The sequence below is a fragment of the Burkholderia sp. M6-3 genome (assembly GCF_050858985.1).
Taxonomy (GTDB): Bacteria; Pseudomonadota; Gammaproteobacteria; order Burkholderiales; family Burkholderiaceae; genus Paraburkholderia; species Paraburkholderia caledonica.
This window is the reverse complement of sequence record NZ_CP110090.1, coordinates 1,497,804-1,553,708: the sequence shown is the minus strand read 5'-3', so window position 1 is coordinate 1,553,708 and position 55,905 is coordinate 1,497,804. Positions and strand designations below refer to the sequence as shown.

57 protein-coding genes and 2 tRNA genes (2 of these 59 running past the window's edge) are annotated in these 55,905 nt (G+C 63.2%); 30 read left to right on the top strand and 29 right to left on the bottom strand.

Annotation, left to right across the window (positions count from 1 at the left end; translation table 11 throughout):
• Positions 1 to 289: the 5' portion of a universal stress protein gene (locus tag OH764_RS06750; protein WP_498848487.1), read on the bottom strand. It extends 176 nt beyond the left edge of the window; only the first 289 of its 465 coding nucleotides appear in the window; its start codon is at positions 287 to 289; the stop codon falls past the left edge of the window.
• Positions 290 to 564: 275 nt separating this feature from the next.
• Between OH764_RS06750 and nodI the strand changes: the two genes are divergently transcribed.
• Positions 565 to 1,479 carry a nodulation factor ABC transporter ATP-binding protein NodI gene (gene nodI, locus OH764_RS06745; RefSeq protein ID WP_498848486.1) on the top strand — a complete coding sequence of 305 codons (915 nt, stop codon included), beginning with the start codon at positions 565 to 567 and terminating at the stop codon, positions 1,477 to 1,479.
• 28 nt (positions 1,480 to 1,507) lie between these two features.
• Entirely contained in the window at positions 1,508 to 2,335 is an 828-nt protein-coding gene (locus OH764_RS06740) for an ABC-2 transporter permease (RefSeq protein WP_498848485.1), read from the top strand.
• Positions 2,336 to 2,428: 93 nt separating this feature from the next.
• Here the strand turns inward: OH764_RS06740 and OH764_RS06735 are convergent, their stop codons facing one another.
• Positions 2,429 to 2,851, bottom strand: a complete 423-nt coding sequence (locus tag OH764_RS06735) for a hypothetical protein (RefSeq protein ID WP_020065791.1) — start codon at positions 2,849 to 2,851, stop codon at positions 2,429 to 2,431.
• A gap of 213 nt (positions 2,852 to 3,064) precedes the next feature.
• Complete coding sequence (locus tag OH764_RS06730) at positions 3,065 to 4,117, bottom strand: aldo/keto reductase (RefSeq protein ID WP_498848484.1); 1,053 nt, start codon at positions 4,115 to 4,117, stop codon at positions 3,065 to 3,067.
• Between the two features lie 140 nt (positions 4,118 to 4,257).
• On the opposite strand from OH764_RS06730, the gene OH764_RS06725 reads away from it, so the two are divergent.
• The 5 genes from OH764_RS06725 to OH764_RS06705 all read left to right on the top strand — a co-directional run bounded on the left by OH764_RS06725 (position 4,258) and on the right by OH764_RS06705 (position 7,082).
• Complete coding sequence (locus OH764_RS06725; RefSeq protein WP_006048800.1) at positions 4,258 to 4,470, top strand: DUF3820 family protein; 213 nt, start codon at positions 4,258 to 4,260, stop codon at positions 4,468 to 4,470.
• A 262-nt stretch (positions 4,471 to 4,732) separates the two neighbouring features.
• Complete coding sequence (locus OH764_RS06720; RefSeq protein WP_498848483.1) at positions 4,733 to 5,089, top strand: hypothetical protein; 357 nt, start codon at positions 4,733 to 4,735, stop codon at positions 5,087 to 5,089.
• A gap of 173 nt (positions 5,090 to 5,262) precedes the next feature.
• Positions 5,263 to 6,264 carry a tRNA dihydrouridine(20/20a) synthase DusA gene (gene dusA, locus OH764_RS06715; protein ID WP_498848482.1) on the top strand — a complete coding sequence of 334 codons (1,002 nt, stop codon included), beginning with the start codon at positions 5,263 to 5,265 and terminating at the stop codon, positions 6,262 to 6,264.
• A gap of 89 nt (positions 6,265 to 6,353) precedes the next feature.
• Positions 6,354 to 6,429 (top strand) — tRNA-His (locus OH764_RS06710).
• Between the two features lie 386 nt (positions 6,430 to 6,815).
• The gene (locus tag OH764_RS06705; protein ID WP_498848481.1) at positions 6,816 to 7,082 is read left to right on the top strand and encodes a hypothetical protein; all 267 of its coding nucleotides are present in this window, start codon (positions 6,816 to 6,818) and stop codon (positions 7,080 to 7,082) included.
• A gap of 123 nt (positions 7,083 to 7,205) precedes the next feature.
• On the opposite strand, the gene OH764_RS06700 is transcribed toward OH764_RS06705, so the two are convergent.
• Complete coding sequence (locus OH764_RS06700) at positions 7,206 to 7,448, bottom strand: hypothetical protein (protein ID WP_498848480.1); 243 nt, start codon at positions 7,446 to 7,448, stop codon at positions 7,206 to 7,208.
• A gap of 137 nt (positions 7,449 to 7,585) precedes the next feature.
• The gene (locus OH764_RS06695) at positions 7,586 to 7,783 is read right to left on the bottom strand and encodes a hypothetical protein (protein WP_214875396.1); all 198 of its coding nucleotides are present in this window, start codon (positions 7,781 to 7,783) and stop codon (positions 7,586 to 7,588) included.
• Between the two features lie 175 nt (positions 7,784 to 7,958).
• Between OH764_RS06695 and OH764_RS06690 the strand changes: the two genes are divergently transcribed.
• Positions 7,959 to 8,282, top strand: a complete 324-nt coding sequence (locus OH764_RS06690) for a hypothetical protein (protein WP_498848479.1) — start codon at positions 7,959 to 7,961, stop codon at positions 8,280 to 8,282.
• A gap of 8 nt (positions 8,283 to 8,290) precedes the next feature.
• Here the strand turns inward: OH764_RS06690 and OH764_RS06685 are convergent, their stop codons facing one another.
• The 4 genes from OH764_RS06685 to ssuD are packed head-to-tail and all read right to left on the bottom strand — an operon-like array spanning position 8,291 to position 11,633.
• Entirely contained in the window at positions 8,291 to 8,506 is a 216-nt protein-coding gene (locus OH764_RS06685; protein WP_020065782.1) for a TOBE domain-containing protein, read from the bottom strand.
• A 47-nt stretch (positions 8,507 to 8,553) separates the two neighbouring features.
• Positions 8,554 to 9,558 carry a P-loop NTPase family protein gene (locus OH764_RS06680; protein ID WP_498848478.1) on the bottom strand — a complete coding sequence of 335 codons (1,005 nt, stop codon included), beginning with the start codon at positions 9,556 to 9,558 and terminating at the stop codon, positions 8,554 to 8,556.
• The gene (gene ssuC, locus OH764_RS06675; RefSeq protein ID WP_498848477.1) at positions 9,555 to 10,421 is read right to left on the bottom strand and encodes an ABC transporter permease; all 867 of its coding nucleotides are present in this window, start codon (positions 10,419 to 10,421) and stop codon (positions 9,555 to 9,557) included. The genes OH764_RS06680 and ssuC overlap by 4 nt, the downstream gene beginning before the upstream one ends.
• A 51-nt stretch (positions 10,422 to 10,472) precedes the next feature.
• Complete coding sequence (gene ssuD / locus OH764_RS06670) at positions 10,473 to 11,633, bottom strand: FMNH2-dependent alkanesulfonate monooxygenase (RefSeq protein WP_498848476.1); 1,161 nt, start codon at positions 11,631 to 11,633, stop codon at positions 10,473 to 10,475.
• A gap of 416 nt (positions 11,634 to 12,049) precedes the next feature.
• Between ssuD and OH764_RS06665 the strand changes: the two genes are divergently transcribed.
• Positions 12,050 to 12,475: a hypothetical protein gene (locus OH764_RS06665; protein ID WP_020065778.1), complete on the top strand. Its 426-nt coding sequence runs from the start codon at positions 12,050 to 12,052 to the stop codon at positions 12,473 to 12,475.
• Between the two features lie 32 nt (positions 12,476 to 12,507).
• Here the strand turns inward: OH764_RS06665 and OH764_RS06660 are convergent, their stop codons facing one another.
• On the bottom strand, positions 12,508 to 13,638 hold the full coding sequence (locus OH764_RS06660) for an enoyl-CoA hydratase/isomerase family protein (protein WP_498848475.1): 1,131 nt from the start codon (positions 13,636 to 13,638) through the stop codon (positions 12,508 to 12,510).
• 139 nt (positions 13,639 to 13,777) lie between these two features.
• On the bottom strand, positions 13,778 to 14,668 hold the full coding sequence (locus OH764_RS06655; protein WP_498848474.1) for a TetR/AcrR family transcriptional regulator: 891 nt from the start codon (positions 14,666 to 14,668) through the stop codon (positions 13,778 to 13,780).
• A gap of 136 nt (positions 14,669 to 14,804) precedes the next feature.
• Between OH764_RS06655 and OH764_RS06650 the strand changes: the two genes are divergently transcribed.
• Positions 14,805 to 15,803, top strand: coding sequence for a Rossmann-fold NAD(P)-binding domain-containing protein (locus OH764_RS06650; protein WP_498848473.1), 999 nt, complete (start codon positions 14,805 to 14,807; stop codon positions 15,801 to 15,803).
• Here OH764_RS06650 and OH764_RS06645 read toward each other — a convergent pair.
• A complete protein-coding gene (locus OH764_RS06645) occupies positions 15,763 to 16,047 on the bottom strand; it encodes a DUF1488 family protein (protein ID WP_498848472.1) in 285 nt (94 codons plus the stop codon). The two genes, OH764_RS06650 and OH764_RS06645, sit on opposite strands and share 41 nt — an antisense overlap.
• A gap of 205 nt (positions 16,048 to 16,252) precedes the next feature.
• On the bottom strand, positions 16,253 to 16,528 hold the full coding sequence (locus OH764_RS06640; protein ID WP_498848471.1) for a hypothetical protein: 276 nt from the start codon (positions 16,526 to 16,528) through the stop codon (positions 16,253 to 16,255).
• Between the two features lie 162 nt (positions 16,529 to 16,690).
• Here OH764_RS06640 and OH764_RS06635 point away from each other — a divergent pair, with 162 nt between their 5' ends.
• Positions 16,691 to 16,882: a hypothetical protein gene (locus OH764_RS06635; RefSeq protein WP_498848470.1), complete on the top strand. Its 192-nt coding sequence runs from the start codon at positions 16,691 to 16,693 to the stop codon at positions 16,880 to 16,882.
• A gap of 48 nt (positions 16,883 to 16,930) precedes the next feature.
• Positions 16,931 to 17,311: a hypothetical protein gene (locus OH764_RS06630; protein WP_498848469.1), complete on the top strand. Its 381-nt coding sequence runs from the start codon at positions 16,931 to 16,933 to the stop codon at positions 17,309 to 17,311.
• Between the two features lie 99 nt (positions 17,312 to 17,410).
• Here OH764_RS06630 and OH764_RS06625 read toward each other — a convergent pair whose 3' ends face one another.
• Both OH764_RS06625 and OH764_RS06620 read right to left on the bottom strand, forming a co-directional pair.
• On the bottom strand, positions 17,411 to 17,749 hold the full coding sequence (locus OH764_RS06625) for a DMT family transporter (protein ID WP_087750944.1): 339 nt from the start codon (positions 17,747 to 17,749) through the stop codon (positions 17,411 to 17,413).
• 4 nt (positions 17,750 to 17,753) lie between these two features.
• On the bottom strand, positions 17,754 to 18,251 hold the full coding sequence (locus tag OH764_RS06620; RefSeq protein WP_498848468.1) for a heme-degrading domain-containing protein: 498 nt from the start codon (positions 18,249 to 18,251) through the stop codon (positions 17,754 to 17,756).
• Between the two features lie 309 nt (positions 18,252 to 18,560).
• Between OH764_RS06620 and OH764_RS06615 the strand changes: the two genes are divergently transcribed.
• From OH764_RS06615 to OH764_RS06585, 7 genes are all read left to right on the top strand, one after another.
• Positions 18,561 to 18,637: transfer RNA gene (locus OH764_RS06615), tRNA-Met, on the top strand.
• A gap of 273 nt (positions 18,638 to 18,910) precedes the next feature.
• Positions 18,911 to 19,456, top strand: coding sequence for an NUDIX hydrolase (locus tag OH764_RS06610; RefSeq protein ID WP_027775216.1), 546 nt, complete (start codon positions 18,911 to 18,913; stop codon positions 19,454 to 19,456).
• A 9-nt stretch (positions 19,457 to 19,465) separates the two neighbouring features.
• The gene (gene aat, locus OH764_RS06605; protein ID WP_020065765.1) at positions 19,466 to 20,203 is read left to right on the top strand and encodes a leucyl/phenylalanyl-tRNA--protein transferase; all 738 of its coding nucleotides are present in this window, start codon (positions 19,466 to 19,468) and stop codon (positions 20,201 to 20,203) included.
• A gap of 174 nt (positions 20,204 to 20,377) precedes the next feature.
• Positions 20,378 to 21,199 carry an arginyl-transferase family protein gene (locus OH764_RS06600; protein WP_498848467.1) on the top strand — a complete coding sequence of 274 codons (822 nt, stop codon included), beginning with the start codon at positions 20,378 to 20,380 and terminating at the stop codon, positions 21,197 to 21,199.
• 142 nt (positions 21,200 to 21,341) lie between these two features.
• Positions 21,342 to 22,364 carry a dihydroorotate dehydrogenase gene (locus OH764_RS06595; RefSeq protein ID WP_498848466.1) on the top strand — a complete coding sequence of 341 codons (1,023 nt, stop codon included), beginning with the start codon at positions 21,342 to 21,344 and terminating at the stop codon, positions 22,362 to 22,364.
• 130 nt (positions 22,365 to 22,494) lie between these two features.
• The gene (locus tag OH764_RS06590) at positions 22,495 to 23,289 is read left to right on the top strand and encodes a cystine ABC transporter substrate-binding protein (protein ID WP_498848465.1); all 795 of its coding nucleotides are present in this window, start codon (positions 22,495 to 22,497) and stop codon (positions 23,287 to 23,289) included.
• A 113-nt stretch (positions 23,290 to 23,402) separates the two neighbouring features.
• Complete coding sequence (locus OH764_RS06585) at positions 23,403 to 24,062, top strand: amino acid ABC transporter permease (protein ID WP_027775220.1); 660 nt, start codon at positions 23,403 to 23,405, stop codon at positions 24,060 to 24,062.
• 42 nt (positions 24,063 to 24,104) lie between these two features.
• Here OH764_RS06585 and OH764_RS06580 read toward each other — a convergent pair whose 3' ends face one another.
• The 6 genes from OH764_RS06580 to OH764_RS06555 all read right to left on the bottom strand — a co-directional run bounded on the left by OH764_RS06580 (position 24,105) and on the right by OH764_RS06555 (position 31,012).
• Positions 24,105 to 25,082, bottom strand: coding sequence for a Gfo/Idh/MocA family protein (locus OH764_RS06580; RefSeq protein WP_498848769.1), 978 nt, complete (start codon positions 25,080 to 25,082; stop codon positions 24,105 to 24,107).
• Between the two features lie 289 nt (positions 25,083 to 25,371).
• A complete protein-coding gene (locus OH764_RS06575; RefSeq protein WP_498848464.1) occupies positions 25,372 to 26,112 on the bottom strand; it encodes a FadR/GntR family transcriptional regulator in 741 nt (246 codons plus the stop codon).
• Positions 26,113 to 26,408: 296 nt separating this feature from the next.
• A complete protein-coding gene (locus tag OH764_RS06570) occupies positions 26,409 to 27,026 on the bottom strand; it encodes a flavin reductase family protein (RefSeq protein ID WP_498848463.1) in 618 nt (205 codons plus the stop codon).
• Positions 27,001 to 27,870, bottom strand: coding sequence for a class I SAM-dependent methyltransferase (locus tag OH764_RS06565; protein ID WP_498848462.1), 870 nt, complete (start codon positions 27,868 to 27,870; stop codon positions 27,001 to 27,003). Before OH764_RS06565 ends, OH764_RS06570 begins: the two co-directional genes overlap by 26 nt.
• Before the next feature lie 133 nt (positions 27,871 to 28,003).
• A complete protein-coding gene (locus OH764_RS06560) occupies positions 28,004 to 29,893 on the bottom strand; it encodes an alpha/beta fold hydrolase (RefSeq protein WP_498848461.1) in 1,890 nt (629 codons plus the stop codon).
• Positions 29,894 to 30,046: 153 nt separating this feature from the next.
• Positions 30,047 to 31,012 carry a glycosyltransferase family 2 protein gene (locus OH764_RS06555; RefSeq protein ID WP_498848460.1) on the bottom strand — a complete coding sequence of 322 codons (966 nt, stop codon included), beginning with the start codon at positions 31,010 to 31,012 and terminating at the stop codon, positions 30,047 to 30,049.
• Between the two features lie 232 nt (positions 31,013 to 31,244).
• Here OH764_RS06555 and OH764_RS06550 point away from each other — a divergent pair, with 232 nt between their 5' ends.
• Positions 31,245 to 32,702, top strand: coding sequence for an MATE family efflux transporter (locus OH764_RS06550; RefSeq protein WP_498848459.1), 1,458 nt, complete (start codon positions 31,245 to 31,247; stop codon positions 32,700 to 32,702).
• A 115-nt stretch (positions 32,703 to 32,817) separates the two neighbouring features.
• On the opposite strand, the gene OH764_RS06545 is transcribed toward OH764_RS06550, so the two are convergent.
• The 6 genes from OH764_RS06545 to OH764_RS06520 are packed head-to-tail and all read right to left on the bottom strand — an operon-like array spanning position 32,818 to position 40,852.
• A complete protein-coding gene (locus OH764_RS06545) occupies positions 32,818 to 33,972 on the bottom strand; it encodes a glycosyltransferase family 4 protein (protein ID WP_498848458.1) in 1,155 nt (384 codons plus the stop codon).
• Complete coding sequence (locus tag OH764_RS06540) at positions 33,969 to 36,413, bottom strand: NHL repeat-containing protein (protein WP_498848457.1); 2,445 nt, start codon at positions 36,411 to 36,413, stop codon at positions 33,969 to 33,971. The genes OH764_RS06545 and OH764_RS06540 overlap by 4 nt, the downstream gene beginning before the upstream one ends.
• 11 nt (positions 36,414 to 36,424) lie before the next feature.
• Positions 36,425 to 37,582 carry a glycosyltransferase family 4 protein gene (locus OH764_RS06535; protein ID WP_498848456.1) on the bottom strand — a complete coding sequence of 386 codons (1,158 nt, stop codon included), beginning with the start codon at positions 37,580 to 37,582 and terminating at the stop codon, positions 36,425 to 36,427.
• Entirely contained in the window at positions 37,579 to 38,757 is a 1,179-nt protein-coding gene (locus OH764_RS06530) for a glycosyltransferase family 4 protein (protein WP_498848455.1), read from the bottom strand. Before OH764_RS06530 ends, OH764_RS06535 begins: the two co-directional genes overlap by 4 nt.
• A 23-nt stretch (positions 38,758 to 38,780) precedes the next feature.
• Positions 38,781 to 40,319 carry an O-antigen ligase family protein gene (locus OH764_RS06525; RefSeq protein WP_498848454.1) on the bottom strand — a complete coding sequence of 513 codons (1,539 nt, stop codon included), beginning with the start codon at positions 40,317 to 40,319 and terminating at the stop codon, positions 38,781 to 38,783.
• Positions 40,319 to 40,852, bottom strand: a complete 534-nt coding sequence (locus OH764_RS06520) for a GNAT family N-acetyltransferase (RefSeq protein ID WP_020065748.1) — start codon at positions 40,850 to 40,852, stop codon at positions 40,319 to 40,321. The genes OH764_RS06525 and OH764_RS06520 overlap by 1 nt, the downstream gene beginning before the upstream one ends.
• 274 nt (positions 40,853 to 41,126) lie before the next feature.
• Between OH764_RS06520 and OH764_RS06515 the strand changes: the two genes are divergently transcribed.
• The 10 genes from OH764_RS06515 (at position 41,127) to OH764_RS06470 (ending at position 54,829) form a co-directional block, all read left to right on the top strand.
• Positions 41,127 to 41,375: an acyl carrier protein gene (locus tag OH764_RS06515; protein WP_020065747.1), complete on the top strand. Its 249-nt coding sequence runs from the start codon at positions 41,127 to 41,129 to the stop codon at positions 41,373 to 41,375.
• Positions 41,372 to 42,628, top strand: a complete 1,257-nt coding sequence (locus OH764_RS06510) for an acyl-CoA dehydrogenase family protein (protein WP_498848453.1) — start codon at positions 41,372 to 41,374, stop codon at positions 42,626 to 42,628. The genes OH764_RS06515 and OH764_RS06510 overlap by 4 nt, the downstream gene beginning before the upstream one ends.
• The gene (locus OH764_RS06505) at positions 42,628 to 43,692 is read left to right on the top strand and encodes an amino acid--[acyl-carrier-protein] ligase (RefSeq protein WP_498848452.1); all 1,065 of its coding nucleotides are present in this window, start codon (positions 42,628 to 42,630) and stop codon (positions 43,690 to 43,692) included. Before OH764_RS06510 ends, OH764_RS06505 begins: the two co-directional genes overlap by 1 nt.
• Positions 43,689 to 44,774, top strand: a complete 1,086-nt coding sequence (locus tag OH764_RS06500; RefSeq protein WP_498848451.1) for a DUF1839 family protein — start codon at positions 43,689 to 43,691, stop codon at positions 44,772 to 44,774. Before OH764_RS06505 ends, OH764_RS06500 begins: the two co-directional genes overlap by 4 nt.
• 41 nt (positions 44,775 to 44,815) lie before the next feature.
• Entirely contained in the window at positions 44,816 to 47,401 is a 2,586-nt protein-coding gene (locus OH764_RS06495) for a glycoside hydrolase family 2 protein (protein ID WP_498848450.1), read from the top strand.
• 625 nt (positions 47,402 to 48,026) lie between these two features.
• Positions 48,027 to 48,761, top strand: coding sequence for a Crp/Fnr family transcriptional regulator (locus OH764_RS06490; protein ID WP_006048767.1), 735 nt, complete (start codon positions 48,027 to 48,029; stop codon positions 48,759 to 48,761).
• A 36-nt stretch (positions 48,762 to 48,797) separates the two neighbouring features.
• Positions 48,798 to 50,207: a sugar transferase gene (locus OH764_RS06485; RefSeq protein ID WP_498848449.1), complete on the top strand. Its 1,410-nt coding sequence runs from the start codon at positions 48,798 to 48,800 to the stop codon at positions 50,205 to 50,207.
• A 2-nt stretch (positions 50,208 to 50,209) separates the two neighbouring features.
• The gene (locus OH764_RS06480) at positions 50,210 to 51,163 is read left to right on the top strand and encodes a glycosyltransferase family 2 protein (protein WP_498848448.1); all 954 of its coding nucleotides are present in this window, start codon (positions 50,210 to 50,212) and stop codon (positions 51,161 to 51,163) included.
• Between the two features lie 37 nt (positions 51,164 to 51,200).
• Complete coding sequence (locus tag OH764_RS06475; RefSeq protein WP_498848447.1) at positions 51,201 to 52,394, top strand: polysaccharide biosynthesis/export family protein; 1,194 nt, start codon at positions 51,201 to 51,203, stop codon at positions 52,392 to 52,394.
• A gap of 23 nt (positions 52,395 to 52,417) precedes the next feature.
• The gene (locus OH764_RS06470; RefSeq protein WP_498848446.1) at positions 52,418 to 54,829 is read left to right on the top strand and encodes a P-loop NTPase family protein; all 2,412 of its coding nucleotides are present in this window, start codon (positions 52,418 to 52,420) and stop codon (positions 54,827 to 54,829) included.
• A gap of 230 nt (positions 54,830 to 55,059) precedes the next feature.
• Here the strand turns inward: OH764_RS06470 and OH764_RS06465 are convergent, their stop codons facing one another.
• Positions 55,060 to 55,482, bottom strand: coding sequence for a helix-turn-helix domain-containing protein (locus OH764_RS06465; protein ID WP_020065737.1), 423 nt, complete (start codon positions 55,480 to 55,482; stop codon positions 55,060 to 55,062).
• 270 nt (positions 55,483 to 55,752) lie between these two features.
• On the bottom strand, positions 55,753 to 55,905 hold the 3' end of the coding sequence (locus OH764_RS06460; RefSeq protein WP_498848445.1) for a glycosyltransferase family 4 protein. It continues 1,065 nt past the right edge of the window; only the last 153 of its 1,218 coding nucleotides appear in the window; its start codon lies beyond the right edge, outside the window; the stop codon is at positions 55,753 to 55,755.

The following is a 55,905-nucleotide window of genomic DNA, read 5'->3' as shown; positions in this document are numbered from 1 at the left end:
TCTCGTCGATCGGATGGCCGAACGCAAAGTGACCCTGCGCGTTGACGCCGCGCTCAGTCAGCCAGTCCACGCCCTCTTGCAGGATGTCTCGCGCAGTCTTTTCGAAGCTGCCGCACGCGACGTCCGTCAGCAGGCCCGCGCTTTGCGCAATGCTCGAGCGCATGTCCACCACCGAAAGCAGATGCGTTTCCGCCTTCAGATCCAGCGCAAGGTCGGCGCCGCAACGCAGAGCCTTGCGGCCTTCGCGCGAGCCGTCGTAGCACAGCAGGATTTTCTGGTAGCTCGCCATCGTTCTTCCCCTTTCCGCAAAAGCGCGGTCTGAATCAATCATGGTGCGCCGCAATTCAGCTTGCAAGGGATGGAAAACGCTAAGTGCGATTGCTGCGCGCCCCGGCCTTGTGCATAGGAGGCACACTCAGTGAAGACAACGCCGGATACGCCTTTGCGGCAGTGCAAGAACGCGGCGCGTGGCGTGCTCCCTAAACCGCCATTTCCCGGCTGATGACCTAGAATGAGCAGCCTTCCCGTCGATTCGCCTCTTTTGCCTGAGCCTCAATCCTATCCATGCCCGACACCGCTATCGAATTTGAGCAGGTTGAAAAAAGTTACGGCGAAAAGAAAGTTGTCGACGGACTGTCGTTTCATGTCAACGTCGGAGAGTGTTTCGGCCTGCTTGGACCGAACGGCGCCGGCAAGACCACCACATTGCGCATGCTGCTCGGCATCGCCGCACCGGACGCCGGCTCGATCCGCCTGTGCGGCGAGCCGATTCCCAGCCGGGCGCGTATCGCGCGGGCGCGCGTGGGCGTGGTGCCGCAGTTCGATAACCTCGATCCCGACTTTACCGTCCGCGAAAACCTGCTGGTGTTCGGCCGCTACTTTGGCTTGAGCGCCGCGCAATGCCGCGCGATGGTGCCGTCGCTGCTGGAATTCGCGCGGCTGGAGAGCAAGGCCGACGCGCGCGTGAGCGAACTGTCGGGCGGCATGAAGCGGCGCCTCACGCTCGCGCGGGCGCTCGTCAACGATCCCGATGTGCTGATCATGGACGAGCCCACTACCGGCCTCGACCCGCAGGCTCGGCATCTCATCTGGGAGCGACTGCGCTCGCTGCTCGCGCGTGGCAAGACGATCTTGTTGACCACCCACTTCATGGAAGAGGCCGAGCGGCTATGCGACCGGCTGTGCGTAATCGAAGAAGGACGCAAGATTGCGGAAGGCGCACCAAGGGAGCTGATCGAGTCGGAAATCGGCTGCGACGTCATCGAGATCTTCGGCCCCGATCCGCTCGCATTACGCGATGAGCTTGCACCGCTCGCACAGCGAACCGAGATCAGCGGTGAGACGCTCTTCTGTTATGTGAACGACGCCGGGCCAGTGCATGCGCGACTGAAGCAGCGAGCGGACTTGCGCTATCTGCACCGCCCGGCGAATCTCGAGGATGTGTTCCTGCGTCTCACGGGCCGCGAGATGCAGGACTGACTTCCATCGACACTGCACGAGACACGCAATGGATGCACGCACTTACCGAAGCAACGAAGCCACGCCACCCATGCAGGCCCCTTTCGCCGCGTTGCCCGCGAACGCAGTCAACTGGATCGCGGTGTGGCGCCGCAATTACCTTGTCTGGAAGAAGCTTGCGCTCGCCTCCATGTTCGGCAATCTGGCCGATCCGATGATCTATTTGTTCGGCCTCGGCTTCGGCCTCGGGCTGATGGTCGGCCGCGTCGACGGCGTGTCGTATATCGCGTTCCTCGCAGCGGGCACCGTTGCGTCCAGCGTCATGATGTCCGCGAGCTTCGAGTCGATGTATTCGGGCTTCTCGCGCATGCACGTGCAGCGCACGTGGGAAGCAATCATGCACACGCCGTTGACGCTCGGCGATATCGTGCTTGGCGAAGTGATCTGGGCGGCCAGCAAGTCGGTGCTGTCGGGCGCAGCGATCATGCTGGTGGCGGGCGCGCTTGGCTACGCCAATTTTCCGTCAGTGCTGCTCGCGTTGCCCGTGGTCGTGCTGACCGGCCTCGCGTTCGCAAGTGTCGCGATGGTCGTGACCGCGCTCGCGCCGTCGTACGACTTTTTCATGTTTTATCAAACGCTGGTGTTGACGCCGATGCTGTTGCTCTCCGGCGTGTTCTTCCCGATCTCGCAGTTGCCTGCCGCCGCGCGTGGTGCGGCCGAGGTCCTGCCGCTGGCGCACGCGGTCGATCTGATACGGCCCGCGATGCTTGGGCGCCCGCTCGACAACGCCCTGTGGCACGCGGCCGTGCTGGCGGGTTATGCGGTGGGCGGGTTTATCGTCGCTGCAGTGCTGTTCCGGCGCCGGATGATGAAGTAACTCGTGCCGCGCGGCAGAGAGGCGCGGACAATTCGAGGGCGGCTGACCGATAGGTCAGCGCCCACGAATGAAACTTGCGGCGCGACCGCGAGCTCAGTCTTCTTCGTCGGTCCAGGGAATGTCGACGTCCGAGATGAACGCGACTGTTGCAAACGGGCCGCCTTCATGACGCCCGATCTTGCCATCGGCACGCTGCCATTCCACCCGGAACATCGTGCCCGGATCGTCGGCAATCAGCCGCACGGTGCGGATCTCGTCCGGATCGGCGTCCTCGACCGGACCGTCGAGCGAAATCTGCAGTTCTTGCGGCCAGAGACCGTCGGCCGGATCGTAAATCTTGTCGCCGTCCGGAATCAATGTGAATGCTTCGACGCCGATCGTCGCCGAGGCGTCCACGATCATTTTGGCTAGCGCGCGCAGCAGCGCGGTAGCCCGCGCCGAATTCGCCTGACGGATCGCAAGGTCCCCGCGCGTCAGCGCCTGCTCGAGTTTTGGGTTTGTTTTTTGTTGCGCCATTCGATGTCCTGAGTGCTATCGCCGAGTGTGAACAGCGTGGCTGAAAACCCGCCTCCGCTGCCGATTTTCCGGGCTGCATCCTACCATTCGTGCGCGCCGCGCCACGCGCAGAAGCGCGACACGAAGGCAGGAGCCCGTCCTGCTCACCACAGTTTAGGTCGTGATTTGCCGACAGGGAGGGACATTTGCCTTTCGTTGCATGTCCCAGCGAACTCAAGGCGCCGGATTCGGCTGCAGCTGATGCAGTGCGTCGATTTCATCGAGCACTTCCCGCGACAGCTTGACGTCGACGCTCGCAATGTTCTCCTTCAACTGATCGAGCGAGGTCGCGCCAATCAGATTGCTCGTGACGAACGGCCGGCTATTGACGAAGGCAAGCGCCAACTGGGCCGGCGACATGCGATGGCGCTTTGCCAGTTCGACGTAACGCGTGGTGGCCTGGATCGCCTGGGGCTTGCTGTAGCGCTGGAAGCGCTCGAATAGCGATATGCGTGCGCCAGCCGGCCGCGCGCCGCCTTCGTACTTGCCGGACAGCCAGCCGAACGCCAGCGGCGAATACGCGAGCAGGCCGATGTTGTCGCGGTGCGCGTACTCGGAAAGCCCCACCTCGTAAGTGCGGTTGAGCAGACTGTACGGGTTCTGGATGCTGACGATACGCGGCAAGCCGAGCTTTTCCGACGCGCGCAGGAACTGCGCGACGCCCCACGGCGTTTCGTTCGACACGCCCACATGGCGCACCTTGCCCGCCTTGACGAAGTCGGCGAGCACGGAAAGCGTTTCGTCGATAGGCACGGTGTATTCGTCGTCGACCCACGGATAGGCCGGACGGCCAAACGTCATCGTATTGCGATCCGGCCAGTGCAGCTGGTACAGATCGACGTAATCCGTTTGCAGCCGCTTCAGGCTGTCGTTCAGCGCCTCAGTCAGGTTTTTACGGTCGAACTGGTTGGTCTCGCCGCGAATATGTCGCGGATTATGCGGCTGGCGCGCGGGGCCTGCGATCTTCGTAGCGAGCACGATTTTCTCGCGCGCGCTGCGATGCTTCGCGAGCCACGTGCCGATAAATCGCTCGGTCGAGCCTTGCGTCTCGGCGCGCGGCGGCACCGGATACATCTCTGCGGTATCGATCAGGTTGACGCCATGATCGAGCGCGTAGTCGATCTGAGCGTGCGCGTCGTGCTCTGTGTTCTGCTCGCCCCACGTCATGGTGCCGAGTCCGATCAGGCTGACCTGCACATCCGAATCGCCGAGTCTGCGGTATTCCATGGAAGCTTTCCTGTCAGTTGTATGAACATAAACCGCTGACGTTACCATGGCCGCGCGATGCCTGCAGCACGGCTAGAATGCCGTGCTGGCGTGCAGAGCAAGCGCGCCGCGCCCAACATTCCTTGCGCCGGTGCATCACGATGAATCCCGAACACCTCGAACTGCTGGTCACGCGTGTGATGCCCTACGGCAAGTACAAGGGTCGCCTGATCGCCGACCTGCCCGGCCATTACCTGAACTGGTTCGCGAGCCAGGGCTTTCCGCCGGGCGAGATTGGACGGCTGCTCGCGCTGATGCACGAGATCGACCACAACGGTTTGTCGTCGCTGATCGAACCTTTGCGCAAGCGCTGATGCGCTCTTCCGATCAACTGCATCGCACTATAAGGGCGGCGGCGCGCTGTTCTGTTGCAGAAGATTAACCAGGTGTTACCGCGCGATGGATGCTTCGACGCGGTTCTGGTCGCCGCATGCAGCATGCGCCTTGGAGCACCGGTGCGGCACAAGGATGCGAGGTGCGCAGCGCGCGGTGCGATCGTAATGCGCGGACACAAATGCGGCTGAACTCTCAGGCTCGCGACCTTTCTGATCCTTTATGTGAGGACGGGAGGCGATTGTGAGCAGGCTCTTTGCATCGATGGCATTGCTGGCCGTGGTAGCGGGCGTCAGCGGATGCGCAGTCGCGCCCAGCTATGACTACGCCTACGCTCAACCCTATTACCCCGCTTATGGCTACGGATATGGGACACCCTACGCGCCGGTGTACGGCACGGTCGGCATATGGGGCGGCTGGGGCGGATCGTGCTGCTACTACCACGGCGGTGGCGGACACTGGGGCGGCGGTTGGCACGGCGGACACGGCGGGTGGCATGGCGGCCACGGCGGCGGGTATAGCGGCGGGTATGGGGGATATGGCGGATCCCCGGGCGGTAGTTCGTGGAGCGGCGGCGGGCATGGCGGACGCAGCCATTGAATCAAGCGGTCGATTCGGCGACTGGGGACGACCGGGGACTTAAGGCGCCTGTCCGTGCATTCAAGCTGCTGATCGGCAAATCCAGCGAGGCGGCGCGCCGCTCGGGCACTGCCGGGGTCAATCGCCCGCATTGCGCTAAAATTGCGGTTTCGATTCAAGCCTTTGGCCGCCCCATGTCTTCAGCTAGTACTCCCAGTCCGCGCCGCGTCAGTGTCGCCCCCATGATGGACTGGACCGATCGTCATTGCCGGTCGCTTCATCGCATCATCTCGCGTCACACTTGGCTCTACACGGAAATGGTGACGACAGGCGCACTGCTGCACGGCGATGTGCCGCGCCATCTCGCTTTCACGCCCAACGAAGCGCCCGTCGCGTTGCAACTCGGCGGCAGCGAGCCTGACGATCTGGCGCGCTCGGCGAAGCTTGGCGAGCAGTGGGGCTATGACGAAATCAATCTGAATTGCGGCTGTCCATCGGAGCGTGTGCAGCGCGGCGCGTTCGGCGCGTGTCTGATGAACGAGCCGCAACTGGTCGCCGACTGCGTGAAGGCGATGCGCGACGTCGTCTCCGTGCCTGTCACGGTCAAACATCGAATCGGCGTGGATGCCGTCGAGGATTACGGCTTCGTTCGCGACTTCGTCGGGACGATCGCGGATGCCGGCTGCAACGTCTTTATCGTCCACGCGCGTAACGCGATTCTCAAAGGGCTGAGCCCGAAAGAGAACCGCGAGATCCCTCCACTCAAGTACGACTACGCGTATCAATTGAAGCGCGACTTTCCGCAACTGGAAATCATCATCAACGGTGGGATCAAGACGCTTGACGAAGTGCAGACACATCTCGCACACGTCGACGGCGTGATGCTCGGGCGGGAGGCGTACCACAATCCGTATCTGCTGGCCGATGTGGACGCGCGCTTTTACGGGTCCACCGAAGCGCCGCCCACGCGCGAGCAGGTCGAGGCGAAGCTCATCGAATATTGCGCAGCCGAGATGGCCCGCGGCACTTACCTTGGTGCGATCACTCGTCACGCACTCGGCCTCTATCGAGGCGAAGCGGGTGCGCGCGGCTGGCGCCGCGTGCTCTCCGACAGCAAGCGCCTGGCCGCGCGCGACCTCGCTATCTTTAATGAGGCGAGACAACATCTGCGTGAGCCAGCCGAAATTTTTGAATAAAGGACTAGGCAAACGCGGAACGTGTTCGTATAATCTCGTTTCTTCGTTGGCGAGTCAGGTTTTCCGGCAAGTCAAAGCAGATCTCAGTGGTGGCTGTAGCTCAGTTGGTAGAGTCCAGGATTGTGATTCCTGTTGTCGTGGGTTCGAGCCCCATCAGCCACCCCAAAGAATTCGGCAGTAAAGTGGAATAGATTGGCAAGCGGCGTTGTGAGAGATCACAACGCCGTTTTTGTTTTGGATCTTTGGTTGTTCTCTTTGATTACGGTCTCCGCTTCCGTAAGCTGCCAGCTGTCTGTCCACCCATCACCCGTAAAACCCTTTCCCGATCAGGTCTTTAACCCGCTTCTACCGCTTGGCGGTCGGGGTCAGACTGCCGCTCACCCGCGCCCACTCTACGACGGCTGGATTATTTCACCAGCAAGAACAGTAATTTCAAATTATCAGCACAAATTATCGATAGTAGGGGTATACACTGCCTCCATCGACGTTGCATACACAGCCCCGGCTCCTGCAACGCCATCCCGAAAGTCGAACATTATTGGAGGTACATCATGAAGACCAAATTTATCGCTGCCCTTCTCGTTGCCGTTTCCGCCTCGATCGCTGCACCGGCTTTTGCAAGCGGCTACGGCCCGGCACCGTTCTATCGTCCGTCGGTCGGCGCACCGGCTTCGCAACAAGGTCAGAACGCGCAGACTGTCGCGGCTGAACGCGCTAAGGCCGAATCGAACGCTTACGGTGGCGTGAACAACGCGTCGTCGCAATCGGGCACGCGTGAACCGGCATCGGGTCCGCAGTCGGTTTTCTTCGGCCACTAAGCATTCGCTGCCGAGCTTGCTGCGCTTAGCGGCAAGCACAGAGGGCGCCGAGCATCGGGTTCCGATGCTCGGCGCCCTCTTCCGTTTACGGGCTCAAGCGGGCTCAAGCGGGCTCAAGCGGCCTCAACCCGCAACACCTGCGTCGATGACTTCGCGCGCGGCGCGAAAGCCTGCTTCGGCCGCGGCGTGCTCGGTGGGCCACAGGCTATCGATATGCACCAGCCGCCAGTCGACCACCACTGCGTTGCCGCGCAACACCCGGAAATGCGCCTTGACCCCGGTGAGCACCTGTTCGACCGCGACTTCGATCTCGTAGTCCTGATAGCGCTCCTGGTAATCTCCCATGTCGAGCCCTTTCGGCTCCATCTTTACCTCCACGTCTGCCGTGATTCCCGAGGACGTTCGCAGCGCCCGGCGTGCCCGCCGCGTCAATGCGTCACCTGCGCTGCGCGAACGCCGTCACATGCGCTGACGCCGCATCGCGTAATCGCCGGTATTCATGCTCAATCGCAATCGCCTGAAAGGTACTGCCTGCCGTTACAGGTGATTTCGACTTCGTCCCCGCTTGCCTCGGTGACGAGCCCGCAGGCCAGCAATTCAGCGGTTACGGTCTGTGGCAATCGCGGCGGCGGCTGACCCACGCCGACCTCGTTCAAGCGGCGCAACGCTTCAATCGCTTCGGGACTCAATGACTTCGACATGGCTGCCTCCGTCGAAATGGCTAAATTCATCCTAGCAAGTTTCGAGAGCGAATGCAGTCGCCTTGGCGCATCGTCATGGCCGAATGGCTTTGCGCGTGAATTTTCGCCGGCAAGCACGGTCTACCCCGAACTCACGCAATCCGACCGGCCGCGAAGCACGCACAAGGAGAAGGAGATGAAGCGAAGCACTCTGACAGCTCTGACCGCAGTCGCCGCACTGGCAGCGATGTGGGTAGGCGAAACGGCGCCTTGGGCGGGAACGGCCAAAGCGGCCGAAGCGGCGCAAGCCGGATCAACGGGTTCCAATGGCTCCGCAGCGCAGGCAAAGCAGCCGGCCACGCCGGGCGACGCCGCTTCGTCGATGGCGAAGCCGCCCGAGGCGGCCTCCGGCTCGACCGGATCGAGCAACCCGGACAACATGCCGATCAAGCGTCCGCGCAAGCCGACCAACGACAAGATGATGCACGAGCCGCCCGCGAGCGGCGCGAACGCGAAATAACGCGGCGCTTACAGGCGCGCGATCGAAACCTCCGTCGACTTGACGAGCGCGACGACTTCCGAGCCGACCTGCAGGTCGAGTTCGTCGATCGAGCGCGTGGTGATCACCGAGGTCACGATACCAAACGGCGTGTCGACATCGACTTCGGACACAACCGGTCCGCGGATGATTTCCTTGACCTTGCCTCTGAACTGATTGCGTACGTTGATTGCGGAAATGCTCATTGCGAGTGGCTCCAGGGAAGCGATTAAAAACGGTCAGTCAAGGAATGTCAGACAGCCCAGCGGACGTCTGTAGGCCGCCGGAAGCGGCCCTGGCTACGCGTGCCGCGTGCGTCTTCGGGCTGCCCGGACCATGCGTCGTCGTTTGGCGCATTTTTCAGAACGCGCTGCAGCACATGTTCTTCGAGGGCTGCGAAGCCTGCCGACGCACGCGCTCGCGGGCGCGCGAGCGGCACCGGCTGATCCAGCGCGATGCGCCCTTCTTCGATCAAAAGGATGCGGTCGCCTAACGCGACGGCCTCGTGCACGTCATGCGTGACGAGCAAGGCGGTGAACTTGTGCTCGCGCCACAGACGCTCGATCAGCGAGTGCATTTCGATGCGTGTCAGTGCATCGAGCGCGCCGAGCGGCTCGTCGAGGAGCAGCAACTGCGGACGATGCACGAGCGCGCGCGCCAACGCGACACGCTGACGCTGACCGCCGGACAGTTGCGCGGGCCAGTCGCCGGCACGCTCCAGCAATCCAACTTCGGCCAGCACCGCACGCGCGTCTTCCCGCGCGCTGCGGGGCAGTCCGAGCATCACGTTCTGCAACACGCTCTTCCACGGCAACAGGCGTGCGTCCTGGAACATGATGCGAGTGTCGAGCGGCCGGCCGTCTTCGGCACGCTTTTCGAGAACGCCAGCCGTGGTCTTCTCCAGACCGGCGACGAGACGCAACAACGTCGATTTTCCGCAACCGCTTCGGCCGACAATCGCGACGAAACTGCCGCGCTCGATCGACAGGTCGAAGTCCGTCAGCACCTTGCGCTCGCCATACTGCTTGCCGACACCGCGCAACTGGACCGAATAGTCGGCCACGTTGTTCTCGCCACGTGGACCGTTTGATTCGCCAGCCGCGTTTGCGTCGCGCACATCGCCGTGGGCTGTGTCGCGTTTTTCTGAGTCCGCGGCCAGGTCGGCGTCGCGATCGGCGATGCGCGCCTGCGCCAGTTCCGCTTCGAGATCGCTGCCCGCGATGCCGCCGAACGACGACGAAAATGTCGTTGCGCTCATGCCTTGCCTCCCCTTTGATAGGCCGGATGCCAACGCAGCGACACGCGCTCCAGGCTTTTTGCCAGCACGTCGGCGACCTTGCCGAGCGCCGCGTACAGCAGAATGCCGACCACGACGACATCGGTTTGCAAAAATTCGCGCGCATTCATCGTCATGTAGCCGATGCCCGACTGCGCGGAAATCGTCTCTGCGACGATCAGCGTCACCCACATCAGCCCGAACGCGAAGCGCACGCCGACGAGAATCGACGGCAAGGCGCCGGGCAGGATCACGTGGCGGTAAAGTGCGAAACCCTTCACGCCGTAGCTGCGCGCCATCTCGATGAGATTGGAATCGACTGAACGGATGCCGTGAAACGTGTTCACATAGACCGGGAAAAACACACCCAGCGCTACGAGAAAAACCTTCGCCTGCTCCTCGATGCCGAACCACAGGATCACGAGCGGAATCATCGCGAGGGCCGGGATATTGCGGATCATCTGCACGGTCGAATCGAGCGCGATTTCGACCGGCTTGAAGAGGCCCGTCGCGAGTCCGAGCACGAGACCGATCCCACCGCCGATCGCAAAGCCGGACACGGCGCGCCACGTGCTGACCTTCACGTCCGCCCACATCTCGCCCGACTGGATCAGCGACCACGCGGCCTTTACAACGGCGAGCGGTTCGGGCAGAACGCGCGTCGACAGCACACCGCTGCGCGCGGCGGTTTCCCATGCGAGGAGAATCAGAAGCGGTGCGACCCACGGCGCAAGCGACGCGCCGACTTGCCGTAACGACCCGAAAGCGGACGTCAGCGCGGAACCAAAGCCGGCGCCGCCGCGCGCGCTCTCGTCCCGATCCGCACTTACAGTGGATTGAGCCATGGTTACTTACCTCATTGCGTGTCGAAGATGCCGTACCGATGCGGGCGACGCTCAGCTCGCGCTCGCCGCCTTCGGCAAATAGTTGTTGCCGACGATCTCGCCGAAGGGCCCCGACAACGGCCCGTCCGAAGTCTTGCTCTGCCGGTTCGGCAGCAGCGGGAACACGAGTTCGGCAAAGCGATACGACTCTTCGAGATGCGGATAGCCGGACAGAATGAACGTCTCGATACCGAGGTCCGCGTATTCCTTCATGCGCGCCGCCACCTGCTCCGGGTTGCCGACGAGCGCGGTGCCCGCGCCGCCTCGCACGAGACCCACGCCGGCCCACAGATTCGGATAGACCTCGAGTTCGGCGCGCCCGCCCCGTTTGCCGCCGTGCAGCGCGGCCATGCGGCGCTGGCCTTCGGAATCCATCTTCGAAAACGATGCTTGCGCACGCGCGATGGTTTCGTCGTCCAGCTTGCTGATCAGCTTCTCGGCGGCAGCCCATGCTTCTTCTTCGGTCTCGCGAACGATCACGTGCAGGCGAATCCCGAACCGGATCGTGCGGCCGTGCGCGGCGGCGCGGGCGCGAATATCGGCGATTTTTCTTGCAACCGCGGCGGGCGGCTCGCCCCAGGTCAGATAAGTGTCGATGTGCTCGCCCGCCATGTCGTGCGCGGCCGGCGACGAACCGCCGAACCACAACGGCGGATGCGGCTTCTGCACAGGCGGATACAAGGCCTTGCCGCCCTTCGACTTCAGATGCTTGCCGTCGAAGTCGATCGCGTCGTTCGTATGCGCAGCCGTCAGCAGCTTGCGCCAGATGTGCAGGAATTCATCGGTGATCTCGTAGCGTGTGTCGTGATCGACGAACACACCGTCGCCCTCGAGCTCGGCCGCGTCGCCCCCCGTTACCACATTGATCAGCAGGCGCCCGTTCGACAGACGGTCGAACGTGGCCGCCATGCGTGCCGCAAGGCCCGGCGACGAAATGCCCGGCCGGATTGCGACGAGAAACTTCAGGCGCTTCGTCGCGGCGATGAGGCTCGATGCAACGACCCATGCGTCCTCGCACGAACGGCCGGTCGGCAGCAGCACGCCCTCGTAGCCGAGCGTATCGGCGGCGACGGCGATCTGCTGGAAGTAGTCGTAATCCGCTGCGCGCGCGCCTTGCGACGTACCGAGATAGCGGCTGTCGCCATGAGTCGGAATGAACCAGAACACATTCATTTACTGCTCCCCGCGAATTCAAAACTGGATTGAATGAAGACGGTGCATGCCGCGCAGGCAAACGCGAAAGCAAAACCAGGCACTGGCGCAGGCGCGGGCCGCGCGCATACAGCCGGTCATCGGAAATGAGCCGGGCGATGCATCGCTAAAAAACGGAAGATGCGGTATCGACGCTAAGGGCGACGGCGGCGAGCGCCGTCTACATGGAGAAAGAGTCTATGGAGCGGAGCGCGGCTTTTGAACGATTTTTTTGAGCTTAGGTTTTCCACTTCCGTGATTAGCCCGACGCTAAAGCATACGAACGCGACGCTTCAAGCAACCGGAAAAGCCGTCACCGCTGGCTATAATGGCGCACGTTTCCAATAATCCGGTGCGGGCAACGCGAACCACGCGCCTGTACCCTGGCGGTGCAATGCATGCAAAAACTCATCCTGCCGTTCGTCGCCGGTTTTCTGGCTTCTCTGTTCTTCCATGAATCGACGCTGGCGCTGCTGAATGCAGCCGGTGTTATCGACAAAAGCGGTTTTTCGACTGCCCCGTTTCTACCGCTCGGCCTGCCCGAGTTCATTGCTAACGCAATCTGGAGCGCGTTCTGGGCCGTGCTCATGGCGTGGCTCTTACGCGTGGCTCCCGAGCGACGCGCGCCGTGGCTGCCCGCGTTCGTATTCGGCGGCATCGTGTTGACGGCGGCGAGCGTGTTCGTCGTGGATCCGCTGCGCGGCATCTGGCCAAGCGGCAACATGCTGCCGCGCCTCGCCATGGGCTTCGCCGCGAATGCGATGTGGGGCTGGGGCGCGCTCGTCTTCATGCGCGCCTTCATGGCCAGCGAAGAGGTGGATTGAGTCGGCCTGGGCGGTTCGTCGCGTCCGCCTGCTTAACCGTGCAGATCCCGCAACGGATGTTCGCTGGCCGGCCACGGGCTTTCGAACATTTTCGCGACATCGGCGGCGCTCACGTCCTCAATGCGCGCGAAGCGCCAGTGCGGCGCGTTGTCCTTGTCGATAATGCGCGCGCGAATCCCTTCCACCGCATCGCCTTGCAGGAAACTCGAACGCGTGAGATCGAGATCGCCGCGCAGCACTTCGGCCATCGAGCCTTCCGCGCGCGTCACCACCTCCAGCGAAACGGCCATGGAAAGCGGTGAGCGCTCCCGCAACACGGCAATGGTCTGCTCGGCCCAATCGGCGGTATCGCGATCGCACTTCTGCTGAAGCGAGGCGAGAATGCGCGGCACGTCGGGCAGCGCAAAATGCCGGTCGATCAACCGCCGCGCGCGGGCAAGCGGCGACTCCTCCGGCTGCGGCGCGACCTGATAAGCGCGGCTTTCCCGCTCGACGCAAGCAACCACGTCCGCGCCGCGCTCGAACAGTTCGCTGCGCAAAGTGTCGATGAGCGCGGGCAGCGCGGCATCGTCGATATAGAGATCGGCGAGGCCGGCGTACAACGCGTCGGCAGCGCCTATCGCTTCGCCGGTCACCGCGAGATAGCGGCCGATCGCGCCGGGCGTGCGCGCGAGAAACCAGCTCGCGCCGACATCCGGGAAGAGACCGATGCGCGTTTCGGGCATCGCCATTTTCGTTGACTGGGTAACGACACGCAGGCCGCCGGTACGATGCGCGCCCTGCGAGATGCCCATGCCGCCGCCCATCACCACGCCGTTCGTCAACGCGATATAGGGCTTCGGGTAAGTGAAGATTGCGTGATTGAGCCGGTATTCCTCGATAAAAAACGCGTCGCGCGCTTCGTGCTCGCCACGTTGCGCCGACTCGTAGAGGAAGCGGATATCGCCGCCCGCGCAGAACGCGCGAGGATGCTGGCTGCGCACGACGACCGCAAGCACATCGGGATTTTCGCGCCAGTCGTCGAGCGCGGCATGCATCGCGCGGATCATGCCGAGCGACAGCGCGTTCAGCGCCTTCGGCCTTTCAAGCTCGATGAAACCGATGCAGTTGGCTACGTAAGTCGCGACTTCGTCGCTAGCTTCGGGCAAGGCGGAAAGAGACATGAAAGACAACGCACGGTGGCGCAAAGACGTGGAAACCCAACGTTATCACGGCCCGCGACTCGGGGTCGGTTTGAGGTGCAAGGCGCAGCCATGCTGAGTTCAGGTGGGACCGTCGCCAAGGTAGGCGCTGACTCGCCGCCTAACGCGTCTTCTTCGTTGCGCGACGCCGGGTAGCCGCGGGTTCTGCGCCCGGGCCGTCCTGCGCTTCGGATGGCGCCTCTGCTTGCGCCTCGACTGGCGCATCGTCTTGCACCGGGCTTTGCGCGCCCGCGGCACCGGCCTTCTTCCTGCGCGAGACCGCCCCGCCAGCGTTCGAGCTTGTGACGCCATCCGGATCTGCATCCGTAGCGACACCGCCCGCCCCAAGCCAGGTGTCCAAGGCGATTCCTACAACGGTGTCGAGTGGTGAAGACGGAAAAACCGGACACGTCAGATGGAGCGCGACGATGCCATGCAACGTCGCCCAGAAAGCGTCGGCCCAGACCCTCGGATCCACCGATGCAGCAAGGCGCCCCGCCGCTTTCAGCTCGTCGAGTGCGGAAATCATGAATTGCAAGGCCGCCGCGCCCGGGTCGTCTTCCGTGCTGGGCTGCTCCGACTGAACCCGCGTTTGCGCCTCGCTCACAACTGACGGGTCGGACACTGCGGCGGCAGCCTTCGCACTGAGCGCCGCGCCGGTATAGCTCGGATCTTCCATGAAGATCAACCGGTACGTTTCTCGATGAGCGACGCCAAAGGCAACATAGGCGCGTCCCATTGCCTTGAGCCTTTCAGCCGGGTCGGCAATGCCCGCGAGCGGCTCGAACGTCCGCAGCAACTGCGCATAGCCTTCCTCGCACAGCGCCCGTGCAATCTCGTCGCGGCTTGCGAAGTGCAAATACAGCGCGGCGGGCGAATACTCGATCGCTTCGGCGATCTTCCGCATTGAGAGCGCGGCAAAGCCTTCACGCATCACGATATGTCGTGCGGCTGCAAGGATGCGTTCCCGCAACGCCTGCTTCTCCCGATTCTTTCTTTCAGCGATTCCCATGCGAGGCATTTTCCAGTTGACAAACTGAAAAGTCAAATTAAACTGAACACCGTTCACTGAACACTGTTCACAAAATTTTCAACCATCAACAAATGGCGCGCTTCTCGGCTCGCCGCGTCACCTGGAAGATATTGTCATGCACAACGAAGGAAAGGTCGGCCTGTTCGGAGCCGCCGGCGCTGCCGGCCGGATCATCGCGGCATCGCTTGGCGCGGCGGGCCGCGACTATCGCGTCGTCGGCCGGTCGCGGGAAGCGCTGGTCGCCGCTTTCGGCCACGATCCGCACGCAGAGATCGTCACGTGGAATCCGGACGATCCGGCTTCGATCAGCGCCGCGGCTGAGGGGCTGCAGAGCGTCATCTATCTGGTCGGCGTGCCCTACGAGCGCTTCGCCGAACACCCGCCGCTGATGCAGAAAACGCTAGCAGGTATCACGGCAGCGGGCGTGGAACGCTTCATTCTGATCGGCACCGTCTATCCCTACGGTCGTGCGGGCAGCAATCCGATCGCTGAAGACCATCCTCGCGAGCCGCACACGTTCAAAGGGAAAATGCGGCTCGCCCAGGAAAATCTGGTGTTGCAGGCGCATGGAAAGAACGGACTGTCGACGCTGGTTCTGCGGCTACCGGATTTCTATGGCCCGGGCATCGAGCGAAGTCTGCTCAACGGCGTATTCGAAGCTGCCGCAAATGGAAAGCGCGCGCAGATGATCGGTCCCGTGGATGTGCCGCACGAATTCATTTATTTGCCGGATATCGGAGCTGTGGTCGAGACGCTTACGCGCACGCCAGAAGCGTATGGGCGCTGGTGGCACCTTGCCGGCGCGGGCACCATCACGCAGCGGGAAGTGGCACGACAGGCTTATGCACTCGCAGGCAGCCAGCCGAGGCTGATGGTGGCCGGAAAGACGATGCTGCGCGTGCTCGGCCTCTTCAATCCGCTGATGCGTGAACTGGTCGAGATGAACTACCTGATGACCGAACCGATCGTGCTCGACGACTCCGCATTGACGAAGCTGATCGGACCGATCTCGAAGACGTCTTACGAAGAAGGTATCCGCCAGTGCATGGCCGCCGCGCTTGGTTCTGCTCAGTCTAGCGAGCCGCGTTCCCAGGCGGAAAGTGCCCGCTCTTGAGCAGCACAGGCGTGCCGTTACTGATCTGCAAGTGCTCGCGCGCCACGGCTTCTATGCGCGGGCGTCCGGCGTCGAATGCGCGCATCCAGCCTTCCTGGTCTTCGGAATGTGCGCCGAAGTGATCTTCGAGCGCCTCGACAGAGATTGCGCACGGCACGGGCTCACCGTCCACCAGCGCGGGAAAGACAACGGTCAGATTGGAATCGCGGTAGGCTGGCGCGCCCGCGGGAAACCTGATTTCCATGGTCGCCTCATCAGAAGTATCCGGCACACAACCGGAGCCCGCGAGAACCGGCCGGCCCCGGACGACCTGAATATGGTACTCGCGCGGCCGGACCGAGGTCCACCCCGCCGAGGCGCCGGAATCGCGAGATGCGTCGGCATGAGTTCGAGTGCGAGCTTGCTCGTCAGGCGCCCTCATGACTTACCTCGAAGCAGACGTTCGTCGGTCATGACTGGCCGCCCAGCAGACGGTCGACGTAATTGCGCGCGGCCTGTTCAACGTAGGCGAGCGCCTCTTCTTCGCTGCCGAACCGTTGCTGATCGCCGAGATCCAGCAGCGTCTCGATCCGGTGTGCATCGTCCGGACCCAGCTGGGCCAGGCTGACCGAGCCGACGTAGGTGCCGGCGGTGCCGCCCGTGCCCTGGTCGCTGGACGCCGGCACGAGGCGCGCGGCGGCACTGATGTAGTAGCCGCGGTAAGGGCCGCTGACTCGATCAGCCATGTTCGTTCTCCTCGTTGCGATAGATCAGGTAAGGCGCGCGGCGAGCGAATAAGTTCTGTACGTTTTCACGGTTGCACTTGTCGGATCGGTCGAGGTCGAACCGACTTTACGGCACGTTCCGTGCTGTTGCAGTGCCTCGATTTCGAGTTGAGCGAGCGCAATATGGGAAAATATTTCCTGCACGATCACGAACTGCCCGAGCCGGATGCGGCGAACAAATGGTTTGCGTATGCCGAAAGCCATGACATCGACATCGCGAAAGCCATCAGCATCTGGGAAGACGCGGCCACTGAAAGCGGCGTCGAAAGCCGCCGCCTCGTCAGCGCGGCGGGCATTACTGTCGAAACGCCCTGAGCTTGCGCCTGCGCGTGGCAAGCCAACCGATCAAAGGAAATAATCACAATGCTTTTCATGACGCAACGGCCGGGCCGAGGTCATTCACCGCGTGGCAACGCGCGGGCTCTGCTGCGCCACACGTCCCTTGTTCTTGCGTTTCCAGTGGCAGTTGCGCTGGGCGCGGGCCTGGCGGGGTGTGCGTCGTCGAACACGACGTCCCTCATCAATCTGCCGAACGGCCAGACCGGCTTCGCGGTCAATTGCAGCGGCGCCGACGCCGGTTCGAGCTGGGCCTCATGCTATGTGCAGGCGGGCAAGGCGTGCGGCGCGACTGGCTATGACATCGTGTCGAAAGACAACGACGAAGGCGGGACCGCGGGCGGCAGCGTGACGAACGTCGTGTCGGCCAACGTCAAGAACCGCTCGATGATCGTGCGCTGCAAGTAAGCGCCGACAAGAGCCGACGTCGCCAGCAAGCCCCGGCGAAGCTCGAGCGAACGCAGAACGGATGCAGCCAGAGCCTTCGCGGTGACTCGGGCGCGCGCTTCAATGCGCCTGCATCTTCGAGAACATGTTCAGCACGGTGACGCCGGCAATGATCAGCCCGAGCCCAATGACGGCCGGCACATCGGGCACCTGCCCATAGAGCAGCAGCGCGACGAGCGTAATCAGCACGATACCCGCGCCCGACCACACGGCGTAGACGATGCCGACCGGAATGCTCCTGAGCGTTAGCGACAGGCAGTAGAAGGCGACTCCGTAGCCGAGTACCACCACCGCCGACGGCACGAGCCGCGAGAAACCGTCCGACGCTCGCATGGCGGAGGTAGCAATCACCTCGGCCACGATCGCGATACCAAGCAACGCATAAGGCGGCAGCCGCATCGGCTCAGACCTTTGCAAGCGCGAGCTTGCTGTAGTCGTGACCGAGGTGCGCGCAAAGGGCTTCCACTACGAACTCATGATCGGCACGCTGGGGCAAGCCGGACACCGTGACCGAACCGATCACGCCCGCGCCCGCCACCGTCAACGGAAACGCGCCGCCGTGCGATGCAAATTCGGTGGCGGGCAGACCGTGCTTGTCCGCGAGCGTGCTGCCGGCCTGCTGCATTTTCAGGCCAATCGCATACGAGCTGCGCCGGAAATGCGCGACCGTGTTGCCCTTGCGGCGTGCCCAATCGACGTTGTCCGGCGTTGCGCCGTCGAGCAGGCTGAAGAACAGCGGCTGACCAAACGTGCGCACGTCGATGGCGGCAGGAACGCCGCGCGCTTTCGCGACCTCATGCAGATAGGCGCCGATTTGCCATGCGCGGTCAGCATCGAATTGGGGGAACACGAGCGCGTGTTCCTGAGCGGCAATGATCTGCAGGTCGTGAGCGATGTCCATGAAGTTCCAGGAGCAAAGTGTGAGTGCGGGCTCGTCGTCGTGCATCCGCGACCGACTCGGTGTGGAGTCGTCCGGGTCCCACGCAAATGGCTTAACGGCGCGCCGGGAAATTCAGATTCTAGCGCAGCGTCTTGCAGCGGCCTGGCGCGATGCGACGCCGCCGACGCATCGCGCGACGTTTCGCTTAAAGGCGCATTGTGAGTGCGAGCGGTTGCAGGGAGCCGCAAGCGGGAAGGCGCCTGCTAAACGACTATCGCACCGACTATTGCATCGTCCCCTGATCTGGTCTATACTCTTTTCTTCGACGGACGCGGGGTGGAGCAGTCTGGCAGCTCGTCGGGCTCATAACCCGAAGGTCGTAGGTTCAAATCCTACCCCCGCAACCAAAAGCTGGAACGTCGAAAATAACATTGAAGGCTTGCCAAACCGGCAGGCCTTTTTTGTTTTGCGCAGCCGTTTTTTCGCGTCGTTATTTCTGGCATGGGTCGATGTCCATGACCTGCGTCATCAAGCACACGGATACCCCGCGCATAAGCGCACGCACGCCTCCTCACCCCGCCCGCTCGCCGGCGCCGCCGTCATCACGCGCCACCATCTCTGCGCACGGTAAAACGCCGCCCCAGTGATAAACTCCTAGCACTCTTTCTCGTGCCCTTCCTATGAAATTCTGTTCTGTCTGCGGCCACGGCGTCAGCCTGAGCATTCCGCCGGGCGACAACCGCGAGCGCTTCGTATGCGGCAGTTGCGGCACGGTGCACTATCAGAATCCGCGCAACGTCGTCGGCACCGTCCCGGTCTGGGACGACAAGGTGCTGCTATGCCGTCGCGCGATCGAACCGCGCTACGGCTACTGGACGCTGCCTGCAGGTTTCATGGAAATGGGCGAGACCACGGCCGAAGCCGCTTCGCGCGAAACGCTCGAAGAAGCCGGCGCGCGCGTCGAGGTACAGAGCCTCTTCTCGCTGCTGAACGTGCCGCATGTGCATCAGGTGCATCTCTTCTACATGGCGCGCCTGCTCGATCTGGACATTGCCGCGGGCGAGGAGAGTCTCGAAGTCAAGCTCTTCGAAGAAAGCGACATTCCGTGGGACGAGATTGCATTTCCCACTGTCGGACAAACGCTCCGCTTCTTTTTCGCCGACCGCGCGGCCGGCAGCTTCGGCCTGCATACGGGCGACATCTTCCGCTCGCTGCGCGAAGGCTGAGCGGCGCGCATGGTTCCCTGGCTCGGACCCGACGATCCGTTTCCGCCCGTCGAGCGCGCGCTCGGCGCGGCAAGCGGCGCTCCGGGCCTGCTTGCCGCAAGCGGCGATCTGCTGCCGTCACGCCTGATCGACGCGTACCGTCACGGCATCTTTCCGTGGTATTCGGACGGCCAGCCCGTGTTGTGGTGGAGCCCCGATCCCCGCATGGTCCTGCGCCCGGCGGAGTTCAAGGTGTCGCCGTCGCTGCGTAAAACGCTCAAGCGCGTGCTGCGCGACGACGCGTGGGAAATCCGCGTCGACCAGGATTTCGCTGCCGTGATGCGCGCCTGCGCGGAGGCGCCGCGGCGTGGCCAGCGCGGCACCTGGATTACTGCGGACGTCGTGGAAGCCTACTCGTCGCTGCATCGCGTGGGAGACGCGCACAGCATCGAAACATGGTTCGAAGGCGAGCGCGTGGGCGGCTTGTACGGTGTCTCGTTCGGCAAGATGTTCTTCGGCGAATCCATGTTCGCCAACGTCACGGACGCCTCGAAAATGGCGCTGGCCGCGCTTGTCGGGCACTTGCGCCGTCACGAAATAGAAATGATAGACTGCCAGCAGAACACGTCGCATCTGGCGTCGCTCGGCGGTCGCGAGATAGCGCGCAAAGCATTCATCGCTCATGTTCGCGCGTCTGTCGACGCACCGCGCATTCCCTGGCGCTTCGACAAGACCGTGTTGCTCGATGTGCTTGCGCGAGCGGCGTAGGAAGAATCAGGCCGAATCCGGATCCGTTCAACGAAACGCGCGGATCACGTGCTGCACAATGAGCCGCATCACGAGCTGCACAATGAGCTGCAACGCGCTCTGCAAGAGATCTGCAAGACAAGTTGCAACGCACGCCGGGTTTGCATTACCAGAGATGCTTCGAGAGCTGCCAACGTGACTCATCCTAACGAGCTGCCTCTTTCTCCGCTTTCGGCGCTGCAATTTTATGCAACGGCGCCCTATCCCTGCAGTTATCTCGACGGGCGTATCGCGCGCTCGCAAGTCGCGACGCCCAGTCACCTGATCAACTCGGACGTCTATACGGACCTCGTCAAGGCGGGCTTCCGGCGTTCGGGTGTGTTCACTTATCGGCCCTATTGCGACGGTTGCCGCGCGTGCGTGCCGGTGCGCGTGCCGGTCGACAGATTCGAGCCGAACCGCACGCAGCGGCGCGTCTGGAAAAAGCATGGCGGCATGATCGCCACGGTCGCGCCGCTTCACTACGACGAGGAACACTACGCGCTCTATATGCGCTATCAGTCGGCGCGACATGCGGGCGGCGGCATGGACCGCGACAGCCGCGACCAGTACGAACAGTTTTTGCTGCAAAGCCGGATCAACTCGCGACTCGTCGAATTCCGGGAACCGCTGCCGGAGAATCCCGAATCGCCCGGTCTTCTGCGCATGATCAGCATGATCGACATTCTCGGCGACGGGCTGTCGTCCGTGTACACGTTCTTCGAGCCGGGACTGCCGCATACGAGCTTCGGCACGTACAACATCTACTGGCAGATCGAGCAGGCGCGCAGCCTGAAATTGCCGTATGTGTACCTTGGGTACTGGATTCGCGAGAGTCCGAAGATGGCCTACAAGGCCAACTTCCGGCCGCTCGAAGGTCTGGTCGACGGCGTATGGCGCGTGCTCGATCCCGCAAGCGCCGATCTCCCGCAGGTCGACGCGGCGTCGAGGGGAAAACGCGGGCCGCTGCTGCCTTAGGTACGGATTAGATGCCGGACTTAGCAGCGGCTTAGCTGCGCCCTTAAGCAACGAGCGCGACGCCTGCTCCGCCTTATCTCATCGACACCGCAAAGCCGGTAAAATAGCGGGTTCCCATTTTTTGGCCGCCCGGCTCCGCCCTGTGTTCAGTTCCCTCTATCCGCTCATACGCGCCCAACTCTTTCGCATGGACGCGGAAGACGCTCATCACCTGACCTTGCGTGTGCTCGGCGCCGCGGGCCGCACCGGCCTCGCCGGCGCGCTCGCCGCGCGCGTGCCGGACGCCCCGCGCACGGTGATGGGGCTGACGTTCCGAAATCCGGTGGGGCTTGCAGCAGGGCTCGACAAGGACGGCGCGTCGATCGACGGGCTCGCCGCGCTCGGCTTCGGCTTTATCGAAGTGGGCACGGTCACGCCGCGCGCGCAGCCCGGCAATCCGCGGCCGCGCATGTTCCGTCTGCCCGAGGCGAATGCCGTGATCAACCGCATGGGCTTCAACAATGCGGGCGTCGACCAGTTCGTGAAAAACGTGCAGGCCGCGCGCTATCGCGGCATTCTCGGCCTGAACATCGGCAAGAACGCCGACACGCCGATCGAGCGCGCCGCCGAAGACTACCTGTATTGCCTCGAACGCGTCTATCCGTTCGCGAGCTACGTGACGGTCAACATCTCGTCGCCGAATACGAAGAACCTGCGCCAGTTGCAAGGCGCGGACGAACTCGACGCGCTGCTCGCGGCGCTGAAGGACAAGCAGCAGCGTCTCGCCGATATGCACGGCAAGCTGGTGCCGCTCGCGTTGAAGATCGCTCCCGATCTCGACGACGAGCAGATCAAATCGATCGCCGACACGTTGTTGCGCCACCGCTTCGAAGGCGTGATCGCGACCAACACCACACTGTCGCGCACCGCCGTCGCAGGCATGCAATACGGCGACGAAGCCGGCGGCCTGTCGGGCAAGCCGGTGTTCGACGCGTCGAACGAAGTGATCCGCAAGCTGCGCGCCGAAGTCGGTGAGGCAGTGCCGATCATCGGCGTGGGCGGGATCTTCTCCGGCGACGATGCACGCGCGAAGCTCGCCGCCGGCGCCTCGCTCGTTCAGCTCTATACCGGCTTCATCTATCGGGGACCGGCGCTCGTCGCCGAATGCGTGCAGGCGCTTCGCTGACTCGATGCACGCGAACCCAGGCACGCGGCGGCCGGGTAATACAGGCATGAACAAACGGTATTTAGCGTTCGGCAGTCTGCTTTGTTAAGCTTTCGTCCGCTAAAACGACATACGAACAAAAAGGAACACAATGCAACTCGGGTTGTTGAAGAAAATTTTCGTCGCCGCTCTGATCGGCGCTTCGTTCACCGCGGTCACGGCCCATGCCGACGACCTGCTGGATCAGGTCAAGCAGCGCGGCACGCTGCGCATCGGCCTCGAAGGCACCTTCCCTCCGTTCAATTCAAAAGCGCCGTCGGGCGAACTGGTCGGCTATGACGTCGACATCGCCAAAGCAGTGGCGACGAAGCTCGGCGTGAAGCCGGAATTCGTCACGACCGAATGGAGCGGCATCATTGCGGGTCTTCAGGCCGGCAAGTTCGACGTGATCGTCAACCAGGTCGGGATGACGGATGCGCGCAAGCAGGCGCTCGATTTCTCGCCCGCTTATACGTACTCGGCCGCGCAGCTGATCCAGCGTAAGGACGACACGCGTCAGTTCAAGTCGCTCGACGACCTGAAGGGCAAGAAGCTCGGCGTCGGCCTTGGCACCAACTACATGGACATGGCGAAGTCGGTGCCGGGCATCGACGTGAAAACGTACCCGGGCGCACCCGAATATCTGCGCGACCTGGCGGCGGGCCGTCTCGACGCGGCGCTCAACGACCGTCTGATGCTCGCGTATCTGTTGAAGAATTCGCAGTTGCCGCTGCGCACCGGCGCGAATGTCGGCGCGGGCAACCCGTCGGGCATTCCGTTCAAAAAGAACAACCCGAAGTTCGCCAAAGCAATCGACGACGCGATGACGCAGCTCGAAGCAGACGGCACGTTCGCGAAGATTTCGGACAAGTGGTTCGGCATCGACGTGAGCAAGCCGATCAAGTAACCGGCTCCGCATGAAACGAAGGGCGGCATCTCCGGAATGCCGCCCTTCGCACTGTTGCAGCACGCGCCCAGCCTGGGCGATGTGCGTCTCGCGCGCCAAACCGAGCACCGTTCATGTCCACCACTTCCCTGCTCGTTCAATCGCTTCCTGTGCTCGCGCAGGGCGCCGTCCTCACGGTCAAGTTCGCAGTTCTGTCGATGTTCTTCGGCCTGATCGCGGGCGCCGTGCTTGCGCTGATGGGCGTGAGCCACAGCCGCACATTGAACTGGATTGCACGCATTTACGTAAGCGTGATGCGCGGCACGCCGCTGCTCGTGCAGATCTTCGTGATCTATTATGGCTTGCCGAGCTTCGGCATTTCGCTCGACCCGACGCCGGCCGGCGTGATCGCGCTGTCGGCAAACGTGGCCGCGTATCTGTCGGAAAGCATGCGCGGCGCAATCCTCGGCATTCACCAGGGGCAATGGCTCGCCGCCTACAGTCTCGGACTCTCGCGGCGCCAGACGCTGCGCTACGTGATTGCGCCGCAAGCTCTGCGCATTGCCGTACCGAGCCTGTCGAACAGCTTGATCAGCCTGATCAAGGATACTTCTTTAGTCTCCGTGATTACGGTGACCGAACTGTTGCGTAGCGCGCAGGAAATCATCGCATCGACGTATCAGCCATTGCCGCTGTATCTCGCGGCAGCGGCAGTCTACTGGGTGCTATGCCAGATACTCGAACTGCTGCAGCGCTGGTATGAACGGCGGCTCGCGTTGCCCTCAAGGCACTGAGCACTGAGTGGCGGGCACCCGGCACTGAGCGTGCAGCCTGCGTCATTCGCCCGCAAATCTAAGCCCTAAGGCTGCGCGCGCCGCATCAGCCATTGCAATCATCTGCAACGACTTGCTGTGCGGCATTACCGAACTCTCGATCTGCCCCGCCAGGATCAGCTCGCAGAAATGCGCGGTCTCATAGTTAAGGCCACCGCCTTCGAACGGCTCGTCGAGTTCGATCACGCGACCGTCGGCGTAGCGGATAGTCGCGCGCGACGGGTTCCACCACGGTTCGTGAATCGTCACGTGCCCGCTCTTCGCCATCAGTAGCGCGTCGCCCTTGCCGTGCAGATCGAGGCCGCAGAAGAGTTGGGAGAGTCCGCGCTCATGCTGGCTGTTCAGGCTCGCAAACGTATCGACGCCGGTCGAACCAAGGCGCCCGAGCGTTTGTACGTCGAGCGGCGCGCCCAGCCAGTCGACGGCAAGAAACATCTCGTAGATACCGATATCGAGCAGCGCGCCGCCCGCATGCTCGAACGACAGCGAAGGGTGGTCGTCGGGCACGCCCGGCACCGAGCACCCGGCCCGCACGAGACCGACTTCGCCAATCGGATCGTCCTTTAGATGCGCCTGCAACTTTCTGTACAACGGATAAAACGGCGGCTTCATCGCTTCCATAAAGAGGCGTTTCTCGCGACGCGCGGCGTCCTGGATGCGCTCGAGTTGTGGCCTGTTGATCGCGGCCGGCTTTTCGCACAGTACGTGCAGGCCGGCTTGCAGTGCCGCGATGGCGTAATCAGCGTGGCTGTCCTGAACGGTCGCGATATAGAGCGCGTCGATCCCGCTGGCGAGCAGCGCATCGAAGCTCGCGCAGAGCCGGCCGCCGAATTCGTCGGCGAAAGCCTGCGCCGGCCCGGCGCGGCGCGACCACAACGCCGCAAGGCGCGCGTTGGGCACATAGACGAGCCCTTGAGCGAACCGGCGCGCAATGCGGCCCGTACCGACGATTCCCCAACGGATCGTGCCGTCCGATGGGATGGCTTGCGTCGCGTCGGTGGTGGCCTGCGTGGCGGCGTTCGTGGCGTTGGTGGCGTTAGTGGCGGCGTTTGCCGGGGCATGTGTGCCCGCGTCGATCACAGCGTTTGTCACGATCACCTGGCGTCCCTGCGGTTAAGAGCAAGGCGCTATTGTCGCGCATGCCGCCCGCAAGTGAGTCGACCTGGGAAACACAACGCGCCGGTGACGCTGCAAGCCCGACCGTCACCGAATCGGCGCGCCGCTGCGGCAACGCGCGCAGCAGCGCCAGAAGCCACACGTCGGCTCGGCGTTATCCCGCGTTTTTGCCATGCGCGGGCGGGATCGGCGGCGCTGCGGCGAAGGTGCCGGCGATCTCCTCGGTCGTGAAGTCGATCATCGCCATCGACGCGAGCTCGGCTTCTTTCGGATCGCGGCGCTCTATCGCTTCGACCACGCGCCGGTGCGAATTCACTGCGCTTTCCCACATCCCTTCCCTCTCATTCACGATCGGGTTGCCCGTCGACAGTGCGCCGCGAATGATCGCCGCCATCTGCTTGAAGAACTGGTTCCCGCTCGCGACGACGATGCGCGTATGAAAGAGTTCGTCGGCTTCCTGATACCCCGGTTCGGCCGGACGGATCACGCGAAACGCCTCGAACGCGTCGCGCACCGCAGCGATGTCGGCCGCGCTGCCGCGCGCCGCGGCCTGCGCCGACGCCCGCGGCTCGATCAGAATGCGAAACTCGATCACGTCGCGCAGAAACAGCGGATCGGGCTTCGCGCGAAAACGCCAGTTCACGACGTCTTCGTCGATCATGCGCCAGTCGCTCATCGGGCGGATGCGGGTGCCGATCTTCGGCCGCACATCGAGCATGTCGCGCGCGAGCAGCATCGACAGCGCCTCACGCATGACCGTGCGGCTCACGTCGAACTCTTTCGACAGCACGTCTTGCGGCGGCAGTATCGCGCCGTACTTCTCCTCGACGATGCCCGTAACGAGCCCGTCCATCACCTTGCTGACCAGTGATCGATCTTTGTTTCCCTGTTCCATGACCCTCTCCCCGAAGCGGTGTTCGCCCCCGCGTAGCCTGTTGATAAACCAACGTTCTTTGTGTGTTTTATCGTCACGTGGTGTTCATCCACGATACGTTGCTAGCTTCACAACGGTTACGCCAGTTGGGACACTTCCTGACAGGGTTATCCCTCTGAAGAATTGTTTCTTCCATGTAACGCGCTACGTGCCAAAGGGCCACAAGCTTGCGTTTCAAGCATGCCTGCGGCCTCGACTTTGCATCGTGCGACGACGCACGTTGAGCGACAAATTGTCTGAACCGAAATGGTCTCAAATCAGTCATGGCTTTCCGCATACGGTGGACCCGGTTCAACGTGTTCGCAGGGCGCGGATGTGGGCAATGCATGTGGCGGTGCCGGTGTCGCAAGACGCGAACCGGCAACCGACCCATAGCGACCGCCGAAGAAAACGAGCGGTGCGTGTTCGCCAAGCGAAAACACCAACACCTCGCCCACGAACAACGTGTGGTCGCCGCACGGATGCCTGTCCACTACGCGCGCTGCGAAGCGGGCTGCCGCATGTTCGAGAAGCACCACATCCGCAAGTCCGTCGACGCGGGCAAAGCATGGGGCAAGCCGGCTCTGCGGCTCGCCCGCGAAGTGGCGGCTGTGTGCCTCCTGGGCGTCCGACAACACGCTCACACCAAACACCGCGCAGCCCATCAGGCGCTCGTGCATGCGCGCGTGCTGTCCAACCGACACCACGATCAGCGGCGGCCTGAGCGAACCCGACATGAAGGCATTCGCAGTCATCGCGTGCAGACGTTCGCCGCTGCCGGTCGAGATCACGACGACGCCGGTCGCGAAGCGCCCGAGCGCATGCCGAAAGCCGCGCTCGTCGAAATCCGCGTCTGCTGCGCGCGGCTCGTCAAGCCGAAGTGCGTCGGCATGCATGGCCGCTCTCCTGACCGAAGCGATTTGCGCCAAGCGGCTTCTGCGCGATGAAGTGAAACCACCAGGCGTCGCTTTCCTCTACGTCGTCCGGAATGCGCCTGCCGTCGCGACTTCCGAACACCGCATCGCATTGCAAGCCCACCTGCGCGAGTTGCCGGCGCTGTTCGCGAAGCGTCGTATAGACGATCACAATGCCGAAGTTGTGAGCCGCCGCTGTCTTGACCGAGTAACCGCCGTAGTCGCGATTCAGCTTGACGTTACGCACGTAGTTCAACGTGCCGAGCTGGAAGCGGCGAAGTGAACGCAGCGTGCGCCAGCCGAGTTTGAGGGGATTGGAGGTGAACTGAGGCAGCAGCTGCCAGATGTTCTCGCGATAACCTGGGCCGCCGCGATTGTGCGACGAGAACAGTACATAACCGCCCGGCCGCACCACGCGATGCATTTCTTCGAGGATCTTCACGCGATCGTCGTAGTCCACGCAGTCGATACCGTTCCAGCTAAACGCAGCCAGTCCGAAATGATTCGACGGCAGCTCCGACATGTCGCGCGCATCCATATGGCGCAAGTCGCGGCCGGGATAGCGCGACCTCGCAATTTCCAGCAGCTTTGGCGTGTAGTCGATGCCGGTGTAGTCGTTCGAGATTGCCAGCATCAACGCAATGGTGCGCCCGGTGCCAATGCCAATGTCGAGCAACGGCGTTGCTGCGCAGCGCGGCGCGAGCCACTGGAACGCGGCCTCCTCGCCGGCGTCGGAGAAGGTCTTGCCGGCGGCGAAAACACGCGCCGCGTCGCGCGAATTCCACGCCACGCGATTGATGCGATCGAGGTCGGATTGTGTATTCACGGCACTCCTCCAGCGTATTGGAGTGCGCCGCACAAGTGATGAAGGTCGGCTTGCCAGACGGCGCACTGGCGAGCAGATCGGGACAGCGCGCCGTCAACGCCGAGGCGCGCGACACGCTGTCCCACGAGTTTCATCACGCTTCTCCGGTTGGGCGAAATGCACGCGCATGCTTGACGAGCCATTGCGCCGCGCGCGTGCGGGGCCCGCTGCAATGGGTCGCGCCAGTTTCGCCGGCTTCGAGCCTGGCGGCACCAGGATGCTCGCCGAACTGGCTTCGATAGAAGTCCTCGAAATGCGACATCACGTTTTCCTGCGCGCTCGCGGACAGAATTGCGTGGTCGGTGCGCTCGCAAAAGACCACGCGAACGCGGCTCAATCGCTTCAACCTGATGCCACGTACTCCGAAGTATTTCTCGAGTTCTTCAACACCTTCGTCCAGCACGCCGTAAAGAAGGCGCGTCTCGACGCCACGCGCGTCGAGCGCCGCAAACGGACGACGCTCCTCGTTAGCGCCAAGCTGCAGTCCGGTAATTCGCTCGATCCGATCCGCAAGCGTCGCCCGCAAAAGCGCCGCAACACGGGTCGCCAGTTCGCGCGCAACGGGCCAGCCGCCCGTCTGCCCTTTAACTACGCGTAGCCATTTGCGCGGCTCGCACATCGAGCGAAAATAGCTGCGCGTCGAGCCGATCGCCGCGACTTGCACGGTCGGCTTGCCGTTTTCATCGCAAACGTTGCGCCACGTAAATTTCTGCAGATTGACGAGCATCGCGCCCGTCACCGCGGGCTCGCGCGATGCGGCATGAAGACCGACGTAGGCGCCCGCGCAGATGCCTAGCAGCACGGCACCGCGGTGGCCACGCGCCGTGAGCCAGCGCGCGGCGCAGGCGGCATCGTCAGCGCCGTTCTGCGCGTAGAGCGCATCGAGCGTGACCGCATCGAGCGAAGGCTGACTGTCGCCGAGTCCGCCGAGATCGACGCGAAGCGAGGCAATGCCTTGCCGTGCGAGACGCCGCGCAAAACGCACGCTGAGCCGCGCGTTGCCGATTCTGGACACTGCGCCCGTGTTGACTATCAGCACCGCGGGGGCGCTTGCGCTGCCGCTCGTCGCTGAATGAGCATGAGGCACGCAGTAGATGCCGAACAGTCTGCCGTTGTCGATCGACACGGGCGTTTCGGTCACGCCCGCTTCGACGATGTGGCCGTCGGCATCGCCTGCGTATGCACTCCCGGTCGACACCGCTGCAGCGCTGCCTGTCGAGTCTCCCGCCAGCCAATTCTCAATCGACTCGAACGCCGCGTGCGGTATCTCGCTGTCGAGCGCCTCCATCATGAACTTGCTGTATTCGTGGAAGCCCTGGCGCTCGACCTCGACACCCTGCTCCCGGTAATGCGCGACCAGTGCATCGACGCGTGTCGCGTCCAGCGAATCGAGCACCAGCACGCGCCTCGCGGGTGACGGCGCATCGCGCCGCAAGTCGACCGCACGCAAGCTTTCGATGGTTTCGCGATAGAGGCGAAAGCCGTACGCCTCGACGAACTCGTCGGTGTCCGGCTCAAGCGTGCAATCCATTGCCGCGGGCATCGACAGCCATTGACGATATCCGGCGCGCAACTCACGCTGATAATTTTTGCCGGACAGCACGGGCGAGAGCAGCACGAGACCGTCGACGTCGCCCAGTTCCTGAGCGGCAAGCGCGGCGAGTGTGCCGCCAAGCCGCAAGCCGCACAAGCTCACGTGCTCGATGCCCGTCGATTGCCGCAGCAACGCCACGGCCTTCCTGATGCTGTCGATCCACGCGCGCCAGAGGCCCGGCTCGCTCGCATCGCCAGCCGAGTCGCCCGTGCCCGGATAGTCGAAGCGCAGTACCGGGACGCCGCGCATCGCGAGGCGCTCGGCGAGCCGGCGCATGCCGCGATAGGTGCAAAGCGCGTCGTAGCCGAACGGGTGGCAGAGCACCACGCCATGCGGCCCGGCTGCGGGATGCAACCAGCCGAACTGGCCATCGAAGACTACTGGCCTCACGCTACGCTCCTCACAAGTCTTCTTTCGGGCATTACAGCAAAGCCCGCCCCTCGCCTCTGTACGCCTCGCCACACTGCCTTGGCTGCATTGCTCCTGCCACGCTAATCCCAGCACGACGCATCCGCGAATGCGTCGTGCCGCCAGCCTGGCGACTCAACCGCCAGGCGGCATGCGGGCGCCAAGCGTCGAGCGTGTGGCCAGCAGCAGGTGGTACAAAAAGCGCGCGCGCAGCCGGTCGCGCAACGCGTAATGCTTCGACAGCAGCACCCGCCACGCGGCGCGCGCGTCACCGGCGCGGGCATACGCGGAAGCGGCGCGCGGTGCGACGCGCCGCAGCGCATCGTCGCGCGCGGCATGTGCGGCGGCGGGCACATCGCTCGCGCACAACTGCGCGAACGCATGCATCGCGGGCAACGCATGCGTCGAGATCGACAATGCCGTCTCGCGCGAAATGGAAACGAACTCGTCGACGAAGCAGACGGCTGCCGCCTCCATGCATAGGCGCAAACCGAAATCGAAGTCACAGGCTTCGCCCACTTGCGCCGCGAGCCGATAACCGACACGTCGGGCGGCCAGCGTATCCACCAGATAGCCGTTGTTCGGGAACATCTGGTCGATGCCGGCGAGCGCGGGCACGGCGAGCCGTCCCGCACGCTCAGGCACGCGCCGGTAGTCGCGATTGAGCCGCGCGGTGGCTTCCGGCCGTGGCGTGCCGTCGTCGGCGATCACGCGCTGTTTGCCGAATGCGGCGGTCAATTCCGGATCAGTGCGCCAGCACGCATCGAGCGTACTCAGCGCGTCTGGTTCAAGCAGATCGTCGTCGTGCAGCAACACGAGCCGCGCCCCGCCCGCGCGAGCGAAAAGGCGGTTCACATTGGATGCCTGCCCAAGCCTCGGGCGGTTTCGTTCGTAGCGGATCGGATGCCTCGCGCGCGCCCGGCAACGCTTGACCATCTGTGCCGTGCGCTCGTCGCTCGAATCGTCGCCGATCACGATTTCGAACTCGCCGTATGTCTGCGCTTCACAACTTTCAATCGCTTCTTCTAGCAGACCCGGTCGATTGCAGGTCGGTATGCAGATCGAGATGAGCCGCGGGTTCAATTCTTTCGATTCCTTCACGCTGTCCTCGCGATGCCCGTTCACCGGCCGTATGCGGTCGAAGCTGATTTAACCGCGACGCAGAGCGCCCATCTGTACGCCCCGCCACACACGCAAGCGGCGCGCAAGCGCACTATGCAAGCCGGCGACAAGCCGACGCCCTCGTGCGGGACGCGCTCGTGGGTGCGGCCGCGCACCGACAACGCCCCGTACCAACCGCACCATTGCACGACATTCCCGCGGACAGCGCACCATGGAAAGAAGTATCGTCAGGAACATCGTCATTAACTTTGCGGGAGCGATCGCTCCGACGTTCATTTCCCTCGTCACGGTGCCCGCCTATATTCATCTGATGGGCGTGGAACGCTACGGCGTCATCAATCTGGTGTGGACGCTGATCGGCTACTTCAGCGTACTGGATCTCGGCACGAGCCTCGCCACCGAAAATCAGATCTCCAAAGCGCGCGCCGCTAACGACGACTCTCTCGAACGCATCTTCTGGAGCGCGTGGTTCATGAACCTCGGCACCGGCATCGTGGGCGGGCTCATCATTTACGCGGGCACGGTCGTCTACATCACGCATGGTGTGAAGATCGAGCCGGCGTTCCAGCGCGAGGTGATGGCGAGCCTGCCGTGGATTGCGGTGGCCGTCCCCATTGCCAATGTGTCATGGGTGTTCGCGGGCGCGATCAACGGGGTCGAACGCTTCGCGAGCTTCAACGTTAATCAGACGCTTGGCACCGCGCTCTTCCAGTTGTCGCCGCTCGCGGCGATCTTCTGCTTCTCGCCTTCGCTTGCGGTGGTCATTCCGGCCGCGGTTCTCGCACGGCTCTTCGCCGGTCTGATGCTCGGTGCCGCGGCGTTTCGTGCGATCGGCATTCGACGCGTGCGCATGCCGCAATGGCGCGTGATGGCCGAACTGTTCCGTTACGGCCGCTGGATGCTGCTCTTTTCCGGCGCCGGCATGATTGCGTCGACACTCGACCGCGTGCTGGTCGGCGCGCTGCTCGGCGCGAGCTTCGTGACTTACTATGCGACACCCCAGAACCTGATCACGCGTCTGAACCTGCTGCCCGTCGCGATGGTGCGCACGCTGTTCCCGCGTCTGTCCGCCGTGTCGCGCGCAGACGCGGACGCGATCGCGCATAGCGCGCTCGCGTTGCTGAACGGCGCATTCACGCCTTGCCTGATCGTCGCAATGTTCGCGCTCAAGCCCTTCCTTGTCGTGTGGCTCGGGCCGACGGTCGCCACTGCGGCGCCCGTCGCGTGCGTGCTGATACTCGCCGTATGGCTCGGCGGGCAGGCGGGCATTCTGGGCATACTCATTCAGGCGCAGACCAGTCCCGCCGCTATCGCGGGCGTCAGCTGGGCGCAGCTGCCCGTGTTCGCCGGCGCGCTGTGGTGTGGCATCCACTGGTTCGGCATCATGGGCGCGGCGGTCGTGGTGGTGTCGAAGGCGCTGTTCGACTACGGCGTGCTGCTTCACTTTGCCCGGCTGCATGTTGGCTCGATCGTGCGCAATATGCTCGTGCATCTCGCGTTTCTGCTGGTGGCGCTGGCGCTCGCCGAGTCGATCAGCGCGCCGTCCTCACTGATTGCCGCCGCGCTCGTGCTGGTGTGCGCGAATCTGGCTTTGTCGCTGCATGGCTCCAGTGAATTGCGTAGCCTCGTGTACAAGCTCTGGACCAGGCTGACCTTATCGGCAAGCTGAAGTCGGATCACATCTTCACGACATATCGCGCTGGCCACGGATCATTCGTGGCCGGTGCGCTGACGAAATCACGCAGACCCGGTAAAAAACGCCCGCCGTGAGCGCAACGCCGCGCTTACAGCGGCGCCGAGTGGCTCACACTTTCCGTCATGCCGACGCGAGCTGCGTCGATATCGCGCGTGGCAATGGTGGCGAAGCGGCGCGGCTGGCAACTCGCAAGCGTGCGTTCGTAGATCGCCAGATAGCCGTCGCTCACGCGCTGCACGCTGAACTTCTCGAGATCCTGCACCGCGCGTGCGGCCAATTCGGCGCGCCTCGCCGGATCGGTGAGAAGCCGCTCAAGCGCGTTTGCCAGCGTAGCGGAATCATGCGGCGGCACGAGGACACCCGCCTCGCCGCCGTCGAGCATCTCCGGAATGCCGCCCACGCGCGTCGCGACGATTGCGCATCCCTGCTCGCGCGCCTCGCACAGCACGAGGCCCGCCGGTTCGTTGTGCGAGGCCAGCACGAACACATCGGCCTGCGCGAGATAAGCCCGCGGATCTGCAACGAACCCTTCGAAACGCGCATGCCGCGCGATGCCGAGTTGCGAGGCCAGTTGCTCCATCGCGGCGCGGTCGGGACCTTCGCCCACGAGGTACAGCATCGCGCCGGGCACGCGCTCGCGCAGCGCGGCAAACGCGTGCAACAGGTCGCGGATACCCTTGCGTTCATACATGCCGGCGAGCGTGACGACACACGGATGAGTCAGTAAAGGCAAGCGCGGCGCGATCGCGTCGGCGAGCCGCGGCGTTCCGAGCGCACCATTACGCACGACGCTCAGGCGCGACTTCGGAATACCGCGCCGCTCCATCGCGGCAGATACCGCTTCGCTGACAGCGACAACGCAGTCGCCGACGCGCATCATCGTCGCGCTCTTCTGAAATTCGTTGTGCACCGTTGTAACCAGCACGAAGCGCCGCCGCGGCACGCCGAAGCGCGCGATCAGCGCGCCCGTCATCATGTGTGCATGCACGACGTCAGGGTCGATTTGCGATACGAGCCTGTTGAAGCGCGCCACCATCGCCGGCACGCGTAAAGGTCGCGGCGATTGCGGCAACAGCACATGACGCACACCGTGCCGCGCGAGCAAATCCTCGAATCCGCCGCCTCCCGAGGCCACCGTCACATCGTGTCCGGCGCGCGCCTGCATGCACGCGAGATCGACCATCACATTGACGATGCCGTTGCCCACATTCAGCGCGTGATTGGCGAGATGGATGATTTTCATGATTTTCCTGCAACGTCGATGGAGTTGCGATGAGCAGCCGCGAGCGCGGCCGTTGACGGCGTGAACCGGTACATCAATACCTTGCCGTGTGCGTCTTCTTCGACGAATAGGAGGTATTCGCCCGACGCGAGACGATGCGCGGTGACAGGCATCGGCACGTCGGCCCAGCCGCTCGACGCGCCCACTTCCTTGCCCGGTGTCAGACGGCCGGCTTCGCGCCCGCTCGCGCGGTCATAAATCCGCACGGCTGCGCTGCGCGTCTCGACGGCGAAGATGAAGTCGCCCGCCACCGTAAAGCCGTTGACCGAGAGCCATTCGGGCGGACCGCGGTCCGGCAGGTCGATCAGGTAGCGCAGCACCGGCTTGCCGCTTTTCCAGTGGTCGTAGCGCGCAAGCTGCGAACCGGCACTATTCCAGTTGTCCTGAACAAACGGCCGCGCGCGCGTCGAGCCGGAGATGAACAGTGTGTCGTCTTCGGGAAAGTAGTTGAGCCGTGCGACGCGGTAAAACGGCGCGGGAACCGGGTATTGCCGCATCGCCGTGTAACGGTAAATCGGATTGCCGACGCGGTCGAATCCTTGCAGCGGGAAGCAGCGAATGCCCGCCGCTTCGGTGCCCTGCCAGACGCCGCCGCGACTATCCACCCACCAGCCTCGCATTGCGGGCGCATCGGCGCCGTTGCCGTTCTGGTCGAATGCGGCACGGGAGAAGTCGCCCGCGCCCGTCACGTCGCGCCAGATCCACTCACCGCGCGCCGGCTGATTGCGCGGCCACGGACCGTCTATGTGCGATTGCGCGAACAGCCCCGACGGAATCGCCGTCTCGCTATCTTCGGCGAAACGATAGATGCGCAGATACGACGAATACATGTCGGTGGTGTACAGCAGCCGGTGCCCGTCGATGTCGCGCACCATCGGCATGCCCCGCTGGCCGCCCAGGTACAGATGAAAGTACGGATCGTATGGGTAGCGGAAACGGTCGGCGGTATAACCCGCATACGACCACTCGTTGCCCGGCGCGCGCGCGAGATCCAGCGTGAAGCGCTTGCTGCCGCTGTACACGGACGGCGGATTGCCATCGACGAACTGCGCGCCGTCGACGAACAGCAGCCCTTGCAGGCTGAAGCGCTGCCGTCCATCGGGCGCATAGCTTTCGAGCAGCGCGCCGTCGTAGGTGCTCGGCCCGGTGCCGTAGGAGCGCGGACCGGCACCGTTCATCGACACATAAATGTTGCCCGCGCGATCCACGCCCACGCCAGTCAGACCGTTGAAACGCCGGGGCCCGGGCGCGCCAGCGCGCCCCGCGTAGATACCGCCTTTTTCTCCGAAGCTGGCCGTCAATTTCATGGCCGTTCCCTGCTGCATATTGCCCGCCGACGCGTTATTCCGCGCATTCGCGTCGCCGGTAAAAATCAGGATCTGCTGGCGCACACCGTTGTCCGCGATCAACAGACGTCCGCGTGCATCGACGGTCAGATCCGCCGGCACGACGCCTTCAGGCAACGGCAATTCGCCGATGACCGCCCCATTGCGGGCATGGTGCACGACGCGTTGCGCGCCGTCTGTGCGGCTGTTCTCCAAGATCCATAACGAACCGTCGGGCGCGAGCGCGAGGCGGCCCGGCTCACGTACCGGGAATGCGCCGATTGCCTGCATGGTCTGCGCGTCGAACACCTGCACCCGATTCTCGAGCGCGTTCGAGACAAAGAGCCGCGTGTCGTCCGCGGCCAAACCACGAATCGCGTAGTCGGCCTTGCCGGAATAAGTGGCGATGAGCAGGAACGCGAGGCGGCTGCCGGTTGGGAACTTCACCTGCCCCGCGAACGGCACGCCGTCGCGAATGTCCGCACGGCTGCGGCGCGAGATACCGGTCCACACGTCCCCTTCGCGTGGCGACGGTCTGTGCTTCGCGGTTTCGTTGCCGAGGCTAACCATGGTTTGTGCGACGTACACGTACTCGTCGTTCGCGGCAATCGCGTCGCCACCCATCATTCCCCAGCCATGCGTCTCGCCGCCATGGCGGAGCACCTCGGCATTGCGGTACTGACCGAGTTCGCCACCGCCCTCGTCCCACGGTGCATTGGTGAAGACGTCGCCTTGCGGCGTGACTGCCATCGCCTGTATGTCGATCTGCATCCAGCGCTGATCACCGTAACCCCATGTATTGCCAATCCACGAAGTTACATAGGAAGGCGAATTATTCGCACCGGTCGCTTGTGCGCTGGCTGGGGGGATGCTGGCCGCCGCTTCGGTGGCTTGGATCAACATCTTTGCAGCCGCAGGCGGAGCTTTCAGTTGGCCCGTAGAGGCTCCACCTCCTGGCAACCGGGCACCGCCCGCGCCGTGCTTCGATTCGCCCGCCGCAAGCAGCACGACCAGCGGGAGCGCCAGCGCGCCAGCGCACACCAGTCGCTCGAATGTTTTGCGTGTGAGGCGTCGCATGTTGTCCGGCGTCAGAACACGTCGATCGCTTCGCGATAGATTTGCGCGACCTGCGCGGCCACCACCGGCCTGTCGAAGTGCTCACGCGCATACTTGCGGCATGCCTCTTCGTCCGGCAACTTGAGCCGACCGAGCAATGCATCGGCCATGCCTTCTCCGATCGCCTTACAACCGCCGGACGGCAGCACCAGATCGCGCGACAACGGCGCCACGGCCTCAGGCAGGCCGCCTACCGGCGTCACCAGAACCGGCGTGCCGGCAGCAAGCGATTCGATCGTAGTCAGGCCGAAGCCTTCCAGCGATACGGTCGGCACCACCGAGAGGTCGGCCGCGCGGTACCACAGCGGCACGGTCTCGTCGGGCACGAAGCCGGCAAGCGTCACGTTGCCCTCGAGGCCGCGCGCGACGATGCGATCCTGCAACTGCGACGCAAGCGGACCCTTGCCCGCAATCGTCAGCAATACGTCTGGTAGCAACGGCTTCACAATCGCCATCGCGTCGATCAGATCTTCGAGCCCCATGCGCGACACCAGACGGCGCATGCAGAAAATCAGAGGCCGGTCCGCTGCGAGGCCGAGTTGCCGACGCGCTTCGAGCTTCGTCATGCCAGTGTCGAAATGCGCGACGTCGACGCATCCCGGCACGATGCGGATGCTGTCCTCACTCACGCCATACGTCTCATGAAGCAGACGGCCGAATGCCTTAGACAGCACGATATGACGTGTTGCGCCGCGATACACGAAACGTTCGAGCGCGACACGCAACGCGCGAGATAAACCACCTCCGCCGCCCGGATACGACTCCGCGGCCCACGGTCCATGAAAATGAACGACCTTCGGCACGTTGCGAAACACGCCCGCTGTCGGCGCTGCATAAAGGGCGAAATGCGTCGCGACGATGTCAGGCATGCGCGCGGCTCGCAGCACACGCGAATGCCTGCGGGAGCCCAGCAACCGCGCGCCGAGTTGCGCCTGCGCGCCCGCGAACGATTGCACGCGGCCACCCGACGCCTCGATCACGTCTGCGCTTCCCGCTACCATGCCGCGGACGTTCACCCCTTGAGCGGGAAGCGTATCCACCAGCGCCTGAAACATACGATCAAGACCGCCTGGCCGTTCGTCGAACCAGTGCATGCCGATTTGCAGCGAATCGATCGGAACCGCGCTCATAGTTTCACCGGCTCAGTCGCGCATGCAGGCGGCAACGGTTGTGCCGCGCGGCGTGCATGCACCTGCTCGTAGACTGTCAGATAGCGCTCGGCCATGGCTTGCCAGCTGAGGCTTTTCGCCACCTCTCTCGCGCGCGTGCCGAGGCTTCGCGCGTAGTCCGTATCGCTCGCCACACGCATGATGGCCGCGCCGAGCGCCGCCGCGTCGTCAGGATCGTCGAGCACCACGCCGCTGCCCGGCTCGATCACTTCGGCGCCGCCGGCAGTGCGCACCGTGATGACCGGCAATCCCGCGGACAAGGCTTCCAGCAATACCAGACCCATTGGTTCGTAGCGCGAAGGAAACACGAACGCATCGACCGAGCGCATCAGCGCGGGCATGTCCATCACCATGTCGGTGAAGTGCACGCGTGCGCTCAGTCCGAGCGATTCGACCAAAGCCGGATAAGGGCTGTTGTGCAGAATGCCCGCGACCGCGAGATGCACGTCGGCGGACGTATGGATCAGCGCATGCAGCACGGTGTCGAGGTTCTTGCGCGACATGCGCAGATCGCCCGCGAACAACAGCACGAACGGTACTTGCGGCAAACCGAAACGCGCGCGTTCGCAAGCGCCGGGCCTGAACTCGTCGACATCCACGCCGTTATGAATCACCTGCACGCGCGCCGCGCCGACGCCCAGCGCCCGCACCTCGCCCGCCACCTTCTGCGAAACCGGCACGATGACCTCGGTATGGCGAAACGCCCACTTCTCGCATGCGATGTTCAGCCACGTATAGATAACCTGATACGCGTGATAGAAACTGTGCAGCAGACGAAACGGATAGAAGCCGCAGCGATACCAGCCGTCGTGCACGAAGTGCGCCGCGTTGACGTCGGAGCGGGCCCATGCAATGAAGCCGTTGACATGAACGACGTCGAACTCATTGCGGTGAGCGCGAATCCACGCGCCGCAGCGCAAAGCGAACATCTGATACTGAACCAGCCGTGTCGGCAGGCGACTCTTCGAAACGCGCACGAAACGCACGCGCGGATGCGCGACCAGTTCCGCGGCCGCTTCTGCGGCAAGCAGCGTCACGGTATGCCCAGCAGCCAGCGCCGCCAGCACGATCTCGTAGTTCACGCGCCCTTGCCCATCGTTCTTGCGCACGACATGGGTAACGATGAGAATTCGCATCCCGTTGTCCTTCATTTGAATTATCAGGTCCGCGAAAGCGCCGCGCTATTCGTGGCGTGCCGCTCTCGCGCATAGCGCGACGAAATCACCGGCAAGGTCACGCCGAGAAAGAAAAACATCCCGGATACGGAGGTAAGCGTGTTGATGAAAATCATCATCGAGAAAATGGCGACGGCCACACCTACGCCGGAGATAGCGAGAAGATCGGTTGGATGCGATCGGCTCGCGCGATACGCGCGCCACAGCAACATGACCACGCCTGTCGCGTACAGCAACGTGCCTGGCCAACCCATCACGAATGGCACTTCCATCAGGCCGCTGTCGAAGTCGGCTATTGCGGAGGCGGATTTGTCGTCGGACAGCTTGGTGCCCTGACCCGTCGCGCCGAGGCCTTGACCCGCGATATCGGTGAGCGCCGACGAAAGAAACGTCTTGTAGAACTCAGCGCGCGCCTGGTAGCTGTTGTCCTCGCCGATGTCCTGGATGGTGCTGAAGCGGCGCATCACGGGCTCGGCCACCTGATCGATCATCATTAGCGGCGCGGCCATCACGGCAAGCCCGAATACGCCGGCGAGCAAGCGCATCCGGCTTTTACCGTCGAGCATGGCGAATGAATAGACAAGCGCGATTGCAAAACCGCCCCACGTACTGCGCGCGCTGGTGAGCAGCAGCGCGGGAATGCCGACGCAGCCGAGCACGATGCGCGCTTTGCCGCGCGCCGCGAGCGACATCAGCAGGATAGTCATGAGCGTGACTGCGAACGGCCCGCAAGAATTCATCGTGCTGCTGATGCGCATGCCAAACGGCACCGGCTGGCCCTCAGATTCCATCTTCGAGGCAATCAGCCAGAACGCATCCCACGGCATCGGCGAAATGAATTCAAGCAATCCGTAGAGACTCATCAGGAGTCCGCCGTAAACGAATGTCTTCAGCAGGACCCGGTGGTAGTCCGGATAATGGCGCCACGTCACGGTCATATAAAACGCGACCATCACTGGATAGAGCCAGTTGATCAGCGTAAAGGTTGCGGCGGCAGGACCTGCTTGCACAAAGCCCACCACGTACGCGTACAGAAGCGCGATCACGATCAACAGAAGCGGTGCGGCCCGACGCTGCCCGAATGCAGAGACGTGCTTGATGAGCGTGAATCCCATGAGCGCCACCGCCAGCAGCGGTGCGACCATGATCGGACTTTGCTGATTGAACGCTCCGCTCACAAAATCCGCGAGACGCCTTACTTCCGGCGTGAGGAAGAAAAGCCAGCAGACGAATCCGAGGTAGTGAGCCGGCGAGCGCCGGTACAGCAACAGCGCAACGCCAAAGGCACCGGCTGGAAAGAACAGCTCGACCACTTTTCCCTGATGCAGCAGGATGAGGCCCAGCGTCACGCCGAACAGCAGCAACGGCCAACGCAGCGGGTGCCGCAGTGTCCGTGACGCGCGGCGAGTGCGCGTGGCTCTCGCCGCTCCTCGTTCGCTCCTCGTCGTTGCACCGTGCCTGTCGTCAGCCGGCGTGCGCAGCGCGAGCCGCGCGCTCGACGGCGTGATCAGCAACCGCTCCATTACAGCATCTCGAACGTGTTGACGAGCGCAGCACGATCGCGCTCACGTCGCCGCAATACAGCGAGCGGCTGCGACGCGCGCATGTGCCGCGTTAGGCCGATAAAAGGCACGCCATGTTCGAGGTATGGACCTTCCGTCTTGCGAAAGCCGAATTGCTCGTAGAACTCGCGCAAGCCGAGCGGCGCGCTCACACGCGCGGCGTGTCCCGGCCAACGCTCGGCAATAGCCTGCAATACGCGCTCCACCAGCATTTCGGCGGTACCGTCGCCGCGCCGCAGCGGGCTCGTCAATACCTTGTCGATCGTGATCTCGGGATCTTCGGCGTCGCCGGGCCGCACGCGAGCGTAGGCGAGAATCGGCATGGGCCGCCCCATGTCCTCCACGGCGAACACATGCAGCGATTCCTCGTCGCGGCCATCGGCATCGAGGTAGACATGCGATTGTTCGACGACGAACACCGCGCTGCGCGCCCGCAGAATCAGGTACAGCTCGCGTGCCGAAAGCTGCTCGAATTCCAGCGTTTTCCAGTTCATCACGTTCCCCAGCGGATTCTTTTATGTTTAACGGACCGGCGCCGCACGCCGCCCGCCTGGGCCACGTTAGACACGCCAGCCCGTCTGATGGCTACACGTTAAGGCCGCGATACATGCGTTTCCGTGCGGCATCGCACTGACGCTGCGGGTTGGCGATTCTTAAATACGAGGCACCGGATCGCGCCTCACGTCGCGAATAAAAAAATCGGCCGCATGCATTCGTCTACGTCGGCGAACGCGAAGAGACCGCTGCACAACTGAGGGGTACACCACCATGAAAACCGCATTGCGACGCATCCTTTCCGAATCCGCTCGCCTCGACGTATCGCCGGAGAGCCTCGCGGACGATGCCGATCTCTATGCCGCAGGCCTCTCCTCCCTCGCGACCGTGCACCTGATGCTCGCAATCGAGGATGAATTCGACGTCGAGATTCCAGACCGCATGCTCACGCGCCGGCTGTTCTCGAGCATCGATTCGATGGCCGCCGCCGTTACCGAACTGCAACAGGCGAAAGCAGCATGAACACCCCACTGCTCGATCCGGCTGCTTCGGCGGCCGCGACCACGCCCGCGGCTCTGACGGCGATCGAGCCCGAACCCGCCTGGCGCGCTGCGGCGCAACGTTGTGCGGCAGTCGCCGCGCAGTTCTCCAACGCCGTCGACGGCGAAGCCCGCTTTCCCGCCGAAGCGTTCGCGGCACTCAAGCGCGAGCGGCTGCTCTCGGCGATGGTGCCGGCGGCATACGGTGGCGCGGGCCTCTCGCTTGCGGACGTCGGCGCAATCTGCGAAACGCTTGCCCAGGGCTGCGCCTCCACCGCGATGATCTATGCGATGCATCAGATCCAGGTCGCCTGTATCGACGAGCACGGCAGCGAGTCGCCATGGCACCGGCAGTTGCTCGCGCAACTTTGCGAGCAACAATGGCTTTTCGCATCGGCCACGTCTGAGGAAACGATCGGCGGCAATATGCGCACGAGCGCCTGTTCGGTCGAGGCCGACGGCGAGCGCTTTTCGATCGAAAAACTCGCCCCGACGATTTCATATGGCGCGCATGCGGACGCCATTCTGGTCACCGCCCGCCGCACGGCGGAGTCGGCCGCCTCGGACCAGGTGCTGATCGTCGCGTTACGCGAACAAACGCTACTCGAAAAACGCGGCGCCTGGGATTCGATGGGTATGCGCGGCACCTGCAGCGAAGGCTTCAGACTGGTCGCCACCGGTCTTGCCGCGCAGATCCTGCCGACGCCCTTCGCCGAGATCGCCGACCAGACCATGCTGCCGGTCTCGCACACGCTGTGGGCATCGGTATGGACGGGTGTGGCCGCCGACGCGGTGAATCGCGCTAAGGCCTTCTACAGGGCACAGGCTCGCTCGAAGCCCGGCGCGAATTCACCGGCCGGCGTGCGCCTCGCGCATGCTGTCGGGTTGTTGCAGATGATGCAGGCGCGCCTTTCCGTAGCACTCGACGCGGCGCGTGCTGCGCACGCCGCACGCCTTCATGAATCGCAAGCCGATGCTCCGCTCGCGGCGATGCTCGGCTTCGCGTCCGACATGAACACGCTGAAGACGAGCATCTCGACGATTGCACTGGACGTCGTGCACGAAGTGATGATGATCTGCGGCATGGCCGGATACAAGAACGGCACGCCGTACAGCGTGGGACGCCATTTGCGCGATCTCTACTCCGCACCGCTCATGATCAATAACGACCGCATCGCGCAGAACACCGCGAGCCTGCTGCTCGCGCAGCGCCCTGCCGCGCCGGGGAGAGCCTGATGAATACGATGACCGATACCGCTGCGCTCGCTACCGCCACGAATGGCGACCAACACATTGCGCCCACCTTTCGCGACGAGTTGCTGGCCGCGGGCCTGTTGATCGACACCGGTGAAAATGGACTGTATGGCCGCAGCCAGATTTTCGAGGATGTCGTCGATCGGCTGAACGTGGCTATCACGCACCTTGGCGCCGATCAGGATGCCGAAGTATTGCGCTTTCCACCCGCCATGCGCCGGACAGACTTCGAGGATAGCGAGTATCTGAAGAATTTCCCCGACCTCGCCGGCACCATTCACTCGTTTTGCGGCAACGACATGGGCCACCGGCGCCTGTTGCAGGCGCTCGATCACGCGATGAACGCGAGCGACGACGATCGCAGCGACGAATGGATGGCGCAGCAAAAGCCCACGCGCGTGGTGCTCACGCCGGCCGCCTGTTATCCGATCTATCCGGTACTGGCGCGGCGTGGCCCGCTGCCTGCCGGCGGACGCACCGTCGACGTGCTCTCGTATTGCTTTCGCCACGAGCCTTCTCTCGATCCCGGCCGCATGCAGATGTTCCGTCAGCGCGAATATGTGCGGCTCGGCAACGCCCACGAGGTAATGGCGTTCCGCCAGATGTGGATTGAACGCGGCTCGCTGCTCGTCTCCCTGTTGCAATTGCCTGTCGAAGTGGACCTCGCCAACGACCCGTTTTTCGGACGTGGCGGGAAGATCGTCGCCGATAGTCAGCGCGCCCAGGCGCTCAAGTTCGAACTGCTGATTCCTGTGGCGAACCCGGACAGCAAAACCGCGTGCCTGTCGTTCAACTATCACATGGACCACTTCGGCAAGATCTGGAAGATCGCTTGCGAAGACGGCACGCTCGCGCATACGGGCTGCGTCGGCTTCGGCATGGAGCGCATCACGCTCGCGCTGTTCCGTCATCACGGGCTGGACGTGAAAGCATGGCCCGACGACGTACGCGCTTTGCTATGGGGCGATACTGCAACACGCGTCGCGCACGGCATGGCACAGATGCACGCGTTGGCTGCAGCATCGGACACCGGAGACGGCGCATGAGTGCATCGCAGAGGCGCTTGCAGGGAAACGCATTCTCTACATCGCAGTTGCCTCGGCAACGCGCATCGACTGCTAACGCTGCGCACGCTTCATCGCAAGCAGTCGCACTCCACGCGCAAGCAGCGCGTGCGCGACAGCACGAGCCGCATGCATGGCATCAGGGCGAGCGCGTCTGGCAGGAAACCAACTGCTATGTGGATCTGTGGATCGAATTGCTGCACGGCTTCGGTCTTGATCCGCGCGCGGCGTTTGGCTTCACCGTCACGCAGGACTTCGAAGGCGATCAGTTCACGTTCTTCAAGTTCCCTCTTGAAGACCTGGAGCGGCTCTACGGCACCCAGGTCCAGGAACTCGCGATCTATGACTCGCTCGAAGCACGCGTGCTCGCGCAGACTCAGCGCGGCCACACGGTGCTCGTCGAAGTAGACGGTTTTTATCTGCCGAACACGCGCGCCACGTCGTATCGTCGTGAGCATCCGAAGACCACGGTAGGCATCGACTTCATCGACCCGGACGCGCGCCGTCTCGGCTATTTTCACAACACCGGCTATCACATGCTGGATGGCGAGGACTACGACGGCGTGTTCCGCAAGCTGCCGCAATTCGCACAGCAGCCTGACCTGCTGTTCCCCTACGTCGAATTCGCGAAGCAGGCGCGGCCCGCGCTGGAAGGCGCGGCGCTCGCGGAAGCGTCGGCGGAACTGTTGTGCGCGCATCTAAGCCGGCGGCCTTTGACGAATCCGATCTCCGAATGGCGTGCCGCATTCCCGGACCACCTCGATACGCTGATGGCGCGCGGCGAGGCGTTCTTTCACCCGTACTCGTTCAATCTGATGCGGCAGCTCGGTGCGAACTTCGAGTTTCTCTCGAAGTACCTGCTGTGGCTCTCCGAGCAAGGTTTTGAGATTCCGGCGACGATTCCCGCCGCCGCGCAACGTATCGCGTCGGAGTCGATGGTCATGCAGTTCCGGCTCGTGCGAGCGACCGCGCGCGGACGCCGCGACGCGTGCGACGACTGCTTCGACGTGCTCGAAAGCGCTTACGAACAGACACTGCCGCCGCTCGCCGCTCTCGTGTCGTGACGCATGTGCCCCGAGCCCCGGGGACTCATCAGGAACCCGCCGTGGATGCACTGACGACCGACCCGGTGCCCGAAGCCGATGACATAGGCGGCTCGCCCGCCGTCGCGCCCGACGACATCTGGCCGCAGCGACTCGACACCGGGTGGCAATGCGTCAGCACACCGGCCGGCGCATGTGCGTCACCGGGCGAGCTGCCCGACAACGGCTGGCTCGCAGCGCAGGTTCCTGGCACGGTGGCGAGCGCGCGGCGAGCCGCGGGTCTCTTCGACGTGGCGCATCCCGAACCACTCGCCTTCGACGATCACTGGTATCGCGTGACGCTGAACGGCTCGGGCAAACGGCGCTTGCGTCTACATGGACTGGCAACCATCGCGGAAGTCTGGCTCGACGGCATCAGACGCCTAGAATCCGATTCGATGTTCGTCGCACACGAGCTCGACGTCGAACTGAACGGCAGCGCGACACTCGACCTATGCTTTCGCTCTTTAGCGCCAGCGTTGGCGGCAAAACGCTCGCGTGCAAGATGGCGGCCGCGGCTCGTCTCGCCGCCCACTTTACGCAACGTCCGCACGACGCTGCTCGGCCACATGCCGGGCTGGTGCCCTTCTGTACACGCGGTCGGACCGTGGCGGCCGGTCGAGATGCTGAGCGATGCGCGGAACGCGGTCGACCGCGTCGGAGTCGCGAGCCGGATCGACGGCGACGACGGAATTGTTTCGCTAACGCTACGTTTCGTTCATCCGCACGATCGCGCGGCGTGCCGCGCTTCGCTCAGCTGCGGCGACCACGTTTCGTCGTTGCAATGGCGCGACGCCTTCACACTGACCGGCAGTGTGCGGGTGCCCTGCGTCGAACGCTGGTGGCCCCACACGCACGGGGCGCCCACTTTATATCCACTTCTATTGCATCTCGATGACAGCGGGGTCATTCCGCTGCCGCTCGGCTCGATCGGCTTTCGCGAGATCGTCGTGGACCGCGGCGCTGACGGTACGGGCTTTGCGCTGCATATCAACGGCGTGCCGGTGTTTTGCCGTGGCGTGTGCTGGACGAGCGCCGACCTTGTCACGCTGGCCGGCAGCGAAGCGCAACTCCGGCACGCCTTCGAACTGGCCCGCGACGCAGGCATGAATATGCTGCGCGTGGGCGGCACGATGGTCTACGAGTCCGACCTCTTCTATACACTCGCCGACGAATATGGCGTGCTCGTCTGGCAGGACTTCGCATTGGCGAATTTTGACTACCCGAACGACGCGGCTTTCCGTGCGTCGATCGAAAGCGAAGCCACGCAGTTCCTCGGCCGCACGCGCCGCTTTGCGTCGCTCGCGGTGTTGTGCGGCGGCAGCGAGGCCGATCAGCAGGCCGCGATGTTCGGGCTGCCGCCTTCGATGCGCGTGCAACCAGTGTTCGACGAGCTATTGCCCGCTATCGCCGCTCGCGAGCGGCCTGACGTGCCTTATGTAAGCAACTCCCCGTCGACGGGCGTGTGGCCGTTTTGCACTAATGAGGGCGTCACTCACTACTACGGCGTGGGCGCGTACCAGCGGCCCCTCGACGATGCGCGCCGCTCACACGTGCGGTTTGCTGCCGAGTGTCTGGCTTTTGCCAACGTGCCGGACGACGCCACCTTGAACGAAGCGCTCGGCACGATCCATCCGCACGATCCGCGCTGGAAAGCCGCAGTGCCGCGCGATCCCGGCGCAGGATGGGATTTCGACGACGTGCGCGACCACTATCTTCAGACGCTTTATGGCGTCGAGCCGGCGCGTCTGAGATACGAAGACCCTCAGCGCTATCTGGACGCGTCGCGGGCAGTGGTGGCCGAACTGATGGCCGAGGTGTTCACCGAATGGCGCAGGAACGGATCGGACTGCGGCGGCGGACTCGTCTGGCAGCTTCAGGATTTGCGGCCGGGCGCGGGCTGGGGTTTGATCGACGCCACGGGACGCCCTAAAAGCGCTTTACACGGCCTCGCCCACACACTCCAACCCATACAGGTGCTGCTTACCGACGAAGGCCTCAACGGCCTCGATATCCACCTGATCAATGAGCGCGCGCAAACGTTGACAGCGCAACTCGAACTCGTCTGTCTGCGCGACGGCCGCGTGAAAGTTGCACAGGTGAGCCGTGCGGTGCAACTCGCGCCCCGTTCCACCGAGCGTATCCCGGCCGCCGCGTGTCTCGGTCAGTTCTTTGATCTGACGCATGCCTACCGCTTCGGCCCGCGCGCGCACGACGTAACGATCGCGACGTTGCGCGATGCGGCCAGCGGAAAGATTCTGTCCGAAGCGTTTCATTTACCCGAGCGGCGCATCGGCCAGCGTCACGAACTCGGCTTGACCGTCGAAGTCGAGCGCGCAGACGACGGCTGGCAGCTGGTGTTAGAAGCGCAGCGCTTCGCGCGCTTCGTTCATATCAATGATGCGAACTACCGCGCCGCGCACGACTGGTTCCACCTTGCGCCGAACCGTCCTTGCATCGTGCCGCTCATTCCGCTCGCGCCGAATGCATCGCAAAGCGCAGTGGTTGCGCGTGCATCGAACGTCAGCTTTAAAGCGGATGCAACAAATGCGGCGCCCGCCGGTGAAGTGCTCGCGCTGAATGCGGCAAGCCCCACGTTCTACGGGTAAACGTATCTTCTACCGCTCATCCCTTCGCAAGCCGCGTAAAACCTCGCGCTGCGCCGAATGCATTTGTCTGCGGCGGCCCATCACTGTCGTTTTTTTTGCGACTCTTTAAACCACAAATGACGAACCGTACGCCAGCGAACGCAGAGCGTTGAACACATCTGAATCAATTCCGGCACATCGCGGACATCGCGTGAAGCGGTGCCAGGAAAGGCCCGGTTCACCTCGGCGATTGCTGCGCGATAACCCTGCCAGCGGGCGCGAATCCAATTGGATCAAGCACTTGGGTCATATTAAAACAGCGCTCACGACGCCGGCAGCCAGGCTGACCGGTGTACAGAATTGAAACAAAAAGCCGCATCTCGGTGGGCCAACCCACACTGACGTCCTCGCTGCGTCGCACCAGTCAGGCTTTTCCCTATGGTTGGCACAGTCCTCGCTAATAGGAGAACGCGACACCGCGACGCCGCAGGGGAGCAACGAAAACGGCGTCGCGCATCAGGCAAATACGGGGCCGGTTCCATTCATCCTCCGCTGCGCGCAATGCAGCAGGACTTATAAAAGGATGCAGGAATCGGATCAAAAACAGGAAGACGCGAACACGCGCGCCTTCACGCGAGGACCGATCATGTTGACACTTCAATCAGATCTGCATGGAAACCATTTGCTCGGCGCATTGCCGTCACACGAATGGCAAGCACTTGCTCCGCACCTCGAACTGGTTCATCTACGCACTGAGCAACTGCTTTGCGATTCGGGCCAACGTATTCACCATGTGTACTTCCCCACTACCGCAATCATTTCGATGCTGTCGACGATGGAAGACGGCAGCTCGGTGGAAATCGCCGCGGTGGGCCGCGAAGGCATGACGGGTGTGCCGGTGCTCACGGGCGGCGAGACCATGCCGAATCGGGTGCAGGTTCAATGCGCCGGCTTCGCGTACCGGATGAGCGCTCAAGCTCTGAAGCAGCAATTCGCACGCTCCGATTTCCTGCGCCGGCTGATGTTGCTCTACATGCACGCTCTTCTCACGCAAGTCGCGCAAACGGCAGCCTGCAACCGTCATCACGCACTGAACAAACAACTGTGCAGGTGGCTTCTCATCGAAGTAGACCGTGTCGCGTCGAACGATCTGACGGTCACGCAGCAGTTGATCGCCGACATGCTTGGCGTGCGCCGCGAGGGCATCACCGAAGCGGCCGGCAAGCTGCATGATGAAGGCCTGATCCATCATAGCCGCGGACATATCAAGGTACTCGATCGCAAGGGGCTCGAAGCGCGTGCGTGCGAATGCTACGGACTCGTCAAGCGCGAGTTCGACCGCCTTCTGCCGCGCCTGCGCCAGGCTGAGACTGTCGAATAAAACACCGCACCGTTCGACTACCTCGCAGAGTCAATAATGTTCAGGAATACTGCGCGATGCCTCGACGCAATCTTCGTGATCGCGGGAGGCCTGCTCGCCCATTGGATGCGGTTTTCGACGCTCGCCGCATTGCTGGATACGGAACGCCTGCTGATCGCGTTTAACTGCGTACTGGTGCTGCTGATGTTTCCCGGCTTCGGCGTGTACGAAACGTGGCGCGGCAAGCCTTTGATGTCGATGCTCGCAAGAGTCGCGGCTGCATGGCTCGCCGTCGTCGCCGGTGCGTTGCTGCTTGCGTTCACGCTGCATCGCATGGATGAGGTGTCGCGTTTGTGGCTCGCTTATTCGACGCTGATTTCCGGTGTGCTGATCATCGCAACCAAATGTGGGGTGCACGTGGCGTTGCGCAGTGTACGGCGCCGCGGCATGAATTTCCGCACGGTTGCAATCGTCGGCGCCCCCGGGTTTGCGCGCACGTTGCTCGCCCATCTGGAACGTGCGCCGCAAGCGGGCTTCAAGCCGGTCTGCGTATTCGACAGCAGCATTCACACCAGCATTCATGCGGGCATCGAAGCGTGCGGCGCTTACGGCGCGCGTCTGAACCGCCTGCCGGTACTGACCGACCTGAACACATTTGCCGCAAAAGTGCGGGACGAGAACGTGAACGAAGTGTGGCTCGCATTACCCTTATCAGAAGAACGCATGATCTATCGTTTCCAGCGCATGTTCAGGAACGACTTCGTGAATCTGCGCTTTATTCCCGATGTACGCAGCCTCTCGCTTTTCAACCACTCGCTCGTCGACGTAGTGGGTTTGCCCACGCTGAACCTTGGAGCGCCGCCGTTCTCGCCGCCGCAGATGTGGCCGAAGCTGATTTTCGACCGCCTCTTCGCGGCGGCCGCGCTGATCGCGCTTGCGCCGGTTTTCCTGGTGCTCGCCGTCGGCATCAAGCTCACTTCGCGAGGACCGGTGTTCTTCCGCCAGACCCGTAAGGGCGCCGACGGCGAGACGTTCTCCATCTACAAGTTCCGTTCGATGACGGTGCATCAGGAAGCGCATGGCGAGCTCACCCAGGCCTCTCGCAACGACGCGCGTGTGACGAAGCTCGGCGGCTTCATGCGCCGCACGAGCCTCGATGAGCTGCCGCAGTTTCTGAACGTGCTGCTCGGCCAGATGTCGGTGGTCGGCCCCCGTCCGCATGCCATCGAGCACGACGATCTCTACAAGGACCAGGTGTACGGCTACATGCACCGCTACCGTATCAAACCCGGCATCACGGGTTGGGCGCAGGTGAACGGCTATCGCGGCGCAACACGCAAAGTGGAAAAGATGGAAGCGCGCGTGAAGTTCGACCTCTTCTATATCCACAACTGGTCGTTCTGGTTCGACATGAAAATTGTCTTCATCACGATCTTCAAGGGCTTTGTCGGCCGCAACGCATTCTGATCATGCCGCTACGTGAACCGCTCGTGAAAGTCTCAGTGATCGTGCCGACGTATCGACGCACCGCGGATCTGGCGCGGTGCCTCGCCGCGCTCGACGCACAGGAGCGCCGTCCTGACGAGGTGATCGTCATCGCTCGTCACGACGACCACGCGACGCTCGACTGGCTTCGCACGCGCGAAGCCAACCGGCCCGATCCGCGCCGCTACGTCGTGCTCGTGCATAAGCCGGGTGTGGTGGCCGCCTACAACCTCGGCATCGACAGCGCATGTGGCGACGTGCTGTGTTTTACCGACGACGACGCCGCTCCGCATTCCGACTGGGTCGCGCGAATCGCCCGCGCATTCCAGAGCGATCCGGGCCTGGGCGGCCTTGGCGGGCGCGACATCGTGCATGAACGCAACGGCATTCTGCAGGGGCAGAAGCCGTGCGTGGGCATCGTGCGATGGTACGGCCGCACGATCGGCAATCATCACATCGGCCACGGCCAGGCGCGCGAAGTTCACGTGCTCAAAGGCGTGAACATGGCGTTTCGCCGCGAGGCGATCGGCACATTGCGCTTCGACGCGCGCTTGCGGGGTAGCGGCGCGCAGGTTCATTGCGAAATGGGCTTCAGCCTCGACGTGCGGCGGCGCGGCTGGAAGCTCGTCTACGACCCGGCGCTGCTCGTCGAACATTTTCCCGCTCAGCGCGGCGACGAAGATCAGCGCTTCACATTTAACGACGCGGCCTTTTATAACGCGTCGTTCAATCTCCGACTCATCATGTGCGAACACCTGACGCCGCCTGGCCGATGGGCGTTCGTCGCTTATTCGACGCTAATCGGCGATCGCGCAGACCCGGGGTTTCTGCGCGCATTGTCGCTGGCATTCGAGCGCGGCGGACTGGCGCTTGCGCTTCGCAAATGGCGAGTGGGTTTACGCGCAATGCGCGGAGCATGGCAGGAAGCGGTGCGCTAACCATCGACGTACCGGCTACACGCGAAGGGACCATAAAATGACTATCAAAACAATTGCCGCGACGCTCGCGGCTGCATCTCTATGCGCCTGTTCACTGGCGCCCGGACCATACCTCGACACGAAACGGCTGGAACCGCCGGCACCGCCCGAGCAGACCGCCGAGAAGTTTCCGGTGCACGCAATCGACGTCGGCTATTTCCGCGAGCAACGCGCGGCCACCGTTCCCGCCGTGTGCCCGTTGACGTGCCTCACGCCGCAAACGCGCGGCCTTTACGAGTATCGGCTGGGGATAGGCGACCAGTTGACCATCATCGTCTGGGATCACCCCGAACTGACGGGCGGCATGGGCCTCGCGACCGGCACGCCGCCGTTGCCCGCAGGTAGCGCTGCGCCCTCTCCTGGCCCCACGCAGACCCAAGGCGCGACGCCCATTGCGCCCACCACGATGAGCAGCGGCGAAGGCGGTCTCACGGTGCGTGTCGCCAACAACGGCACGATCTTCTTTCCGCGCGTGGGCCGCATCAAGGTGCAAGGCATGACCGCGCAACAGGTTCAGGAAGCGCTGACCAAAGGTCTCGCCCGCACGATTCGCGACCCGCAACTCGACGTGCACGTGTCGGGCTTCAACAGTCAGTCGGTGCAGGTGACCGGCAACCTGCGCACGCCCGCGTCCGAAGCAATCACCGATGCGCCGCTCACCGTGCTCGACGCGATCAACCGTGCGGGAGGCGCGCTGCCCGACGCCGATCTGCAAAACGTCGGCGTCACGCGCGACGGCAAACGCCATACGGTCGACGTAGCGGCGCTACTCGAAACCGGCGACCCGCAGCAGAACGTATTGCTGAAGGACGGCGACATCATCGACGTGCCGGATCGCTCGAATAGCCGCGTATTCGTGCTCGGCGAAGTCAACAAGCCGACTTCGCTGCCGATGAACCGCGGCCGTCTCACGCTCGCCGACGCACTCACCGGCGCAGGCAGTCTCGATGTGAAGACCGGCGATCCGCGTTACGTCTATGTGGTGCGTGGCGCTGACAAAACGCTGACGCCCGACGTCTATCAACTCGATATGACGCAAGTGGACGCGTTGATGCTAATGACCAAGTTCGATCTGCAACCGAAGGATGTGGTGTACGTGCAAGTGTCGAATGCCGCGCGCTTCAATCGCGCACTCGAACAGATCACGCCGACTCTCCAGTCGCTGTTCTACACCGTCCAGTTGTCCAGATAAATTGCTTGCAACGGAGTATCGACATGAGTACGTATGACATGCTGGACCACGGGCCGGCGCCGGGCGGCGACGAAGACGCGGTGATGCGCGATCTGCTGCGCACGGTTACGGAGCAGATCTGGTGGGTAATCGGCATTGCAGGCAGCGTGATCCTCGCCGCCGTCGTCTATACGAAGATCGCCACGCCGGTCTATTCCGCCGACGCGCTGCTTCAGGTCGACGCGCAGAGCAGCGGCAACAACGCGCAAGGTCAGAAGCTGCTGTCGTTGACGCCGAGCGTGGGCCCGATGCGCACCGAGGCCGAGATCGAAATCATCAAGAGCCGCGCGGTGGTCGAGCCGGTAGTCGAGCAATTCAAGCTGAACTTCAGCACATCGGCGAACACGGTGCCGGTGCTGGGCAAGATTGCTTCGTTGTTCGCGAGTCCGGGGCACCCGCTCGCCGCACCGTTCGGACTGACCGAATATGCGTGGGGCGGGGAGCAGTTCGAGGTTGCCTCGATCGTCGTGCCGAAGGCGCTCGAAGGCGCGCAACTGACGCTGCACGCGCTCGACAAAGGCCGCTACGTACTGACCGATGCGCGCGGTGCAACGCTGTTGACCGGCGTGGCCGGCGTGCAGGCGCAAGGCCACGACATCACGCTGCTGGTGAAAAGACTGGTGGCGCGTCCCGGCACCGAGTTTTACATCACGCGGTTCAATCAGCTTGACGCGGTGTCGGGCCTGTCCACTGCGTTGCAGGTCACCGAGAAAGGCCGTGACACGGGCGTCGTGCAATTGTCGTATTCGGGTACCGACGCCCATGCGATCACCGCGATCACGAACGCGGTGGCCGCCTCGTATCTGAAGCAGCGCACCGAACGCGCACAGGAAGAAGCGAGCCACATGCTCGACTTTCTCAACAGCGAACTGCCACGGCTGCGCGACGAGGTAAAGAAGACGGAAACCGCGCTATCGGAGTATCAGTCGAAAGTCGGCTCGTTCCAGCCGACTCAGGAAGCGGGCGTGTATCTCGCCGGCGGCCTCGACTACGAAAAGCAGATCGCGGCGCTGCGCATTCAGCGCGCGCAATTGCTGCAGCGTTTCACTCCCGAAAGCCCGGAAGTGCTGCAAGTAGACTCGCAATTGGCCGCAATGGCCCGCGAGAAAGCGCGCTTCGAAGACCACTTTACGACGCTGCCGAGTTCCGAGCGGAACGCGCTCGCATTGCAACGCGATGCGAAAGTTGCCGAAGAAATTTACGTGGCGCTGCTCAACAAGATTCAGGAGTTGTCTATCTCGCGGGCCGGCACGATCGGCAACGTTCACATCGTCGACGAAGCGTTGTTGCCGTCGAAGCCCGTGCGGCCGAAGTCGGCACTCGTGATTTCTGCGGGCACGCTGCTCGGCGTGATCGGCGGCATTCTGTTCGCGTACTGCAGGCGCAAGTTCTTTACCGGCGTGGCCGATCCGGAATTTGTCGAACGCCGTTTCCAGTTGCCGATTTTCGGTGCGATCACATTCAGTCCGGAACAGGCGCGCAGCGACCGGCAGTTGAGCGCGACGCGCGGAGCCGCTCTCGCCGCGCCTCGTTCGCGGCCGACCGAAGTGGAAGATGCAACTGCGTCCTCGAGCGGCATCGCGGGACTGTTGTCGTCCCGCTCGCGCGCGAATGCAGCAGCAGACGAAGTGCGCGGCGAGCGGGTCGGCACACAGACCGTGATCGCGTCGGGCAAGACGCCGGTGCGCCCGCTGCTCGTCAAGACGCATCCGTACGACACGACTGTCGAAGGCTTGCGCGGCTTGCGCGCCACGCTGCAGTTCGGCCTGCTCGATGCGCCGAACCGCATCATCGCGATTACGAGTCCGGCGCCGTCCGACGGCAAGAGCTTCCTGAGCGCGAACCTCGCGGCGCTGATCGCCGAATCCGGCAAGCGCGTGCTGCTGATCGACGCGGATTTGCGGCGCGGTCGTCTCGCGCAATATCTCGGCCGCTCCCCGGAAGGCGGGCTCACCGAGTTGCTGACGGGCCAGGTGGACCTTGAAACGGCCGCACGCGCGACGGGCGTCGCGGGTCTTCACTTCATCGCGGCGGGCACTTATCCGCCGAATCCGTCGGAGATCCTCACCTCGTCGCGGTTCAGTGAAATCCTTGCGCGTTTCGAACAGCAGTTCGACCTGATCATCGTCGATACGCCCCCGCTGCTTGCGGTCGCCGACGCCGCGGTGGTCGCGAACCTCGCGGGCTCGACGGTGCTCGTCATGCGCGCCGGCGCGCACACCGAAGGCCATCTCGCAGAAGCGTTGAAGAAGCTGCGCCGCGCACGCGCGCGCGTGGTCGGTGGCGTGATGAACGCCGTACCGCTGAAGAGCCACAATAAAAATGGTACGTACGACTATGCTTATGCGTACACGTACGCGACTGCCCATCCTGACGACACCGGCAAGACGGGCTGATTCACGCTGCAAGCGATAAACGGTAGGCGATCGAGGGCCGCGCTCCACGGAGACGCGGCCCTTTTGTCTATTGCCGCGTCAACGCGCGATGATCAATGGTGAGAGTGCTGAAGCTATAGCAGACAGGGCGCCGACAGCGGAAAACCGCCGGCTCAGAATGAGTGAGACGTCTTGAGTGAAACCAGCCGCACAGACGGACCGCAGACGATCGGCACCGTCTGGCTACGGCCTTATAGAAATGCGCTGACGTCTGTCTGGAAACGCTGGGCAAGCGCTTTTGCGACCTTCTTGCTGATCGAGCGGCGGCCCGCCAGGATATCGCTCACCACCGTCGGGGATGCGATGCCCATCAGGTCCTTCTGCTTGAGGCCGTGGGTCTCCAGCAGGTGCCGCAATACCTCGCGCGGCTCGCCTTTCGGAAGCGTCGTATTCTGCGCTTTCCAGGCGCGTACGAGCTCCGAAACGATTGCATGAAGATCGGCAAGCGGATCGTCCTCCTTGCCGTTCAGATGGGCGGCAAGCGCGCTGGCGAGCTCGACCATCGTCTGGTAATCATGCTCGTTGCGAATGGGAGTAATGGGCACGTGAGCCTGCAGCGCGGCCCAGCTTTGAGCAATGTCGGGAAAGGATCCCGGAAGGCGATCGGCATTCATGAGTGTAGGTTCATCCTCGTCCAAAGGTCGTGCTCGCATGCGTCACCACGTGACGAACGAATAACGACTGCCTGTTGTAATGAATCGCCGCGACAATCCGTGCCGGCTGTCGCCGCGTCGAAGACCGTGTATCGAGGCGGCCATGACCCACGCTGGCGCCTCCCCCCGGATAGCCGCTCGGGTGGCATCGCCCGGCGACTTGTTCGATGATGCTGCCCCTGCTGAAACAGGTCTGAATCGCCGAGCAACGAAGCTCGCGAAAGCCTCGGCTCATCGTCCCCAACTGCTCCGCGACGCCGGCTGTGCAGGCCAGCCAACCTCGTCGGTGATGAGATCGGCGCCAGTCCTCTCCACTACCGCCGCCTCACTGCGCAAGCCCGCCGCGGCGATCGTGCGCGTAACCTCAGCCATGAACGCGCGGCG

Bases quoted from the DNA above. Each gene is read 5' to 3' on its own strand.
- nodI (WP_498848486.1), top strand. From the start codon at position 565: ATGCCCGACACCGCTATCGAATTTGAGCAGGTTGAAAAAAGTTACGGC.
- OH764_RS06740 (WP_498848485.1), top strand. From the start codon at position 1,508: ATGGATGCACGCACTTACCGAAGCAACGAAGCCACGCCACCCATGCAG.
- OH764_RS06735 (WP_020065791.1), bottom strand. From the start codon at position 2,851: ATGGCGCAACAAAAAACAAACCCAAAACTCGAGCAGGCGCTGACGCGC.
- OH764_RS06730 (WP_498848484.1), bottom strand. From the start codon at position 4,117: ATGGAATACCGCAGACTCGGCGATTCGGATGTGCAGGTCAGCCTGATC.
- OH764_RS06725 (WP_006048800.1), top strand. From the start codon at position 4,258: ATGAATCCCGAACACCTCGAACTGCTGGTCACGCGTGTGATGCCCTAC.
- dusA (WP_498848482.1), top strand. From the start codon at position 5,263: ATGTCTTCAGCTAGTACTCCCAGTCCGCGCCGCGTCAGTGTCGCCCCC.
- OH764_RS06705 (WP_498848481.1), top strand. From the start codon at position 6,816: ATGAAGACCAAATTTATCGCTGCCCTTCTCGTTGCCGTTTCCGCCTCG.
- OH764_RS06700 (WP_498848480.1), bottom strand. From the start codon at position 7,448: ATGGAGCCGAAAGGGCTCGACATGGGAGATTACCAGGAGCGCTATCAG.
- OH764_RS06695 (WP_214875396.1), bottom strand. From the start codon at position 7,783: ATGTCGAAGTCATTGAGTCCCGAAGCGATTGAAGCGTTGCGCCGCTTG.
- OH764_RS06690 (WP_498848479.1), top strand. From the start codon at position 7,959: ATGAAGCGAAGCACTCTGACAGCTCTGACCGCAGTCGCCGCACTGGCA.
- OH764_RS06685 (WP_020065782.1), bottom strand. From the start codon at position 8,506: ATGAGCATTTCCGCAATCAACGTACGCAATCAGTTCAGAGGCAAGGTC.
- OH764_RS06680 (WP_498848478.1), bottom strand. From the start codon at position 9,558: ATGAGCGCAACGACATTTTCGTCGTCGTTCGGCGGCATCGCGGGCAGC.
- ssuC (WP_498848477.1), bottom strand. From the start codon at position 10,421: ATGGCTCAATCCACTGTAAGTGCGGATCGGGACGAGAGCGCGCGCGGC.
- ssuD (WP_498848476.1), bottom strand. From the start codon at position 11,633: ATGAATGTGTTCTGGTTCATTCCGACTCATGGCGACAGCCGCTATCTC.
- OH764_RS06665 (WP_020065778.1), top strand. From the start codon at position 12,050: ATGCAAAAACTCATCCTGCCGTTCGTCGCCGGTTTTCTGGCTTCTCTG.
- OH764_RS06660 (WP_498848475.1), bottom strand. From the start codon at position 13,638: ATGTCTCTTTCCGCCTTGCCCGAAGCTAGCGACGAAGTCGCGACTTAC.
- OH764_RS06655 (WP_498848474.1), bottom strand. From the start codon at position 14,668: ATGGGAATCGCTGAAAGAAAGAATCGGGAGAAGCAGGCGTTGCGGGAA.
- OH764_RS06650 (WP_498848473.1), top strand. From the start codon at position 14,805: ATGCACAACGAAGGAAAGGTCGGCCTGTTCGGAGCCGCCGGCGCTGCC.
- OH764_RS06645 (WP_498848472.1), bottom strand. From the start codon at position 16,047: ATGGAAATCAGGTTTCCCGCGGGCGCGCCAGCCTACCGCGATTCCAAT.
- OH764_RS06640 (WP_498848471.1), bottom strand. From the start codon at position 16,528: ATGGCTGATCGAGTCAGCGGCCCTTACCGCGGCTACTACATCAGTGCC.
- OH764_RS06635 (WP_498848470.1), top strand. From the start codon at position 16,691: ATGGGAAAATATTTCCTGCACGATCACGAACTGCCCGAGCCGGATGCG.
- OH764_RS06630 (WP_498848469.1), top strand. From the start codon at position 16,931: ATGCTTTTCATGACGCAACGGCCGGGCCGAGGTCATTCACCGCGTGGC.
- OH764_RS06625 (WP_087750944.1), bottom strand. From the start codon at position 17,749: ATGCGGCTGCCGCCTTATGCGTTGCTTGGTATCGCGATCGTGGCCGAG.
- OH764_RS06620 (WP_498848468.1), bottom strand. From the start codon at position 18,251: ATGGACATCGCTCACGACCTGCAGATCATTGCCGCTCAGGAACACGCG.
- OH764_RS06610 (WP_027775216.1), top strand. From the start codon at position 18,911: ATGAAATTCTGTTCTGTCTGCGGCCACGGCGTCAGCCTGAGCATTCCG.
- aat (WP_020065765.1), top strand. From the start codon at position 19,466: ATGGTTCCCTGGCTCGGACCCGACGATCCGTTTCCGCCCGTCGAGCGC.
- OH764_RS06590 (WP_498848465.1), top strand. From the start codon at position 22,495: ATGCAACTCGGGTTGTTGAAGAAAATTTTCGTCGCCGCTCTGATCGGC.
- OH764_RS06585 (WP_027775220.1), top strand. From the start codon at position 23,403: ATGTCCACCACTTCCCTGCTCGTTCAATCGCTTCCTGTGCTCGCGCAG.
- OH764_RS06575 (WP_498848464.1), bottom strand. From the start codon at position 26,112: ATGGAACAGGGAAACAAAGATCGATCACTGGTCAGCAAGGTGATGGAC.
- OH764_RS06570 (WP_498848463.1), bottom strand. From the start codon at position 27,026: ATGCATGCCGACGCACTTCGGCTTGACGAGCCGCGCGCAGCAGACGCG.
- OH764_RS06550 (WP_498848459.1), top strand. From the start codon at position 31,245: ATGGAAAGAAGTATCGTCAGGAACATCGTCATTAACTTTGCGGGAGCG.
- OH764_RS06545 (WP_498848458.1), bottom strand. From the start codon at position 33,972: ATGAAAATCATCCATCTCGCCAATCACGCGCTGAATGTGGGCAACGGC.
- OH764_RS06540 (WP_498848457.1), bottom strand. From the start codon at position 36,413: ATGCGACGCCTCACACGCAAAACATTCGAGCGACTGGTGTGCGCTGGC.
- OH764_RS06535 (WP_498848456.1), bottom strand. From the start codon at position 37,582: ATGAGCGCGGTTCCGATCGATTCGCTGCAAATCGGCATGCACTGGTTC.
- OH764_RS06530 (WP_498848455.1), bottom strand. From the start codon at position 38,757: ATGCGAATTCTCATCGTTACCCATGTCGTGCGCAAGAACGATGGGCAA.
- OH764_RS06525 (WP_498848454.1), bottom strand. From the start codon at position 40,319: ATGGAGCGGTTGCTGATCACGCCGTCGAGCGCGCGGCTCGCGCTGCGC.
- OH764_RS06520 (WP_020065748.1), bottom strand. From the start codon at position 40,852: ATGAACTGGAAAACGCTGGAATTCGAGCAGCTTTCGGCACGCGAGCTG.
- OH764_RS06515 (WP_020065747.1), top strand. From the start codon at position 41,127: ATGAAAACCGCATTGCGACGCATCCTTTCCGAATCCGCTCGCCTCGAC.
- OH764_RS06510 (WP_498848453.1), top strand. From the start codon at position 41,372: ATGAACACCCCACTGCTCGATCCGGCTGCTTCGGCGGCCGCGACCACG.
- OH764_RS06505 (WP_498848452.1), top strand. From the start codon at position 42,628: ATGAATACGATGACCGATACCGCTGCGCTCGCTACCGCCACGAATGGC.
- OH764_RS06500 (WP_498848451.1), top strand. From the start codon at position 43,689: ATGAGTGCATCGCAGAGGCGCTTGCAGGGAAACGCATTCTCTACATCG.
- OH764_RS06490 (WP_006048767.1), top strand. From the start codon at position 48,027: ATGTTGACACTTCAATCAGATCTGCATGGAAACCATTTGCTCGGCGCA.
- OH764_RS06485 (WP_498848449.1), top strand. From the start codon at position 48,798: ATGTTCAGGAATACTGCGCGATGCCTCGACGCAATCTTCGTGATCGCG.
- OH764_RS06480 (WP_498848448.1), top strand. From the start codon at position 50,210: ATGCCGCTACGTGAACCGCTCGTGAAAGTCTCAGTGATCGTGCCGACG.
- OH764_RS06475 (WP_498848447.1), top strand. From the start codon at position 51,201: ATGACTATCAAAACAATTGCCGCGACGCTCGCGGCTGCATCTCTATGC.
- OH764_RS06470 (WP_498848446.1), top strand. From the start codon at position 52,418: ATGAGTACGTATGACATGCTGGACCACGGGCCGGCGCCGGGCGGCGAC.
- OH764_RS06465 (WP_020065737.1), bottom strand. From the start codon at position 55,482: ATGAATGCCGATCGCCTTCCGGGATCCTTTCCCGACATTGCTCAAAGC.